The 56,617-nt window shown below is 70.4% G+C and carries 47 protein-coding genes and 1 riboswitch (2 of these 48 only partly in view); of the genes, 20 read left to right on the top strand and 27 right to left on the bottom strand.

Features of this window, described 5'->3' with window-relative positions:
* The 5 genes from RAMLITH_RS07345 to RAMLITH_RS07325 form a co-directional block, all read left to right on the top strand.
* Positions 1-381 carry the end of an alkaline phosphatase family protein gene (locus RAMLITH_RS07345; RefSeq protein ID WP_168106732.1) on the top strand. 1,284 nt of this gene lie to the left of the window's left edge, so only the last 381 of its 1,665 coding nucleotides appear in the window; its start codon lies beyond the left edge, outside the window; it ends in the stop codon at positions 379-381.
* 316 nt (positions 382-697) lie between these two features.
* The gene (locus RAMLITH_RS07340) at positions 698-2,191 is read left to right on the top strand and encodes an efflux RND transporter periplasmic adaptor subunit (RefSeq protein WP_168106731.1); all 1,494 of its coding nucleotides are present in this window, start codon (positions 698-700) and stop codon (positions 2,189-2,191) included.
* A 16-nt stretch (positions 2,192-2,207) separates the two neighbouring features.
* Positions 2,208-5,480 (top strand): efflux RND transporter permease subunit, encoded by a 3,273-nt coding sequence (locus RAMLITH_RS07335; RefSeq protein ID WP_168106730.1) that lies wholly within the window; start codon positions 2,208-2,210, stop codon positions 5,478-5,480.
* Between the two features lie 172 nt (positions 5,481-5,652).
* Positions 5,653-8,874: an efflux RND transporter permease subunit gene (locus tag RAMLITH_RS07330; protein WP_168106729.1), complete on the top strand. Its 3,222-nt coding sequence runs from the start codon at positions 5,653-5,655 to the stop codon at positions 8,872-8,874.
* An 11-nt stretch (positions 8,875-8,885) separates the two neighbouring features.
* Positions 8,886-10,283 carry an efflux transporter outer membrane subunit gene (locus RAMLITH_RS07325; protein WP_168107192.1) on the top strand — a complete coding sequence of 466 codons (1,398 nt, stop codon included), beginning with the start codon at positions 8,886-8,888 and terminating at the stop codon, positions 10,281-10,283.
* Between the two features lie 48 nt (positions 10,284-10,331).
* Here the strand turns inward: RAMLITH_RS07325 and RAMLITH_RS07320 are convergent, their stop codons facing one another.
* The 4 genes from RAMLITH_RS07320 to RAMLITH_RS07305 all read right to left on the bottom strand — a co-directional run bounded on the left by RAMLITH_RS07320 (position 10,332) and on the right by RAMLITH_RS07305 (position 13,839).
* Entirely contained in the window at positions 10,332-10,718 is a 387-nt protein-coding gene (locus tag RAMLITH_RS07320) for a hypothetical protein (RefSeq protein WP_168106728.1), read from the bottom strand.
* Positions 10,719-10,878: 160 nt separating this feature from the next.
* The gene (locus RAMLITH_RS07315) at positions 10,879-12,717 is read right to left on the bottom strand and encodes a sensor histidine kinase (RefSeq protein WP_168106727.1); all 1,839 of its coding nucleotides are present in this window, start codon (positions 12,715-12,717) and stop codon (positions 10,879-10,881) included.
* Entirely contained in the window at positions 12,689-13,345 is a 657-nt protein-coding gene (locus RAMLITH_RS07310) for a response regulator (RefSeq protein ID WP_168106726.1), read from the bottom strand. The genes RAMLITH_RS07315 and RAMLITH_RS07310 overlap by 29 nt, the downstream gene beginning before the upstream one ends.
* 224 nt (positions 13,346-13,569) lie before the next feature.
* On the bottom strand, positions 13,570-13,839 hold the full coding sequence (locus tag RAMLITH_RS07305; RefSeq protein ID WP_168106725.1) for a hypothetical protein: 270 nt from the start codon (positions 13,837-13,839) through the stop codon (positions 13,570-13,572).
* A gap of 109 nt (positions 13,840-13,948) precedes the next feature.
* Here RAMLITH_RS07305 and RAMLITH_RS07300 point away from each other — a divergent pair, with 109 nt between their 5' ends.
* The gene (locus tag RAMLITH_RS07300; protein ID WP_168106724.1) at positions 13,949-14,635 is read left to right on the top strand and encodes a glutathione S-transferase C-terminal domain-containing protein; all 687 of its coding nucleotides are present in this window, start codon (positions 13,949-13,951) and stop codon (positions 14,633-14,635) included.
* A 223-nt stretch (positions 14,636-14,858) separates the two neighbouring features.
* On the opposite strand, the gene nth is transcribed toward RAMLITH_RS07300, so the two are convergent.
* Positions 14,859-15,512 (bottom strand): endonuclease III, encoded by a 654-nt coding sequence (gene nth / locus RAMLITH_RS07295; protein ID WP_168106723.1) that lies wholly within the window; start codon positions 15,510-15,512, stop codon positions 14,859-14,861.
* Between the two features lie 96 nt (positions 15,513-15,608).
* Here nth and RAMLITH_RS07290 point away from each other — a divergent pair, with 96 nt between their 5' ends.
* Complete coding sequence (locus RAMLITH_RS07290; protein WP_168106722.1) at positions 15,609-16,571, top strand: Bug family tripartite tricarboxylate transporter substrate binding protein; 963 nt, start codon at positions 15,609-15,611, stop codon at positions 16,569-16,571.
* A gap of 5 nt (positions 16,572-16,576) precedes the next feature.
* Positions 16,577-18,187 carry a gamma-glutamyltransferase family protein gene (locus RAMLITH_RS07285; protein ID WP_168106721.1) on the top strand — a complete coding sequence of 537 codons (1,611 nt, stop codon included), beginning with the start codon at positions 16,577-16,579 and terminating at the stop codon, positions 18,185-18,187.
* A gap of 163 nt (positions 18,188-18,350) precedes the next feature.
* On the opposite strand, the gene RAMLITH_RS07280 is transcribed toward RAMLITH_RS07285, so the two are convergent.
* The 18 genes from RAMLITH_RS07280 to RAMLITH_RS07195 form a co-directional block, all read right to left on the bottom strand.
* On the bottom strand, positions 18,351-21,767 hold the full coding sequence (locus RAMLITH_RS07280) for an indolepyruvate ferredoxin oxidoreductase family protein (protein WP_168106720.1): 3,417 nt from the start codon (positions 21,765-21,767) through the stop codon (positions 18,351-18,353).
* 8 nt (positions 21,768-21,775) lie between these two features.
* A complete protein-coding gene (locus tag RAMLITH_RS07275) occupies positions 21,776-23,068 on the bottom strand; it encodes a TRAP transporter large permease (RefSeq protein ID WP_168106719.1) in 1,293 nt (430 codons plus the stop codon).
* Positions 23,065-23,604, bottom strand: coding sequence for a TRAP transporter small permease subunit (locus tag RAMLITH_RS07270; RefSeq protein WP_168106718.1), 540 nt, complete (start codon positions 23,602-23,604; stop codon positions 23,065-23,067). The genes RAMLITH_RS07275 and RAMLITH_RS07270 overlap by 4 nt, the downstream gene beginning before the upstream one ends.
* A 3-nt stretch (positions 23,605-23,607) precedes the next feature.
* Positions 23,608-24,633, bottom strand: coding sequence for a TRAP transporter substrate-binding protein (locus tag RAMLITH_RS07265; RefSeq protein ID WP_168106717.1), 1,026 nt, complete (start codon positions 24,631-24,633; stop codon positions 23,608-23,610).
* A gap of 63 nt (positions 24,634-24,696) precedes the next feature.
* Complete coding sequence (locus RAMLITH_RS07260) at positions 24,697-26,703, bottom strand: 3-hydroxyacyl-CoA dehydrogenase/enoyl-CoA hydratase family protein (RefSeq protein ID WP_168106716.1); 2,007 nt, start codon at positions 26,701-26,703, stop codon at positions 24,697-24,699.
* Positions 26,700-27,887: a CaiB/BaiF CoA transferase family protein gene (locus tag RAMLITH_RS07255; protein ID WP_168106715.1), complete on the bottom strand. Its 1,188-nt coding sequence runs from the start codon at positions 27,885-27,887 to the stop codon at positions 26,700-26,702. The genes RAMLITH_RS07260 and RAMLITH_RS07255 overlap by 4 nt, the downstream gene beginning before the upstream one ends.
* Positions 27,888-27,955: 68 nt before the next feature.
* Positions 27,956-28,207, bottom strand: a complete 252-nt coding sequence (locus RAMLITH_RS07250; protein WP_168106714.1) for a MoaD/ThiS family protein — start codon at positions 28,205-28,207, stop codon at positions 27,956-27,958.
* A 27-nt stretch (positions 28,208-28,234) separates the two neighbouring features.
* Positions 28,235-30,547: a xanthine dehydrogenase family protein molybdopterin-binding subunit gene (locus tag RAMLITH_RS07245; protein ID WP_168106713.1), complete on the bottom strand. Its 2,313-nt coding sequence runs from the start codon at positions 30,545-30,547 to the stop codon at positions 28,235-28,237.
* Positions 30,548-30,567: 20 nt separating this feature from the next.
* Entirely contained in the window at positions 30,568-31,059 is a 492-nt protein-coding gene (locus RAMLITH_RS07240; protein WP_168106712.1) for a (2Fe-2S)-binding protein, read from the bottom strand.
* Complete coding sequence (locus RAMLITH_RS07235; protein ID WP_202883245.1) at positions 31,040-31,978, bottom strand: FAD binding domain-containing protein; 939 nt, start codon at positions 31,976-31,978, stop codon at positions 31,040-31,042. Before RAMLITH_RS07235 ends, RAMLITH_RS07240 begins: the two co-directional genes overlap by 20 nt.
* Before the next feature lie 57 nt (positions 31,979-32,035).
* Positions 32,036-33,649: an acyl-CoA mutase large subunit family protein gene (locus RAMLITH_RS07230; protein WP_168106711.1), complete on the bottom strand. Its 1,614-nt coding sequence runs from the start codon at positions 33,647-33,649 to the stop codon at positions 32,036-32,038.
* Positions 33,646-34,044: a cobalamin-dependent protein gene (locus RAMLITH_RS07225; RefSeq protein WP_168106710.1), complete on the bottom strand. Its 399-nt coding sequence runs from the start codon at positions 34,042-34,044 to the stop codon at positions 33,646-33,648. The genes RAMLITH_RS07230 and RAMLITH_RS07225 overlap by 4 nt, the downstream gene beginning before the upstream one ends.
* Positions 34,041-35,171, bottom strand: a complete 1,131-nt coding sequence (iaaF, locus tag RAMLITH_RS07220) for a benzylmalonyl-CoA dehydrogenase (RefSeq protein ID WP_168106709.1) — start codon at positions 35,169-35,171, stop codon at positions 34,041-34,043. The genes RAMLITH_RS07225 and iaaF overlap by 4 nt, the downstream gene beginning before the upstream one ends.
* Complete coding sequence (locus RAMLITH_RS07215; RefSeq protein ID WP_168106708.1) at positions 35,168-36,859, bottom strand: hydantoinase B/oxoprolinase family protein; 1,692 nt, start codon at positions 36,857-36,859, stop codon at positions 35,168-35,170. The genes iaaF and RAMLITH_RS07215 overlap by 4 nt, the downstream gene beginning before the upstream one ends.
* Positions 36,856-38,979: a hydantoinase/oxoprolinase family protein gene (locus tag RAMLITH_RS07210; RefSeq protein ID WP_168106707.1), complete on the bottom strand. Its 2,124-nt coding sequence runs from the start codon at positions 38,977-38,979 to the stop codon at positions 36,856-36,858. Before RAMLITH_RS07210 ends, RAMLITH_RS07215 begins: the two co-directional genes overlap by 4 nt.
* Complete coding sequence (locus tag RAMLITH_RS07205) at positions 38,976-40,544, bottom strand: class I adenylate-forming enzyme family protein (protein ID WP_168106706.1); 1,569 nt, start codon at positions 40,542-40,544, stop codon at positions 38,976-38,978. Before RAMLITH_RS07205 ends, RAMLITH_RS07210 begins: the two co-directional genes overlap by 4 nt.
* The gene (locus RAMLITH_RS07200; RefSeq protein WP_168106705.1) at positions 40,537-41,742 is read right to left on the bottom strand and encodes a thiolase family protein; all 1,206 of its coding nucleotides are present in this window, start codon (positions 41,740-41,742) and stop codon (positions 40,537-40,539) included. Before RAMLITH_RS07200 ends, RAMLITH_RS07205 begins: the two co-directional genes overlap by 8 nt.
* Positions 41,742-42,422 (bottom strand): GntR family transcriptional regulator, encoded by a 681-nt coding sequence (locus RAMLITH_RS07195; RefSeq protein WP_168106704.1) that lies wholly within the window; start codon positions 42,420-42,422, stop codon positions 41,742-41,744. Before RAMLITH_RS07195 ends, RAMLITH_RS07200 begins: the two co-directional genes overlap by 1 nt.
* Positions 42,423-42,622: 200 nt before the next feature.
* Positions 42,623-42,715, top strand: a riboswitch (TPP riboswitch).
* A 62-nt stretch (positions 42,716-42,777) separates the two neighbouring features.
* Here RAMLITH_RS07195 and thiD point away from each other — a divergent pair.
* From thiD to RAMLITH_RS07145, 10 genes are read left to right on the top strand one after another with little or no spacing between them, the layout of a single operon-like run.
* On the top strand, positions 42,778-43,620 hold the full coding sequence (gene thiD, locus RAMLITH_RS07190; protein WP_168106703.1) for a bifunctional hydroxymethylpyrimidine kinase/phosphomethylpyrimidine kinase: 843 nt from the start codon (positions 42,778-42,780) through the stop codon (positions 43,618-43,620).
* A gap of 8 nt (positions 43,621-43,628) precedes the next feature.
* Positions 43,629-44,717, top strand: coding sequence for a LuxE/PaaK family acyltransferase (locus RAMLITH_RS07185; RefSeq protein ID WP_168106702.1), 1,089 nt, complete (start codon positions 43,629-43,631; stop codon positions 44,715-44,717).
* A complete protein-coding gene (locus RAMLITH_RS07180) occupies positions 44,714-46,189 on the top strand; it encodes an acyl-CoA reductase (RefSeq protein WP_168106701.1) in 1,476 nt (491 codons plus the stop codon). Before RAMLITH_RS07185 ends, RAMLITH_RS07180 begins: the two co-directional genes overlap by 4 nt.
* An 11-nt stretch (positions 46,190-46,200) precedes the next feature.
* Positions 46,201-46,938, top strand: a complete 738-nt coding sequence (locus RAMLITH_RS07175; protein ID WP_168107190.1) for an ABC transporter ATP-binding protein — start codon at positions 46,201-46,203, stop codon at positions 46,936-46,938.
* Positions 46,935-47,696, top strand: coding sequence for an ABC transporter permease (locus RAMLITH_RS07170; protein ID WP_168106700.1), 762 nt, complete (start codon positions 46,935-46,937; stop codon positions 47,694-47,696). Before RAMLITH_RS07175 ends, RAMLITH_RS07170 begins: the two co-directional genes overlap by 4 nt.
* 13 nt (positions 47,697-47,709) lie before the next feature.
* The gene (locus RAMLITH_RS07165; RefSeq protein WP_168106699.1) at positions 47,710-48,705 is read left to right on the top strand and encodes an ABC transporter substrate-binding protein; all 996 of its coding nucleotides are present in this window, start codon (positions 47,710-47,712) and stop codon (positions 48,703-48,705) included.
* Positions 48,702-49,469, top strand: coding sequence for an SDR family oxidoreductase (locus tag RAMLITH_RS07160; protein ID WP_168106698.1), 768 nt, complete (start codon positions 48,702-48,704; stop codon positions 49,467-49,469). The genes RAMLITH_RS07165 and RAMLITH_RS07160 overlap by 4 nt, the downstream gene beginning before the upstream one ends.
* Positions 49,466-49,702, top strand: coding sequence for a sulfur carrier protein ThiS (gene thiS / locus RAMLITH_RS07155; RefSeq protein WP_238344072.1), 237 nt, complete (start codon positions 49,466-49,468; stop codon positions 49,700-49,702). The genes RAMLITH_RS07160 and thiS overlap by 4 nt, the downstream gene beginning before the upstream one ends.
* Before the next feature lie 13 nt (positions 49,703-49,715).
* Positions 49,716-50,537 (top strand): thiazole synthase, encoded by an 822-nt coding sequence (locus tag RAMLITH_RS07150; RefSeq protein WP_168106697.1) that lies wholly within the window; start codon positions 49,716-49,718, stop codon positions 50,535-50,537.
* Positions 50,534-51,706: a thiamine phosphate synthase gene (locus RAMLITH_RS07145; RefSeq protein ID WP_168106696.1), complete on the top strand. Its 1,173-nt coding sequence runs from the start codon at positions 50,534-50,536 to the stop codon at positions 51,704-51,706. Before RAMLITH_RS07150 ends, RAMLITH_RS07145 begins: the two co-directional genes overlap by 4 nt.
* Before the next feature lie 175 nt (positions 51,707-51,881).
* On the opposite strand, the gene RAMLITH_RS07140 is transcribed toward RAMLITH_RS07145, so the two are convergent.
* Complete coding sequence (locus RAMLITH_RS07140; RefSeq protein ID WP_337786116.1) at positions 51,882-52,109, bottom strand: DUF3606 domain-containing protein; 228 nt, start codon at positions 52,107-52,109, stop codon at positions 51,882-51,884.
* Positions 52,110-52,268: 159 nt separating this feature from the next.
* Here RAMLITH_RS07140 and RAMLITH_RS07135 point away from each other — a divergent pair, with 159 nt between their 5' ends.
* Positions 52,269-53,270 carry a Bug family tripartite tricarboxylate transporter substrate binding protein gene (locus tag RAMLITH_RS07135; protein WP_168106695.1) on the top strand — a complete coding sequence of 334 codons (1,002 nt, stop codon included), beginning with the start codon at positions 52,269-52,271 and terminating at the stop codon, positions 53,268-53,270.
* Positions 53,267-54,379: a DMT family transporter gene (locus RAMLITH_RS07130; RefSeq protein ID WP_181956313.1), complete on the top strand. Its 1,113-nt coding sequence runs from the start codon at positions 53,267-53,269 to the stop codon at positions 54,377-54,379. Before RAMLITH_RS07135 ends, RAMLITH_RS07130 begins: the two co-directional genes overlap by 4 nt.
* A 75-nt stretch (positions 54,380-54,454) precedes the next feature.
* Here RAMLITH_RS07130 and RAMLITH_RS07125 read toward each other — a convergent pair whose 3' ends face one another.
* The 3 genes from RAMLITH_RS07125 to RAMLITH_RS07115 all read right to left on the bottom strand — a co-directional run.
* Entirely contained in the window at positions 54,455-55,096 is a 642-nt protein-coding gene (locus tag RAMLITH_RS07125; RefSeq protein ID WP_168106694.1) for a DUF6064 family protein, read from the bottom strand.
* 128 nt (positions 55,097-55,224) lie between these two features.
* Entirely contained in the window at positions 55,225-56,184 is a 960-nt protein-coding gene (locus tag RAMLITH_RS07120; protein WP_168106693.1) for a YihY/virulence factor BrkB family protein, read from the bottom strand.
* A 148-nt stretch (positions 56,185-56,332) separates the two neighbouring features.
* On the bottom strand, positions 56,333-56,617 hold the final stretch of the coding sequence (locus RAMLITH_RS07115; RefSeq protein ID WP_168106692.1) for a dienelactone hydrolase family protein. The gene runs 444 nt beyond the window's last position; 285 of the gene's 729 nt are visible here — the last part of the coding sequence; its start codon lies off the right edge, out of view — the gene reads right to left on this strand; its stop codon occupies positions 56,333-56,335.

The raw sequence follows: 56,617 nt of genomic DNA, 5'->3' as shown, positions 1-56,617 counted from the left end.
GCCCGCGCCTCGTTGCTGGCCGACCCCGCGGTCGCCGCCGCTTATACCCGCCGCGAGCTCGAGAGCGGCAGCAAGGCTGGCGCGCCGTACTTCGGACAGATGCGCCGGTCCTGGCACCAGGACGTATCCGGCGACGTGCATTACGCGCTCAAGCCGTACTGGATGAACGCATCGTCGAGCGGCTACTCGACCACCCATGGCTCGCCGCACGAGTACGACACGCACGTGCCCATCCTCGTCTACGGGCCGAAGTGGGTGAAGCCGGGCAAGGTGGAGGCGCGGGTCGAAGTGGCCGACATCGCGCCGACCATCGCGCGCTGGCTGGGCGTGCCGCCACCGGCGGCGGCGGAAGGCCGGCCGCTGCCGCTCGCGGCACCCTGAATCCAACAGCCGAACAGCCGAACAGCCGTACGCAGAAGCCGCAAAGGTTTCTGCGTAGTTTCTGCGGCTCTTGCGTCCGGCTGTTGGGTTACCAGGACGCCCCGACCATTTGCCCGCGGTTCGCACGCCGTTCACATGAACGGCCGATGCTTGCCGCCATGCGCCGCCCTCAGCCGACTTCCCGCCGCACTGCCGGATTCAGCCTACACGGGCACGCGCCGCCCGCCGATGGCTCTGCCGCAGCGGCTGCTGCACCCTCGCGGTTCAGGCCCGCCGCCGCGCTTCGCGCCTTCGCGCCGGCCGAACAAGGACGTTGATGGAATCACAGCCGCCGGTGCCGCCGCCTTTGCCGGACCCTTCTGCCCGCGGGCCGTCACCCCGGCGCATCAGCCGCCGCGCCAGGATCATCGGCGGCCTCGCCGCCCTCGCCGTCGTGGCCGGCGTGGGTTGGCTGGCGTGGGAACTTACTCATCCCGAATCCGCTGCGGTGGCGCAAGGCGCCCGCGCCCCCGTCGCGCGCGGCCAGGGGGCGGGCGGAGGCGGCGGCGGAGGGGGCGGGCGTCGCGCCGGTGCGGGCGCTCCCGCGACCACGGTCGGCGTCGCGGTGGCCGAGCGAACCGACATTCCGGTCTTCCTCGATGCACTCGGCACCGTGGTGCCGCAGGCTACCGTGCGCGTGCGGCCGCAGGTGTCCGGGGTGCTGCAGCAGGTGCTGTACAAGGAAGGCCAGTTGGTGCGCAAGGGCGACGTGCTGGCCCGGATCGATCCGCGGCAGTTCGAGATGGCGCTGCAGCAGGCCTCCGGGCAGCGCATGCGCGACGAGGCGCAGTTGCAGGCGGCGCGGGTGACCCTCGAGCGCTTCCGCACGCTGTTGCAGCAGGACTCGATCGCGCGCCAGGAGGTCGACACCCAGGCGGCCCTGGTCAAGCAATTGGAGGCGGCGCTGGTGATCGCCAAGGCGAACGAGGGCGCCGCCCGGCTCAACCTCGGCTACACCCGCATCGTGGCCCCAATCGGCGGCCGCGTCGGCCTGCGCACGGTGGACGTCGGCAACGTGGTCGGCCCCGGCGACGCGAACGGCGTCGCCGTCATCACGCAGATTTCGCCGATCGACGTCGAGTTCGCGGTGCCGCAGGACCAGGCGCCGCAGCTGCAGCGCAATGCGCGCGCCTTCATGGAAGTCAAGGCGCTCGACCGCAGCCGCACGAACCTGCTCGACACCGGCGTCTTCGCCTCCCTGGACAACCAGGTCGACACCCAGACCGGCACCGTGCGCGCCAAGGCGCGCTTCAACAATGCGCGCGAGGCGCTGTTTCCCAACCAGTTCGTGAACGTGCAGCTGCACGTGCGCACGATCCGCGATGCCGTGGTCGTGCCGGTGTCGGCGGTGCGGCATGGCGCCGAGGGCGACCACGTGTTCGTGCTCAAGGACGACCGCACCGTTGCGCTGCGACCGGTGACGCGCGGGCAGGCCACCGCCGAGCGGGTCCAGATTGCCACCGGCCTGCAGGTCGGCGAGCGCGTGATCACCGAAGGCGCGGACCGCCTGCGGGACGGTTCGCGCGTGACGCTGCCCGGTGACGGGCCGGGCGCCGGCGGACGCGGGGTGCGGCGCCGCGGCGGCGATGGCGCCGCCCCCGGCGCCGTGCCGGCCGCGTCCGCGCCGGCGGCCAACGGCGACGTGCCGCCGCAGGCGGCGGCCGGGCCGCAGCGCATGGGTGCGCCGGGCGACCGCGAGGAGCGGCGCGCGCAAAGGCGCGAGGAACGCCGCCGTGCGGCCGCCGCATCGGCGCCCGTCGCCACGCCATGAGGAAGACGGCCGGCGCATGAGTCCTTCGCGCCCCTTCATCCTGCGGCCCGTCGCCACCTCGCTGCTGATGCTGGCGATCGTGCTGGCCGGCCTGGTCGCGTGGCGCTTCCTGCCGCTGTCGGCGTTGCCGCAGGTCGACTACCCGACCATCCAGGTGCAGACGCTGTACCCCGGCGCCAGTCCGGAGGTGATGGCGCAGACCGTCACCGCGCCGCTGGAGCGCCAGTTCGGCGAGATGCCCGGCCTCGCGCGCATGAGTTCGACCAGCGCCGCCGGCGTGGCTATCGTCACGCTGCAGTTCGCGCTGGGCCTGGGCCTGGACGTCGCGGAGCAGCAGGTGCAGGCCGCGATCAACGCCGGCGGCTCGCTGCTGCCGGCGGACCTGCCCGCGCCGCCTGTCTATGCCAAGGTGAATCCGGCCGACGCGCCGGTGCTGAGCCTCGCGCTCACCTCCGACTCGCTGCCGCTGACCGAGGTGCAGAACATCGCCAACACCCGGCTCGCGCTCAAGATCAGCCAGGTGGGCGGCGTCGGGCTGGTCACGCTGTCGGGCGGCCAGCGGCCCGCGGTGCGGATCCAGGTCGACACGCGCGCGCTGGCGTCGTACGGCCTGACGCTGGACAACGTGCGCACGGCGATCAGCGCGGCCAACGCGAATGGCGCCAAGGGCAGCATCGACGGGCCCACGCGGGCCTACACGATCGACGCCAACGACCAGCTGGTGGCGGCGCAGGACTACCAGGAGCTGATCGTCGCCTGGCGCAACGGCGCCCCCGTGCGGCTGTCCCACATCGCGCGGGCGGTGCAGAGCGCTGAGAACGTCAAGCTCGGTGCCTGGGCGGCGGTGGACGGGCGCCTGAAGCCGGCGGTGATCCTCAACGTGCAGCGCCAGCCGGGCGCCAACGTGATTGCCACCGTGGACGCGATCAAGGCCCGGCTGCCGGAGCTCACCGCCGGCCTGCCGGCGGCCGTGAACGTCGACGTCCTGAGCGACCGCACCACCGGCATCCGGGCGTCGGTGCACCACGTGCAGCTGGAACTGGTGCTGGCGGTGGTCCTGGTGGTGCTGGTGATCTTCGCCTTCCTGCACAGCCCGCGGGCGACGCTGATCGCGAGCCTGGCGGTGCCGATCTCGCTGGTTGGCACGCTGGGGGTGATGTACCTGCTCGGCTACAGCCTGAACAACCTGAGCCTGATGGCACTGACGATCGCGACCGGGTTCGTCGTCGACGACGCCATCGTGATGATCGAAAACATTTCTCGCCATCTCGAGATGGCGAGAAATGTTTCGGCGCAGGCTCATTTCGCCGAAGGCGAAGTGAAGGACGCGCCAGCGTCCGGCCGGAGCCAAAACATCTCCGGCGTCGAGATGGCGAGAAATGTTTCGGCGCAGGCTCATTTCGCCGAAGGCGAAGTGAAGGACGCGCCAGCGTCCGGCCGGAGCCAGAATATCTCCCTCGCGTTGCACGCGGCCATGAAAGGCGCCTCCGAGATCGGCTTCACCATCATCTCGCTGACGGTGTCGCTGGTGGCGGTGCTGATCCCGCTGCTGTTCATGGGCGACGTGGTGGGGCGGCTGTTCCGCGAGTTCGCGGTGACGCTGGCGATCACGATCCTGATTTCCGCGGTGGTGTCGCTGACGCTGGTGCCGATGATGTCGGCCCGCTGGCTCACCGCGCGCCCGGGCGGCGAGAGCGGCTGGGGCGGCCGGATGCAGCGCCGGTTCGATCGCCTGATCGCCGGCTACGACCGCTGGCTCGGCTGGGTGCTGGCGCGCCAGGGCCTCACGCTGCTGGTGGCGCTGGGCACCTTGTGGCTCACCGTGCTGCTGTACATGTGGATCCCGAAAGGACTGTTCCCGACCCAGTCCACCGGCCAGCTGCAGGCGCGGGTCGAGGCGCCGCAGTCGGTGTCCTACCCCCGCATGGCCGCGTTGCAGCGGGAAGTTGCGCAGCGGCTGATGGAAGACCCGGATGTGGCCACCATCGCCAGCTTCGTCGGCGTCGACGCGGCCAACAACACCATGCTGCACACGGGGCGCATGCTGATCAACCTGAAGCCGGGCCACGACGAGCAGCAGGCGCTGATGGACCGCCTGCGCCGGCGGGCGCAGCAGGTGGCCGGCGTCGCGCTGTACCTGCAACCGACGCAGGACCTCACCATCGACGCCGAGGGCGGCCCTACGCAATACCGTGTCTCGCTGGAAGGCGCCGACACCGCCGTCGTCGCCGAGTGGGCGGGCAAGCTCGCGCAGCGGCTGCAGGGGGTGCGGCAACTGCGAAACGTCCAGACCGACGCGCAGGCCGCCGGAGCCGCGGTGTCGGTGCAGATCGACCGCGACACGGCGGCGCGCCTGGGCATCTCGGCCGCCGCGATCGACGAGGCCCTGTACAGCGCGTTCGGCCAGCGCATCGTCTCGACGATCTTCACCGAGACCAACCAGTACCGCGTGATCCTGGAGGCGCGGCCCGACGCCGCGGCCAGCCCCGCCAGCCTGGGCCTGGTGCAACTGCGCACCGCCTCCGGCGAGCCGACGCCGCTGTCGGCGGTGGCCACCATCACCGAACGGCGCGCGCCGCTGCAGATCACGCACGTGGCGCAGTACCCGGCGACCACCATCGGGTTCGACACCGCGCCGGGCTCCTCGCTGGGGGCGGCGGTGGATGCAATCCGCGACGCTGCGCAGGACGTGGCCTTGCCGGCGGCGGTTTCGATGACGTTCCTGGGCGCAGCGGGCGCGTACGAGGCATCGCTCACCAACCAGCTGTGGCTGATCCTGGCCGCCGTGGTCTGCGTCTACATCGTGCTGGGCGTGCTGTACGAGAGCTATGTCCACCCGCTCACGATCCTGTCGACGCTGCCGTCGGCGGGCGTGGGCGCGCTGCTGGCGCTCTGGCTGACCGGCAACGACCTGGGCGTGATCGGGATCATCGGCATCATCCTGCTGATCGGCATCGTGAAGAAGAACGCGATCATGATGATCGACTTCGCGATCGACGCCGAGCGGCATGAAGGCAAGTCGCCGCTGGAGGCGATCCGCCAGGCGGCGCTGCTGCGGTTCCGGCCGATCCTGATGACGACGCTGGCGGCCCTGTTTGCGGCCGTGCCGCTGATGCTGGGCTGGGGCGAGGGCGCCGAACTGCGGCGGCCGCTGGGCATCGCGATCTTCGGCGGGCTGGTGCTGAGCCAGTTGCTGACGCTGTTCACGACGCCGGTGATCTACCTGGCCTTCGATCGCCTGGGCCGGCGCTGGGGGCGGCGGCCGGCGCTTCGGGAGTCGGCGCAATGAAGGCGGACATCCATACGCAGAAGCCGCAGAAACTGCGCAGAAGCCGCAGAGAAATCGCATTTGAACTGGATGTTCTGAATCCAATCTCCATTGGGTGTTCTTCTGCGGTTTTTGCGAAACCTCTGCGGCTTCTGCGTTCGGAGGTTGGGGTACCCGCCCGCGAGGTCCCCCCATGAACCTCTCCGCACCTTTCGTCCGCCGTCCCGTCGCCACCGTGCTGCTCACGGTCTGGATCGCGCTGGCCGGCATTGCCGCCTTCTTCGTCCTGCCGGTCGCGCCGCTGCCGCAGGTGGACTTTCCCGTCATCAGCGTGCGCGCCAGCCTGCCCGGCGCCAGCCCCGACACCATGGCCAGCAGCGTCGCCACGCCCCTGGAGCGCCGGCTGGGCGTGATCGCCGGCGTCAACGAGATCACCTCCAACAGCAGCAACGGCCAGACCCGCATCACGCTGCAGTTCGATCTCAGCCGCAACATCGACGCCGCCGCCCGCGAGGTGCAGGCGGCCATCAACGCCGCCCGCGCCGACCTGCCGTCCACGCTGCGCAGCAATCCCACCTACCGCAAGGTCAACCCCGCGGCCGCCCCGGTGGTGATCCTGGCACTGACCTCGCCCACGCGCTCGGCCGGCCAGATCTACGAAGCGGTCTCCAACATCGTGCAGCAGAAGATCGCGCAGGTGCGCGGCGTCGGCGACGTGGAGCTGGGCGGCGGGTCGCTGCCGGCGGTGCGCGTCGAGCTGCTGCCGTTCGCGCTCGCCAAGTGGGGCGTGAGCACCGAGGACGTGCGCGCCGCCCTGCAGGCCAGCAACCCGAACCGGCCCAAGGGCAGCATCGAAGGCGCGGGGCGCCAGTTGCAGATCTACACCGGCACCCGCGCCGACGACGGCGGCCGGCCGATGGCCAGCGACTACCGCGACCTGGTGGTGGTGTGGCGCGACGGTGCCGCGATCCGCCTGGCCGACGTGGCGCAGGTGATCGACAGCGTCGAGAACGTCAACACGCTGGGCCTGTTCAACGGCAACCCGGCCGTCATCGTGCTGGTGACGCTGCAGCCGGGCGCCAACGCCATCGAGACGGTGGACGCAGTGCGCGCCTTGCTGCCGGAGCTGCAGGAGCAGTTGCCGTCCGACATCCGGCTGGAGGTGGCGACCGACCGCACCCACTCGATCCGGGCGTCGCTGCACGAAGTGGAGGTGACGCTCGCGATCGCCGTGGTGCTGGTGGTGCTGGTGGTCAGCGCCTTCCTGCGCAGCGCGCGCGCCACGCTGATCCCCGCCGTGGCGACCATCGTGTCGCTGCTTGGCACCTTCGGCGTGATGTATCTGCTGGGCTTCTCCCTCAACAACGTGAGCCTGATGGCGCTCACGGTGGCGACGGGCTTCGTGGTCGACGACGCCATCGTGGTGCTGGAGAACACCGCCCGCCACGTCGAGGCGGGAATGGACCGCTTCCGCGCGGCGCTGCTCGGCGCGCGCGAAGTGGGGTTCACGGTGCTGTCGATCAGCCTGTCCCTGGTGGCCGTCTTCATTCCGCTGCTGTTCATGGGCGGCCAGGTAGGACGCATGTTCCACGAGTTCGCCGTCACGCTGTCGGCGGCGGTGCTGATCTCGCTGGTGATCTCGCTGACCACCACGCCGATGATGTGCGCGTGGCTGTTGCGGCGCGACGCGCACGAGCGGCCCCCGGGGCGGGTGTCTCGCTGGTTCGAGCGCGGCTTCGCCCGCATGCAGCGCGGCTACGAACATTCGCTGGACTGGGCGCTGCACGCGCAGTGGCTGGTGCTGGCGATCTTCCTGGCGGTGGTCGGGCTGAACGTGTACCTGTTCGTCATGGCGCCCAAGGGCTTCTTCCCGCAGCAGGACAGCGGCCAGATCCAGGGCGGGCTGCGCGCCGACCAGAGCATCTCCTTCCAGGCCATGCAGGAAAAGCTGCGGCAGTTGCAGGACATCATCCGGGCCGATCCCGCCGTGGAGACGGTGGTGGGCTTCACCGGCGGCGGGCGCGCCGGCGGCGGCTTCATGTTCGTCAACCTCAAGCGCGATCGCGGCGAGCGCGCACAGGCGGTGCTGACGCGATTGCGCCCGCAACTCGAGCAGGTGACGGGCCTCCGGCTGTTCCTCAACCCGGTGCAGGACGTGCGCATGGGAGGGCGGCAGAGCAATTCGACCTACCAGTACACGCTCAAGAGCGACAACACCGCCGACTTGCGGCAGTGGGCGACGCGGCTGGCCGAAGCCATGAAGCGCCAGCCGGCGCTGGTCGACGTGGACACCGACCAGCAGGAGAACGGCGTCGAAGCGTACGTGAAGATCGACAAGGACACGGCGGCGCGCCTGGGCATCACCGCGCGCGACGTCGACAACGCCCTCTACAACGCGTTCGGCCAGCGCCAGGTGGCCACCGTCTACGAGGAGTTGAACCAGTACCGCGTGATCCTGGGCGCGGCGCCGGCGTACATCCGCAGCCCCGAAGCGCTGCGCGATGTCTACGTGCCGGCGCGCCGCGGCACCAACGGCAGCACGGCGTCGACCTCGGCCAGCGGCACCGCGACGGCCGCGGCCACGCCCGCCAACCCGGGGCTGCGCGACCAGGCCAGCGGGCAGGCGGTGAGCGCGCAGGCCGCCACGATGGTGCCGCTGTCGGCGATCGCCACGTTTTCGCTGCGACCGACCGACAGCTCGGTGTCGCACCAGGACGCGGAGCTGGCCACCACCATCTCCTACAACCTGGCCGAGGGCTTCAAGCTGGACGACGGCCAGGCCGCCGTGCGGCAGGCCGAGGCCGCGATCGGCATGCCGATCAACGTGCGGGGCAGCTTCGAGGGGACGGCGCGCGCGGCGCAGCAGTCGCAGGCGCAGCAGCCGATGCTGATCCTGGCGGCGCTGGTGGTGATCTACATCGTGCTGGGCGTGCTGTACGAGAGCCTGGTGCCCCCGGTCACCGTGCTGTCCACGCTGCCCTCGGCCGGCGTCGGCGCCGTGCTGGCGCTGCTGCTGTTCGACCTGGAACTGTCGATCATGGCGCTGATCGGGCTGTTCCTGCTGATCGGGATCGTCAAGAAGAACGCGATCCTGATCATCGACTTCGCCCTCGACGCCGAGCGCTCGCGCGGCCTGTCGCCCTATGCCGCCGTGCGCGAGGCGAGCCTGCTGCGCTTCCGGCCGATCCTGATGACGACGCTGGCGGCGGGCCTGGGGGCGCTGCCGCTGGCGATCGGCTTCGGCGAAGGCGCCGAGCTGCGCCGGCCGCTGGGGATCGCGGTCATCGGCGGCCTCGTCGCCAGCCAGGTCATCACCTTGCTCACCACGCCGGTGATCTACCTGTTGCTCGACCGGCTGCGGCGGCGCAGCCCGCTGGAGCGCCATCTGGGCCGCCACGTGGAGACGGCCGCTTGAGAACGGACATCATGCACATGAAGATTCCATGCCGCCCGGCGGTCCTCGTGCTGGCGCTGGCACTGGCCGGCTGCGCCGTCGGTCCCGCCTACCAGCCGCCCCCGGTCGAGACGCCCGTCGCTTTCAAGGAGGGGCACGGCGCGTGGGTCAGGGCGGTCCCCGCCGACCTGCTGGAGCGCGGTCCCTGGTGGGAACTGTTCCAGGACCCGGAGCTGAACGCACTGGCCGCGCGGGTGGAGGTGTCGAACCAGAACGTCGCCGCGGCCGTGGCGCGCTATGCCCAGGCCCGTGCGCTCGTCGCCGAGCAGCGCGCCACGCTGTTTCCGGTGGTGTCGCTCGACGGCGGGGGCAGCCGCAGTGGCGGCGGCGGCGACACGCCTACGCGCGGCAGTTACCAGGTGGACATCGGCGGCGCGTGGGAGCCGGACGTGTGGGGGCGCCTGCGCCGCGGCGTGGAAAGCGCGCGCAGCGGCGAGCAGGCCAGCCTGGCCGACCTGCAGGCGGCCAGGCTCTCGGCGCAGGGCGAACTGGCCGTGGACTACTTCAACCTGCGCGAGCTCGACGCCTCCATCGCCTTGCAGGGGCAGACCATCGCGGGCTACGAGCGCACCTTGCGCATCACGAGCAACCGCTACGAGGCCGGCATCGTCGCGCGCACCGACGTGCTGCAGGCGCAGACGCAACTGGCCAACGCGCGGGCCGAGCTGCTCGGGCTGCAGCGGCAGCGCGCGGTGCTGGAACACGCGATCGCGGTGCTGGCCGGCCAGGCGCCCGGCAGCTTCAGCCTGGCGCCGCGCACCGCGTGGCAAGGCGTGGTGCCGGACGTCCCGTTCGACGTGCCATCCACGCTGTTGCAGCGCCGGCCGGACATCGCGGCGGCCGAGCGGCGCGTCGCCCAGGCCAACGAGCAGATCGGCATCGCCCAGTCGGCGCTCTATCCGAGCTTGCGTCTGTCGGGATCGCTCGGTGCCGGGGCGGCCAGCATCGGCGACCTGTTCAGCGCCTCGGCGCTGGCCTGGTCCCTCGGCGCGTCGCTCGCGCAGTCGATCTTCGATGCGGGCGGGCGGCAGGCGCGCGTGGCCGGCGTGCGCGCGAGCCACGAGGAGGCGGCGGCGCGCTACCGCCAGACCGTGCTGGCGGCGTTCCAGGACGTCGAGGACCAGCTGGTCGCGTCGCGGGTGCTGCAGCAGCAGCTCGCGCTGCGCCAGCAGGCCGCCGACGCCGCCAGCCTGGTGGAGCAGCAGGTACTCAACCGCTACCAGGCGGGGCAGGTGAGCTTCACCGAGGTCGTGACGGCGCAGGTCACAGCGCAAAATGCCAGACGCGCCCTGACTCAGGCTCTCTCCGACCGGCAAGTGGCGGCGGTGGCGCTGGTCCAGGCGCTGGGGGGCGGCTGGCGGGGCTTGTGACCGTGCGGGGCGCCGGCCGGCGCAGCGGCACGACGGTCGCCGTGCCGTTCATTGGCCCGGCCCTCCCATGACGGCGGTGCTGCCCGGCAGCGGCTTCATCTTGAGCCACGCCGAGCCGCTGTCCTCCGCCGTCAGCGCGCTGACCTCGCGCCGGTTGGCGACGAAGTCGGCCCGCACCTCCGGCACCGTGACCTGCCCCTTCAGGACAGTGCCTTGCTGTTGCGACCACTCGGTGGCACCGGCGCGCACCTGGCGCGCCTGGCCCAGCAGTTCCTGCCGCACATCGGTCCGGGTGCGGCTGCTCGCGAACGGCGTGGTCTCGATGGTGATGTCGTCCGCGTAGGCCGTGCGGGGCAAGGCCATGGCGGCGGCCGCTGCGGCGGCGATCGCCCCGACGGCGGCGATGGCGAGGAGGGATTCGATGTCGCGGTTCATGAAGATCTCCTTGAACGTTGCATGCGGAAATTCAGCACCCGTTCCCACCCGGGGACGGTCCGGCCGGCGAGGCGCCGGCGCGCGTGGCGTGCCGCGCGGCGTACCGCCGGTGTCGGGGGAAGAATGCTGCGCGTGGGCCCGGGCCGCGCCTATCCCGCGTTCAGGCGACAGGACGGCCCGGTTCGAAGTCCAGGCGCACGTGCACGCCGGGGCGGCTCTCCGCGATCTGGAGCCGCGCGCCGAGGCCCAGCGCGCGCGCCTGCATGTTCGCCAGGCCGCGGGCCGCCGCCGGGGCGCCGCCGGCCATGCCCCGGCCGTTGTCCCGGACGTCGATCCGGATGCCTGCGTGGCCGGCGTGCAGCGCGATGGCGACGCGGTCGGCTTCGGCGTGCTTCAGGACGTTGGTCAGGGCCTCCTGCACGATGCGCAGCAGCTGCAGGGTGACGTGCGGCGCGAGCACGACCGCCTCGTCGCTGGTCTCGACGTCCCACTGCGACGCGAGCCCGCAGCCATCGAGGACCTGCTGCCATCGGAACCGGAAATCGCCCCAGGCCTCCAGGAAGTCGTTGCTCTCGGGACTCATCGCTTCCAGCGTGAGCCGCATGTCGGCGATGCACTCGCGCAGCGCCTGCACCAGCTCGCCGGGGGGCGCCTGCCCCGATTCGGCGCGCGAGAGCGTGACGAACAGGCGCGAGCCCAGGCCGTCGTGCAGGTCGCGCATGATCTGCTGGCGTTCCTGGCTGGCGGCGTGGTGCCGCTCCAGCCGCCGCAGCCGCTCGTAATTGACGCGGATCGTCTGCTCGCTTTCCGCGACGCGGCCCTCCAGCGTGCGATTGAGCTGCTGGATGGCATCGAGCGTGCCGACCAGGCGCGCGCTGAGGATGGCGCCCATCGCGACCAGCAGGATGTCCGCCGCGTAATGCAGCAGGAACAGCCGCTGTTCGGTGGTGGCGGGCGCGACGGTGCGCAGGATGCCCGGGGCGCTGGCGAGCAGGTAATCGTGGAAGCCGGCCAGCACGGCCAGTCCCAGGGCCGCGCTGAGCACCACGAGCGGCGCGGTGCGCTGGCGCCAGGCGGCGCCGGCGGCGATCGCGAGCAGCGCGACGCCGATCGGCAGCAAACCGGCGGTCCAGATCCTGCCGATCACGAACTCGTCGCCGCCGGTCGCCAGGTAGCCGAGCGGACCGAGCAGCCAGTAGCCCAGCAGCAACCATTTGAGCCGGCCGGCGTCCAGGTGGGCCAGGCGCATGGCGAACAGCAGCATCACGATGGTGAAGCCGCCGGTCGCCCCGTGGTACAGCGTGCGCCAGGCGTGCCAGTGCGCCGACGGCAGCACCTCGACGACGAAGGTCAGCGTGCGCAGGCCCCACAGCAGCGCCGCCGCGCCGAACAGGCCGTACAGCGTTTCCTCGCGGCGCCGCCACGAGATGGACAGCGCCAGCACGCCCACCACGGTGCAGGCGGCCACGGTGAACTGCGACATCGTGCGGGTCCAGAAGAGGCGGGCGTCGTACTCGCCCAGCAGCGCGACGGCCGGCCCGATCGCCGGCAGCGGCAGGCGGACCGTGGAGAAGCGTGTCGCGGCCAGGCGCAGCGCGAGCACGTTGCGGCCCGGCTGCAGCATTCCCGGCGGGATCGGCACCAGGTGCGGCCGCTCCCAGCGCACGACGGTGTCCGCCGTCGATTCGCGGATGTGGACCAGCGGCTGCCCGTTCAGGTACAGGCGGCCGCCGGTATTGAGGTACGGCAGGAAGACGGACCAGGCCTCCGCGGGCACCCGTGCCACCTCGAAGTCGATCCGGTACCACGCCACCGGTGCGTCGGTGGAGGCCGGCAGTTCGACCCGCTGCCATGGATCGCCGGCGGCGGGAGGGACGGCGCTGCCGCTGGCGATCACCTGCGCTTCGCGCGGCCGCAACGCGTCGGTATCGGCGGCCGCCACGCTGATGGCCAGCAGCAGCGCCAGGCAGCTACAGCAGGCCCATCTGGCTGGCTTCATACACCGCCTCCCCCCGCGAATGCACGGCCAGCTTCTGGTACACGCGCTTGACGTGCGTGATGACGGTGTGCGACGAGATGTCCAGCGCGGCGCCCACTTCCTTGAAGCTGAGGCCCTTGGCCACCAGGCGCAGCACTTCCGTCTCGCGCCGCGACAGCAGCGCGCCGCCGGCGTCCGCCTCGTCGGCCGTCGTCGCGGCCGGGCCCTGGTGCTGCAGGCTCTGCAGTACCCGGCGCGCGATGGCAGGGCTGATCGGCGAGCCGCCGCCGCGCACCTGCAGGATGGCGCCCGCGATGTCGCGCGGCAGTGCGTCCTTCAGGAGGTAGCCGGTGGCCCCGGCGCGGATCGAGTCGATCACGTGGCCGTCGTCGCCGAACATCGTGATCACGATGACGTCACGGTCCGGGTGGCCGCGCATCGCGTGGCGGATCACGTCGATGCCGTTGCCGTCGGGCAGGCCGAGGTCGGCGAGGACGACGTCCGGCGCCGTGCGGTCGAGGAGCGCAAGCGCCTCGGCGATGGTGGTGGCCGAGCCGCACAGCGTCAGCGCGGGACCCGTGGCCACCGCGTCGCAGAAGCGCCGCAGGAACACCGGTTCGTCCTCGACGACCAGCACCTTGGTGTTCATGGCGACCCTCGCACGGCCGGCAGCCCCGCCGGCCCGGCGCGGGCCGGCGCCGCCGGCGCCGGGCGGCGCCGGCGCCGGACGACGGGAAGGCGTCTCGAGTTCACGGCAGGTCGCAGCCGCAGAGGCTGCTGGCCGGGAGTGTGCCGTTGCGGAACTGTGCAGGGTGACCGCGTTTGTGCAAGTCCCGAAACGCTTTGAATCAGGTCATGGCCGGCCGGCGGGGATCAGGCCTGGTGCTGGCCCAGCAGCGCCAGCATGCCGCCTTCCAGGGCCTCCATGCGGCCGGCCAGCTGCGGCGCGGAGTCCTTGCAGATCTTCATGTACTGCTGGAATGCGGCGAGCAGGGCGGGCCGGTCCGGGTGCCTGAGCAGGACCGTGGCCAGGGCGGCCTGCAGCACCTGCACCTGCGCGGTGAGCGCCAATTGGTTCTCCATGAGCCCGTTGATGTTCTGGCCGTGCAGTTCCACGGCCTGCTGCAGTTCTTTCGAATCCATGTTGCCTCGCAGTTCGTTCAGCGACTGTAGACGCAATGCGGTGGATGGGTTGGGCGGCGGCAGCGCGGCCATCGGCGATACTGGCCGCTCACGAAACAAGGAGGAGCGCATGGGCCTGGTGCTGTTCGAATTGCGCGCGGCCGGCGGCCGCGCCTTCAGCCCCTACTGCTGGCGCGCGCGCATGGCGCTGGCGCACAAGGAGCTCACCCCCGAACTGCGGCCGGCGCGCTTCACCGACATTCCCCGGATCGGCCACGGCGCCAAGTCGCTGCCGGTGCTGCTGGACGGGCCGATCGCCATCCTGGACAGCTGGGACATCGCGCTCTACCTGGAGGAGCGCTATCCGCAGGCGCCTTCGCTGTTCGGCGGCGCGGCCGGGCGCCAGTTCGCGCGCTTCGTGCACCACTGGGCCACGACCCAGCTGCACCCGCCGATCGTGCGCATAGGCGTCGCCGACATCTGGGAGCGGCTGGATGCGGCCGACCAGCCGTACTTCCGCGAGACCCGCGAGCAGCGCCTGGGCGCGCCGCTGGAGAGCTTTCGCGCGCAGCAGCCGGCCTTGCTCGCGCAGCTGGGCGCGGCGCTGGCGCCCATGCGCGCGATGCTGGTCGAGCGGCCGTTCCTCGGCGGCGACCAGCCGTCGTATGCCGACTACGTCGTGTTCGGCGCGTTCCAGTGGTCGCGGGTGATCTGTCCGGTCCCGCTGCTGGCGGCCGACGATGCCGTGCAACAGTGGTTCGAGCGCTGCCTGGACCTGCACGGCGGCCTGGGCCGCCGGGCGCCGGCAGGGGGCTGAACGCTCAGAAGCTGTGAATGAATTGATCGCGGCCGCGACGGGGTGCCTCAGGGTGCAGGCGTAGGCGCGGCCCGCAGTCCAGGCTGGGCGCCTGGACCAGGGCCGTAACACCCGCCTGCGCCCTGAGGCGCCCCGGCCCGCAGGGCGAGCCGCCGCATGGACGCAACGAAAGCTGTGCCTCCGACAAGGCTCGCGCGGGTGCGAGGAATTCGTTCACAGCTTCTCAGGCCCGGCTCGCGCCGGGCGGCGGGGTCTTGGGCTGCCAGTCGCAGTAGCGGATCACGGCGCATTCCCAGCACCTGGGCGTGCGGGCGACGCAGACATAGCGGCCGTGCAGGATCAGCCAGTGGTGGGCATCGACCAGGTACTCCTTCGGTACGCGCCGCAGCAGCCCGTTCTCGACTTCCAGCGGATTCCTGCCCGGTGCCAGCCCGGTGCGGTTGGCGACGCGGAAGATGTGCGTGTCCACCGCCATCGTCTCCTCGCCGAAGCACACGTTCAGGACCACGTTGGCCGTCTTGCGGCCGACGCCGGGCAGGGACTCCAGTTCCTCGCGCGTGCGCGGCACGCGGCCGCCGTGCCGCTCGACGAGCATGCGGCAGGTCTCCAGCAGGTGCTTCGCCTTGCTGCGGTACAGGCCGATGGTCTTGATGTACTCCTCCAGCCCCTCCTGGCCCAGCGCCAGGATCGCCCGCGGCGTATTGGCGCGCGGAAAGAGCTTGCGGGTGGCCTTGTTGACGCCGGCGTCGGTGGCCTGCGCCGACAGCAGCACGGCGACCAGCAGCTCGAAGGGCGTGGTGAATTCGAGTTCGGTGGTCGGCAGCGGGTTGGCCGCCCGCAAGGTGGCGAAGAACGGCTCGACCTGGTCGTCTGTCATGGCGGGAGTGTATGGCTGTTCTTCTGCGGCTTCCGCGTCTGGGTGTCCTGTTTCCCACCCCGGCGATAATCGAAAGCTCTCCCAGGGAACCACTTCATGAACCTCCTGCACACCCTCCTGCTCGGCGTCGCGCTGGTCACCGGCACGCTCGCCCACGCGCAGCAGTACCCCGCCAAGCCGATCCGCCTCGTCGTGCCGTTCCCGGCCGGCGGCGCCACCGACATCTTCGCGCGCGCCGTCTCGCAGAAACTGGGCGAGAAGCTGGGCACCACCGTCATCGTCGACAACAAGCCGGGCGCCGGCGGCACCATCGGTTCCGACCTCGCCGCCAAGGCGCCGGCCGACGGCTACACGCTGCTGCTGTCGACGACCAGCACGCACAGCATCGCGCCGAGCTTCGGCGCCAGGCTGCCGTACGACGCCGTGGCCGATTTCACGCCGATCGCCCACGTCGGCAACGCGCCCAGCATCATGCTGGTGCCCAACACGTCGCCGGCCAGGACGGTGAAGGAGTGGGTCGAGTACGCGCGCAAGAACCCCGGCAAGCTCAATTACGCGAGCAGCGGCAACGGCACCGTCGTGCACCTGGGCTCCGAGTACTTCAAGGCGCAGGCCGGCCTGTTCCTGGTGCACATTCCCTACCGCGGCACCGCGCTGGCGATCCCCGACCTGGTGAGCGGCAAGGTCGACATGCTGCTGGATTCGCTGCCCAGCGGGCTGCCGCACGTGAAGCAAGGGCGCCTGCGGGCGCTGGGCATCACGTCGCTCAAGCGCTCGCCGCTGCTGCCGGAGCTGCCGGCCATTTCCGAGAGCGTGCCGGGTTACGAGTCCGTGACCTGGTTCGGCGTGTACGGGCCGAAAGGCCTGCCCGCCGACATCGTGGCCAAGGTCAATGCCGGCCTGAACCAGGCGCTGGCCGAAGCCGACGTCAAGGACCGCCTGGCGCAACTGGGGATCGAGCCGGCCGGCGGCACCCCGCAGCAGTTCGCCACGATGGTGGCGCGCGACCGCGCCAAGTGGAAGAAGATCATCGACGACCGCAAGCTGACGCTCGAATGAACCCCATGAACTTCGACTTCCAGAACCCCTATTCGAGCGTGCGGCTGCCGGTCTTCGCGCGCAACGCCGTCTCGACCTCGCATCCGCTCGCCGCGCAGGCGGGCCTGCGCATGTTGTGGAAGGGCGGCAATGCGGTGGACGCCGCGATCGCCTGCGCCGCGGCGATGACCATTGTCGAGCCGGTCAGCAACGGCCTGGGCAGCGACGCCTTCTGCATCCTGTGGGACGGCAAGGAACTGCACGGCCTCAATTCCTCGGGGCCGGCGCCGGCGTCGTGGACCGCCGACTACTTCCGCCGCAAGTACGGCGCGGATGCGAAGACCCCGCCCAAGCGCGGCTTCGATTCGGCGACGGTGCCGGGCGCGGTCGCTTCGTGGGTGGCGCTCTCCGAGCGCTTCGGCAAGCTGCCGTTCGCCGACCTGCTGGAGCCGGCCATCGAGATCGCCGAGCGCGGCTACCTGCTGCCGATCGTCGTGCAGCAGAAGTGGGCCGACGCGACGCCGGAACTGGGCAGCCTGCCGGGGTTCGCGCAGTCCTTCCTGCCATGGGGCCGGGCGCCGAAGGTCGGCGAGCTGTTCCAGTTCAAGGCCGCCGCGCGCGCGCTGCGCGCGATCGGGGAGAGCAATGGCGCCGCCTTCTACGGCGGCGAGATCGCGCAGGCGGTGGAGCGGTTCGCCGCGGCCAACGGCGGCAGCATCACGGCGCGGGACTTCGCCGGGTTCAAGCCGGAGTGGGTCAAGCCGATCGGCAAGGAATACCGCGGCTACACGCTGCACGAGATCCCGCCCAACGGGCAGGGCATCGCGGCGCTGATGGCGCTTGGCATCCTGAAGAACTTCGACGTCGCCGGCCTGCCGGTGGACGGCGCCGATTCGCAGCACCTGCAGATCGAGGCGATGAAGCTCGCATTCGCCGACGTCTATCGCTACGTGTCGGAGCCGCGCACGATGGAAGTGACGCCGCAGCAGATGCTCGACGACGGCTATCTGGCCAGCCGCGCGCGGCTGATCGACATGAAGCGGGCGCAGGACTTTGGCGCCGGCAACCCGGTCAAGGGCGGCACGATCTACCTGACGGCGGCCGACGAGAACGGGATGATGGTGTCGTTCATCCAGAGCAACTACATGGGATTCGGTTCCGGCTGCGTCGAGCCGACCTTCGGCATCAGCCTGCAGAACCGCGGCCACGGCTTCAGCCTGCAGGACGGACCGAACCAGGTCGCGCCCGGCAAGCGGCCGTTCCACACCATCATTCCGGCCTTCCTGAGCAAGGACGGCCAGCCCGTCATGAGCTTCGGCGTCATGGGCGGCAACATGCAGCCGCAGGGCCACATGCAGACCGTGGTGCGCATGCTCGATTACGGGCAGAGCCCGCAGGCCGCGTGTGACGCGCCGCGCTGGCGCTTCAACCAGGGTGTTGGGATCAACGCCGAGCAGCAGTTGAATGCGGAAACGGTGCGCACGCTGAAGGAGCGCGGCCACCGCGTCGAGGTGCTCAAGGACAGCTACCAGGACTTCGGCGCCGGCCAGTTCATCTGGCGCGCGGGCGACCCGAAGGTCGAAGGCTACCTGTGCGCCAGCGACCCGCGGCGCGACGGGCTGGTCGCGGGGTTCTGATCCCGCGCGGGGCCCTGTGCCAGCACAGCGTTTGTGGCTCCCTCCCCCTCTGGGGGAGGGCAGGGGTGGGGGCTGACTCGCCAGCGCCGCATGCCCTCACCCCAGCCCTCTCCCAGGGGGAGAGGGAGAAAATCAACTTCTGCCGCCCAGGCTCTTGAAACTGCTACGCGGGCCAGTTCCGCATCAATTCGAGCTGCCGCTCGCGCGCGGCATCGGCATGGCGCCGGCGCACCGGGCCGAAGCCGCAAATCGTGTCTGGCAGGGCGGCGACCTCGCACGCGACGGCGTGGTTGCCGGCATCCAGGTGCGCGAGCAGCCGCCGCACCGTGTCCAGGTAGTCCCGTGCCAGCGCCTGCCCCAGGCGCCGTTCGGCCGTGCGGCCGAACGGGTCGCAAGGCGTGCCGCGCAGCGCCTTCAGCGGCGCCAGCAGCCGTAGCGCCGTCAAGGCCCAAGGCCCGAACGCGCGCTTGCGCGCCTCACCGGTGACCGGGTCGGGTCGGCCCAGCCACGACGGTGCCAGGTGCAGGCGAACCCTGAAGTCGCCCTCGAAGCTGGCGTCCAGCGCGCGCCGGAAGTCCGGGTGGGCGTGCAGCCGCGCCACCTCGTATTCGTCCTTGGCCGCGGCGAGCCGGAACGCGCCGCGTGCCACGGCCTCCGCCAGGCGCGTGCTGCCGGGAACGGCGTCCGCTTCCGCCCGGCGCACCTGCTCGACCAGTTGTTCGTAGCGCCGCGCGGTGCGCTCGTTCTGGTAATCGGCGAGGAACTCGCGTCGGCTGGCGACGAGGGCGGCGAGCCCGTCGGCCGGCGGCCGCCGGGGCACCGGCGGTGCGGCCCGCGCCGCCAGCCGTTCCACGCCTTCCGGGTCCCAGGCGATGCGACGGCCCCACTCGAATGCGGCCTGGTTGTCGGCGACGGCCACGGCATTCAGTTCGATCGCGCGCCGCAGCGCGGCCCGTGACAGCGGCACGAGTCCGCGCTGCCACGCCAGGCCCAGCATCAGGATGTTGGCCGCGACCTGGTTGCCGAGCAACTGCGTCGCCAGGCGCGTGGCGTCGACGAACTCCAGCGCGCCCGCGCCGACCGCATCGCACAACGCCTGCCGCAGCGCCGGCAGCGGAAAGACCTGCTGCGGATGCCGCAGGAATTCGCCGGTGATCACCTGGGCGCTGTTCGCCAGGGCACGGGTGCGCCCGCGGCGCAAGGTGGCGCGCACGTCGGCGCCGGCGGCGACCACCATGTCGCAGGCGAGCAGCACGTCGGCCTGGCCGGCGGCGATGCGCGCGGCGTGCAGGTCGCCGGCGCCGCGGGCGATCCGCACATGCGAGGTGACGGCGCCGGCCTTCTGCGACATTCCGGTCATGTCCAGCACCGTGACGCCACGTCCGTCCAGGTGCGCCGCCATCCCCAGCAGCGCTCCGATGGTCACGACGCCGGTGCCGCCCACGCCGGCGACCAGCAGTTCCCACGGCCGCTCGAGCGCGGGCAGGACCGGCTCCGGCAGGGTGTCCGCCGGCAGGGCCACGCGCGGGCGCCGCAAGGTCGCGCCTTCGACGCTCACGATGGCGGGGCAGCAGCCGGCCAGGCAGTTGAAATCGAGATTGCAGGAGAACTGGTCGATGGCCCGCTTGGTACCGAACTCGGTGGCCACCGGCACCACCGACAGGCAATTGGATTTCGCCGCGCAGTCGCCGCAGCCGTCGCACACCAGTTCGTTGATGAACAGCCGCCGGGCCGGTTCCTCCTGCGCGCCGCGCCGGCGGCGGCGCTGCTCGGTGGCGCACACCTGGTCGTAGACCAGCACGGTGACGCCTGGCGTCTCGCGCAAGTCGCGCTGCACGGCGTCCAGGTCCTCGCGCGGACGAACGACCACGCCCGGCGCGAAACCGGCGCCCGACGGGTACTTGCCCGTGTCGTCGGCCAGCACCACGATGCGCGCCACGCCTTCGGCCGCCAGCTGCCGCGTCAGCTGCGGCACCGTGAGCTCGCCGTCGACCGGCTGCCCGCCCGTCATCGCCACGGCATCGTTGAACAGCAGTTTGTAGGTGATGTTGGCACCGGCGGCCACGGCGGCGCGGATCGCCAGCAGGCCCGAGTGGAACCAGGTGCCGTCGCCCATGTTCGCGAACACGTGGGCCGCGCCCGAATGCTGCGCCATCCCCAGCCAGGTGACGCCTTCGCCGCCCATCTGGCTGATCGTCAGCGTGTTGCGTTCCATGCCGACCGCCATCAGGTGGCAGCCCACGCCCGCCAGCGCGCAGGAGCCCTCGGGAACGCGCGTGGACTGGTTGTGCGGGCAGCCCGAACAGAAATAGGGGCTGCGTTGCAGCACGTCGCCGCCGCGCGCGGCGGCAGCTTCCTGCTCGCGCAACATGGCCAGGTGCTCGCGCATCGGCTGGCTGTCGTGGAAGGGAGCGATGCGTGCGGCGATCGCGCGTGCCACCAGCGCCGGCGACAGTTCGCCCGTGGGCGGCAGGAGCCACTGGTGCGGCGGCGCCGGCCACTCGCCGCTCTCGTCGAACTTGCCGACCACGCGCGGGCGCTCGCCGTCGGGCCAGTCGTACAGCATCTCCTTCAACTGGTACTCGATGACCTGGCGCTTCTCCTCCACCACCAGGATCTCCCGCAGGCCGCGCGCGAAGCGGCGCACGCCGCCGGCTTCCAGCGGCCAGGGCATGCCGACCCGGTACAGGCGCAGGCCGATGTCGGCCGCGACGCGTTCGTCGATGCCGAGGCCGGCCAGTGCCTGCCGCACGTCAAGCCAGGCCTTGCCGCAGGCGATGATCCCCAGTCGCGGACGCGGCGTGTCGAACACCAGCTGGTTCAGCCCGTTGGCGCGGGCATAAGCCGCCGCCGCGTAGATCTTGAACTCCTGCATCCGGCGCTCCTGCGCCAGCGGCGGATCGGGCCAGCGCAGGTGCACGCCGTCGGGCGGCAACGCAAAGTCGCCTGGCAGTGCAATGGCGACGCGATCGGCATCGAGCACCACTGTCGCCGACGTTTCCGCCGTCTCCGAACTCAGCTTCATCGCGACCCAGCAGCCGCACCAGCGCGACAGGGCCCAGCCGTGCAGCCCCAGGTCGAGGACGTCCTGCACGCCGGTGGGCGCCAGCACCGGCATCGCGCAGGCCGAGAAGATGTGCTCGCTCTGGTGCGCCACGGCCGACGAGCGCGCGCTGTGGTCGTCGCCCGCCACCGCCAGCACGCCGCCATGGCGCGACGTGCCGGCGTAGTTCGCATGCTTGAACACGTCGCCGCAGCGGTCGACGCCGGGACCTTTTCCGTACCATAGGCCGAAGATGCCGTCGCGCTGCGGTCGCGGCAGCAGGTGCAGCTGCTGCGTGCCCCACAGCGCGGTGGCGGCCAGCTCCTCGTTGACGGCGGGGCGGAAGCTGATGTCGTGCGCCTGCAGGATCGGCTGCGCCTCCTGCAGCGCGAAGTCCAGCCCGCCCAGCGGCGAGCCACGGTAGCCGGACACGTACCCCGCGGTGTTCAGGCCGGCCGCGCGATCGCGTTCGCGCTGCAGCACGGGCAGCAGTGCCAGCGCCTGCATGGCCGTGAGGAACACCGGGCCGCGTTCCATGGCCGGCGCTACCGCACGAACTGCGTGAGGTACAGCGAAATCACGGGAAACACCACCAGCAACCCCAGCCGCACCACGTCGGCGGCGACGAACGGCATGACGCCGCGGAACACCGTCGCCGTGGGAATGTCGGGCAGCACGCTGCGCAGCACGAACACGTTGAGGCCGACGGGCGGCGTGATCAGGCTGATCTCGGTCACGACCACCACGATGATCCCGAACCAGATCAGGTCGAAGCCCAGGTGCTGCACCACCGGGAAGAACATCGGCACCGTCAGCAGGATCATCGACATGCTCTCCAGCACGCAGCCGAGCAGCACGTAGATGAAGCAGATCGCGAAGATCACCAGCAGCGGGGTGGCCGTGAAGCGGTCGGTGAGCGCGATCAGCTCGCCCGGCATGGTCGTCAGGTTGACGAAGTTGGCGAAGATCAGGGCGCCGATCAGGATGGTGAACATCATCCCGGTGGTCGCCGCGCTCTCCACCAGCACCTCGCGCAGCATCGCGCGGTCCCAGCCGCGGCGCCAGATCGCGAACACGAAGCCGCCGGCGGCGCCTATGCCCGCCGCTTCCGTCGGTGTGAAGACGCCGCCGTAGATGCCGCCCAGCACCACGCCGAACAGCAGCAGCACGCCCCACACGCCCTTGAGCGTGCGCAGCCGCTCCAGCATCGGCAGCCGCCGCCCGGGTGGGCCCGATGCCGGGTCGAAATGCACCGTCACCATGATGGCGCCGAGGTAGCAGCCGATCGCGAGCAGCCCGGGCAGGATGCCGGCGATGAACAGCTTGCCGATGTTCTGCTGCGTGAGGATGCCGTAGATGACCATCACCACCGACGGCGGGATCAGGATCCCCAGCGTCCCGCCGGCGGCCACCGAACCGGACGCGAGCGCGTCGGAGTAGCCGAAGCGCTGCATCGGCGGCACGGCCACCTTCGCCATCGTGGCGGCGGTCGCGACCGAGGAGCCGGAAATCGCGGAAAAGCCGCCGCACGCGACGATGGTGGCCATGGCCAGGCCGCCGCGCCGGTGCCCGAGGAACGCATGCGACGCCTTGTACAGTTCCTCGGAGAGGCCGGCGCGCGTGACCAGGTTGCCCATCAGCACGAACAGCGGCACGATCGACAGCGCGTACGACAGGCCCGTCTCGTAGGTCACGGCCCCCGTCATCGCCAGCGCCGCCGGCACGCTGGTCTTGAAGGCAAACCCGGCGAAGCCGACCAGCCCCATCGCGAACGCGATCGGCACCCGCGCGAAGGCGAGCACCAGCATCGCGGCGAAGGCAATCAGCGCTTCGTTCATGGCCGGCCGATCCGTGAGCGGGTGTCCGTCCAGGCCATGGCGAGGATCACGACGGCCGTGAGGAAACTCAGCAAGGCCATCGCATGCACCAGCGGGTACATGGGAATCTTCAGCACCGCCGTGGTCTCGCCGTTGGCCAGCATCTCCGCGGCCTTGACCCAGAGCCGCCAGGCGACCACGCCGACGCACAGGGCGGCAACGAGGCTCGCCGCCGCGTCCTGCGCGGTGCGCCAGCTCGCCGGTACCAGCCAGTCCAGCAGGTCCACCGTGACCTGCTGGCGGCGCAGCGTCACCAGCGGCAGGCTGGCGAACACCAGCGCGCCCATCGCCATCTCCGACAGCTCGAAGGCGCCGGTGAGGGGCCGGTTCAGCAGGTAGCGGCCGACCACGTCGACGCAGGTGAGCAGTACTATGCCCACCAGCGCCAGCGCGGCCAGCACGCCCAGCGCGCGCTCGGTGCGCCGCAGCACCAGCGGCGGGGGCGCGAGCGCCGGCGGGTGGTCCCCCGCCGCCAGCGGGTGCAGGCCCTGGTCCACGGGCTAGCGCCCGGCCGCCACTTTGGCGATCTCGGCCCGGAACTCGCGCATCAGCGCCGCGCCGTCGAGCCCCTTGGCCTTCACTTCGTTGTACCAGGCCTGCTCGATCGGATCGACCTTGGCCTTGGCTTCGGCGACGAAGGCGGGGCTGGCGGTGCGCACGTCGATGCCGGCCGCCTTGATCTCCTTGAGGCCCGCCGCGTCGGCCGCATCCCACATCCGGCCGGCGAGCCGCGCGAAGTGTTCGCCGGAGACCTTGTCGATCGCGTCGCGGTCGGCCTTGGGCAAGGCGTTGTACTTCGCCTCGTTCATCATCATGACGAAACTGGTGTTGTACAGGCCGCCAGGCACCAGGGTGCCGTGCCTGATCAGGCTGGTGAGCTTGAAGCCGGTGATCGACTCGTTGGGGAAGAAGATGCCGTCGGCGACGCCGCTCTGCAGCATCTGGAACGATTCGCTCGATGGCTTGAGCAGCGGGCTGCCGCCCAGCGCGCGGGTGTAGTCGTTGACGATGCCGCCGCCCACGCGCACCTTCATGTTCTGCAGGTCGGCCACCGTGGTGACCGGCGTCTTGACGGTGTAGATCTGGCCCGGCCCATGCGAGAACACGCCGATCACCTTGACGCCCTTGTGCTCGCCGACCTTGGCCAGGTGGCGGTCGTGCATGCGCTGGTAGGCGACCGAGATCGCCTCGGCCGAATCGCCGAGGAAGCCGAATTCGGTCATCTTGGTGAGCACGAAGCGGCCCGGGGTGTAGCCGTGCACCGTGAACGAGACGTCGACGACGCCGTCCTTCACGGCGTCGAAGGTCTGCGGCGGCGCCACCGGCGCCTTGGGCAGCACGTTGAACTTGACGCGGCCCTGCGTCGCCTGTTCCACCTCCCTGGTCCAGGCGACCAGTCCATTCGCGGTGAGCGGGTGATTGGGCGGAACCCAGGACGATGCGGTGAGCACCGTCTGGGCGCCGGCCGGCGCGCTGCCCAACATGGCCGCCAGTGCGGCCGCTGCAAGAATCGAAAGCTTGTTCATGACATGTCTCCTGTTTTCTCTGTACGACCTACGGGAACTGCAAATGTGGTGCCGCCCCGGCCATCAGCCGGTGGCCACGAAGTCCGGACTTCTTTTCGCGAGGAAGGCGGCGATGCCTTCGCGCGCGGCCGGGGTGCAGGCCGCCGCGCCGAACGCGCGATAACCGATCTCCAGCGCGTCTCCGAGCGTCGTTGCGGCGGCGGCTTCGCGCACCGCCTGTTCGATCAGCGCCACGATCGCCGCGCTGCGCACGCCGGCCTCGGCCGCTGGCGCCGGCTCGAACGGCGGCACCGCCACCGGACCGTCGGGAATCGGGCGCACCGCGCCCGCCAGCGCGTGCACCCGCGCGACGGCGCGCGTGACCAGGTCCTGCCAGCCGTCGGCCAGTTCGTCGACGATCCCCAGCTCCTGCGCCTGCCCGGCGCGCAGCCGCTCGCCGCGCGTCAACATGCCGTGCAGCACGGCCGCGGCGCGCGGCCAGCGCCGGTACGGCACCACCATCGCGCCTATGCCCGGGACGATGCCCAGCCCGACCTCGGGCAACTGCATGACGGCGCGGCGGTCGGCCACGATGGCGTGGCAGCGCATCGCCAGCTCCAGCCCGCCGCCCAGCCCCATGCCGTTCAGCGCGGCGACCACCGGTTTGGGCGAGCGGTCCAGGTGCACCAGCAGGCGCGAGCAGTCGCGCGCGTACTGCGCGGCCGCGTCGGCATCGCCGAGCAGCGAAGGGAAGCGTCCGATGTCGGCGCCGGCGCAGAACGCCTTGGTGCCGTAGCCGACGATCACGAAACCGGCCACCCGCGGATCGGCCTCGTGGCGGCGGATCACGGCCAGGATCTCGTCGGTCATCTCGTCGTGCAAGGCGTTCAGCGCCTCGGGCCGGCGCAACGTGATCACCTTCACCCGGTCGACGTCGTCCACCAGCACATGCCGTTGGGCGGGCTGGTACTGCGGCAGCGGCCGGCCGGCCGAGGGCATGCCCGGGCGCTCGGCGGCAAAGCGCTGCAGCACCCGCGCGCACTCGGCCTCGCCCAGTTCCCGCATCAGCTCCAGCGGCCCTCGCTTGAAGCCCAGCGCGATGCGGCAACCCAGGTCCAGGTCGGCGGCGCCGCCTATGCCCCGGTCGAGGATGTCGACGGCCTGCGACAACAGCACGCCCAGCAGCCGGTCCCGCATTCGCCCGCGCAGCGCCGGCGGCACCTCGACCTGCCGTCCCGGCGCCACGGTGTGCCAGCGGTCCACCGAGCGGAAGATCGCGGCGGGGCGGTAGTGCTCGCCTTCCTCGTCGGCCTGCAGGTTGTTGGTCTCGACGATGATCGGGTTGCCGTGCGCGAGGTTCAGCACGAAGAACGGGCCGGCGTGCACGAATTCGCCTGCCACCGTGTCGACCTGTGCCGCCGTCGCGTCGGCCAGCAACAGCGCCGCCTCGTTGCACCAGTTGTCGAAGACGCGGTCCAACATGAAGCACGGTGCGTCGCTGGTCGCCAGCGGCAATTTGCCGGTGGCCGCGAACAGGTGGCGCAGCCAGGCGACAAGCGCAGCATCGGCGCCCGGCCAGTCGACGACCTCCACCGCCGGATTGCGCCAGGCCGGAGCGAAGAAATGGGTGACGGTGGCCCGTCCCGGGTGTTTCAGCTCGGCGAAGATGCGGGCCGCCGGCAGCGAACTGGTGTTGGAGGTGATGACGGCGTCGCTCGCGACGCGCGCTTCCACGTCGGCGAAGATGCGGCGCTTGAGCGCCAGGTCCTCGGTGGCCGCTTCCAGCACCCAGTCGCAGCCCACCAGCGCGCCATAGTCGGTGCTGCCCTCCAGGCCTGCCAGCGCCTGCCGCGCCTGTTCCGCGGTCATCTTGCCGCGCTGCACCGCCTTGTCGACATACCCCGCCAGGCGCGCCAGCGCGGCATCGATCGCCTCCTGCCGCACGTCCAGCAGCGTGACCTTCAGGCCCGGCAGCGCGGTCTTCAGGTAGTACGCGATGTCCGGCCCGATCGCGCCGGCGCCGATCACCGCCACATGGCGCGGCAGGGGCCGCGCCGGCGTTTCGAGCAGCGGGTTGGCGCGCGCGTTCATGCGATCACCCCCGCGGCGGCCAGTTCCTCGATCGCGGGGGGCGAGAGCCCCGCTTCCGCCAGCACCTCGCGCGTGTGCTGTCCGTATTTCGGCGCGAAGCCCAGCGTGCCCGGGGCGCCCGCCACGTCCACTGCCATCGGCTGCATGCGCAGCGTGCGGCCGTCCGGCATGGTCGTGCGCGTGAGCTTGTCGTGCAGCGCCGGCAGTTCGCTCGCCTGCCGGATGTCGTGGATGCGGGTGGCCGGGATGGTGGCGACCGCCAGGTCGGCCAGGAGATCGTCCACGGTGTGCTGCATGGTGACCGCGACCATGTCGCGCCTCAGTTGCTCGCGTCCGGCCTGGCGCCCTTCGTTGGTCTGGCGCGCCTCGCTCGCCACCGCTGCGAACTTCGGCATCGCCGTCAGGCGCCGCCACTGCACGTCGCTGCCGATCGCCAGGTAGACGTAGCCGTCGCGCGCCGGGTAGACGTTGGTGGGGATGAACTTGCGGTGTTCGTTGCCGGAGCGCGTGATCTCTTCGGGCTTGCAGCCGAAGTCGATCAGCGGCAGCAGCGTGATCAGCCAGGATGCGGCGGCCTGCAGCATCGAGACGTGGATCTCCTTGCCGGCGCCGGTTTCCTGGCGCTCCAGCAGCGCCAGCAGGACGCTCGAATACAGCTCGTCGCCGGCCTTCAGGTCGACGACCGGAATGCCGGTGAGCATCGGCGGACCGTCCTTGTCGCCGGTGACTTCCATGTAGCCGGCCATCGCCTGCAGCACCGGGTCGTAGCCCGGCGCGTCGGGGTACTCGGGCCCCATCGCCGAGATGGCCGCCCAGATCAGGCCGGGGCGGGCCCGGCGCAATGTCGCCGGGTCGATGCCCAGAGGCTCGTAACGCGACGGCAAGGTGTTGCAGCAGAAGACATCGACGTCCAGTTCGCGGATGAGGCGGGCGAGCAGGTCGCGGCCGCGCTGGTCCTTCAGGTTCAGCGCGATCGCTTCCTTGCCGACGTTGGGCGCGATGAAGTAGCTGCGCCTGTCGTCGTCGGCCACCCGCGATCCGATGTAGCGGTTGGGGTCCCCCGGCAGGCCGGCGCCGCCGACCGATTCGACGCGGATCACCCGCCACCCGAGCTGGGCAAAGCGCAGCGTCGCACTCGGCAGCGACAGCGCCTGCTCCATGGACAGCACGGTGCGCCGTTTCATGGTGCGTCCGTCAGCAAGAAGAAGATCGACAGCATGGTGGATGTCCGGTGTGGCATGTGGGCGCGCGCTCAGCCGCCCGCGATCGGCGGGGCCAGGATCACTTCGTCCTCGTCTCGCACCGGATCGTCCCGGCTGGCGTAGCGCAGGTTGACCGAGACCAGCACCACGTCGATGTATTCGAATGCGCTCCTGGAGCGTTCGTCGCGCGTCGGCAGCCAGTCGAGCAACATGCCCACGGTCCTGACGTCATCGGGCAGGACGACCTGTTCCGAGGAACAGCCCATGCTGTCCCGAAGCCAGGCGCAGTACCGCAGGTTCATCGCGCTCGAGCTCCGGCCTGGTGCATTTCAGTGCCTCGCTTCGTGGATGGCGCGGGCCACCGTTTCCGGCGACATCGGCGGATTGAAGATGCGGACCCCGCAGGCGTTGTACAGCGCGTTGGCAATGGCCGGCGCGATGACGATCGTGGGCAGCTCGGAGATGCCCTTGGCGCCGTAAGGCCCCTCGGCGCAATGGGTTTCGATGAAGTGCAGCTCGAGCGGCGGCATCTCCGGCGCCGTGACCAGCTTGTAATCGCGAAAACTCGGGTTCGTCAGCATGCCGTCGACGAGCCGCATGTTTTCGCTCAGGGCGTAACCGAGGCCGATCGCAATGCCGCCTTCGATCTGGCCCTCCAGGCCCATGCGGTTGATGATGCGCCCGACGTCCTGCGCCACCGTGATCCTGTCGACCTTGATCTCGCCGGTCAGCGTGTCGACGGTGATCTCCGCGACGTGCACCGCATGGGAATAGGCGGCAGAATGGTCGGACACGTGGGCCGCTCCTTCCGGCTCGCTCTTCGGCTCGTAGTAATCGGTGACCATCACCAGTTCCGGCTCGTCCTGGAAGTGCATGCGCCGCAGCAGGCGTTCGAGCTCGATCAGCGGCGTGCCGCACGCATCGCGCACGACGAAACCGCCGCGCAGTTCGAGCGTCTCCGCCGCTTCGCCGAGCATCTTTCCGGCGGCGGCCAGGATCTGCGCCTTGGCCTTGCGCGCGGCGCGGCGCGTCCCGTTGCCGGCGATGAAGGTGGTGCGCGAGGCATGGACGCCCACGTCCCATGGGGCGATGTCGGAATCGTTGTTGACGATGGTCACGTGTTCCAGCGGCACGCCCAGTTCCTCGGCGACGATCAGGGTGACCACCGCGTCTATGCCCTGGCCGATCTCGGAGGCGCCGGTGATGACGGTGACCCGGGCGTAGTCGTCCACCTTCAGGATGGTGCCTATGCCGTCGGACTTGTGGATCTTGGCGCCGCCGGCGTTGTGGATGGAGGAGGCCAGGCCGATGCCTTTCTTGTAGCGGCCGGGCTCGGCCCTGCGCGCCGCGTACTCCCTGCGCTTGCGGCTGTAGTCGCTGGCCTTCGCGGCGGTTTCCAGGCACTCCGCCAGCGCGCACTCGCGCAGGAAGGACTTCTGCGGGGTGTATTCGCCGGACTTCTGCGCGTTCTTCAGGTGGAAATCGAGCGGATCCATGTCCACCATGTCCGCCAGCATGTCCATCTGCTGCGCGGTGGCGTAGGTCGTCTGCACGTTGCCGTAGCCGCGGAACGAGCCGGCGTACGGGTTGTTGGTGTAGATCGCCTGGGCCTTGAAGTCGACCACGGGCACCCGATAGTGGCCCGAGGTGGTGCGCATCATGATGACCGGGATGGTCGGCCCCCACGAGGTGTAGGCACCGTTGTCCAGCACGACGTCGGCGGTGCGGAAGGTGAGCACGCCGTCGCAGGTGCAACCGGTGCGCATGTGGATGATCGCCGCCTGGCGCGTCGGCGAGGCCTTGAACTCCTCCTCGCGCGTGAAGGTGACCTTGACCGGGCGTCCGGTCTTCTTCGCCAGCAGGGCGGCGATCGGCTCGTAGGGATAGACGTCGAGCTTGGAGCCGAAAGCGCCGCCCACGGGTGGCTGGATGACCCGGATGTCGCCGGGATCCATGCCCAGGGCCGGCGCCAGGTCCATCTTGTAGTTGTAGGGATACTGGGTCTGGGTCCAGATCGTCAGCTTGCCCTTGTGGTCGAAGTCGGCGATGGCGCAGGAGGTGCCCATGCAGCAGTGCGTCACGTGGTGCGGCCGGAACACGCTATCGGCCACGAAGTCGGAGGCTGCTTCGGCCGCCGCCAGGTCGCCATGCTTGAACTCGAAATGCAGGCTCCGGTTGCCGGGAAAGTTGTCGTGGATCAGTGGCGCGCCTTCCCGCGCGCCGGCCTCCGGCGAGAAGACGCCCGGCAGGTCTTCGTACTCGACCTCGATCAGTTCCAGGGCGCGGCGGGCGATCTCTTCCGTCTCCGCCGCGACCGCCGCGACCTCGTCGTGCTCGCAGCGCACCTTGTCCTTGAGCGCGACGTTGTCGCGCGAGAAGCCGAACTTGAGGCCGGCGGCGTCCTTGCCGGTCAGCACCGCGTGCACGCCGGGCAGCTTCTCCGCCGCATCGGTGGCGATCCGGACGATCCTGGCGTGGGGCCGGCCGGCGAACAGCACCTTCGCCGTAAGCATCTGCGGCAACACCATGTCGTTGATGTAGCGCGTCTTGCCGGTGGCCTTCTCGGGCGCGTCGGGTTTCCGGACGCGCTGGCCGATCAGGGTCTGCCTGGCGATGGGTGTGCCGATGGCGTCTCGTTTCATGGGGTTGAACTCCTTGGGGCTCAGCCGCGGCCGCAGCACCGGTTCTTCTCGACCACGGTTTCCACCGCGTCCAGCACCTTGGTGTATCCGGTGCAGCGGCAGAGATTGCCCTCCAGGCCGCGTTGCGCCTCTGCTCGCGTCAGGTCCGGATTGCCATCGATCAGGGACTCGGCCTGCATGATCATCCCGGGCATGCAGAAGCCGCATTGCACGGCGCCGTGGTCGACGAAAGCCTGCTGGACCGGATGCAAGCCCTGGGGCGTGCGCAGTCCCTCGATCGTCACGACGTCGCGTTCGTCGCAATCGACGGCGTACATCAGGCAGCTGTTGACGGTCTTGCCGTCGACCTTGATGGTGCAGGCCCCGCACTCGCCCTCGCCGCAGGCATATTTGGTCCCGGTCAGGCCGAGGAGGTCGCGCAACATGGCGAGCACCTTCATGGTGACCGGCACCTTCAGGCTGGTCTCGCGGCCATTGAGCCGGAAGCGGATCTCAGTTTCCACGGACTTCATGCAGCACCTCTTCGACGAAGACACGAGCGAGATGGCCGCGGTACCACGCACTGGCACGCACGTCATCGATGGGTTTGACGTCGTCGGTCGTCGCGGCGACGGCGGCGGCGATGGTCGCGGCGTCCAGCGGCTTGCCTTCGAGCGCGGCCTCGACATGGCGCGCGCGCAAAGGCGTTGGCGCCACCGATCCCATGGCGACACGTGCCTCGCTGAGCCTGCCTCCGGCGACACGGGCGCCGATGGCGACGGAGACGGTGGAGATTTCGAGCGCAGGCCGCGGACCTGACTTGCGGAACCTGGCGACGAAATCGGCCGCGGGCCGGGCGAACACGACGGCCTTGAGCAACTCCTCGGGCCGTTTGACGGTCTTGCCGGGGCCGACGAAGAACCGTTCCAGCGCGACGCGCCGCGTCTGCACCGCACCGTCCTGCCAGCACGCCAGTTCGACCCAGGCACCCAGCACCAGCAGCGGCGGGATCATGTCGCCGGCCGGCGAGGCGTTGCAGATGTTGCCGCCCACCGATGCGGCGTTGCGGATCTGCTCGCTGGCGAAATGCTCGGCCGCCTCGACCAGCACGGGAGCGATCCGCGCCAGCCCGGGGTCGCGGCGGATCTCGGTGATGGTCGTTGCGGCGCCGATCCGGACCTCGTCGCCCTCCGCGGCTATGCCGCCCAGGCCGGCGACGCGACGGATGTTCAGCAGCTTGGCCCGGTAGCGCCGCGTCCCCGATTCGGTCTGCGGCGCGAGATCCGTGCCGCCGCAGAGCACCGTGGCATCTCCATCGGCCATTGCCTGCAAGGCCTCGTCCAGGCGGCGAGGCGCCAGATACGCGGTGACCTCGTGCAGGGGTCGCGCCCGGTCCTGGCCGGCGGCACGGGCGGGGCCCGACGGTGCCAGAGCGGTTTCCATGGAACTCATCAGGTCGTCCTTCCATTCAGTTGGGGACAGAGCGCTGAAGACCTGTCCCGCAAGCAATCAAAATCGCACCGGTTCGCGGTAGCGGCCGAAGACGGCCACCAGTTCCTTGGTCATCTCGCCCACGCTGGCGTAGGCCTGGACGGCCTCCACCAGCGCCGGCATCACGTTGCGGCCTGCCTGCGCTTCGGCGCGCAGCGTCGCCAGCGCGGCGCGCACGCGCTGCGCGTCGCGCTCCGAGCGCACCTGCCGCAAGCCTTCCACCTGGGTGCGGGCGCCTTCCTCGTCGTACGGATGGAACTCGACCGGGTGCTCGTCCTCCTGCTCGTTGCGCCAGCAGTTCACGCCGACCTTGCGGAACGCGCCGGAATCGATGTCGCGCTGCCGCGCATAGGCCTGGGCCGACACCTGCGACTGGATCGAACCTTCGGAGACCAGCTTGACGATGCCGCCGCGGGCGTCGGTCTCGGCCATGATCCGCTCCATGCTGGCGCGCATCTCGTTGGTGAGCGTCTCGACGTAGAACGAGCCGCCCAGCGGGTCGACGGTCTCGGTGAGCCCCATCTCCTCGATCAGCAATTGCATGGTGCGCAGCGACAGCCGCGCCGAGTACTCGGTGGGGATCGTGTACGCCTCGTCGTAGGAGCACAGCGCCATCGTCTGCGTGCCCGACAGGGCGGCGATCAGCGCGTAATAGGCGCCGCGCACGATGTTGACCTCGGGCTGCTCGAAGGTGAGGCCGCCGCCTCCGCCGCCGGCGATCATGCGCAGCCACATCGACCCCGGCTCCTGCGCCTGGTACTGCTCCTTCATGATCTTCGCCCACAGGCTGCGGCCGGCACGGAACTTGGCGACCTGCTCGAAGATGTTGCCGAAGATGTTGAAGTTGTACGACAGGCGGCCCGCGAATTCGTCCACCGACAGGCCGCGGGCGATCGCCTCGTCGGCATAGGCCTTGGCGATGCAGAAGGCCCAGGCCATCTCCTGGGCCGGGGTCGCGCCCGATTCCCGGATGTGGTAGCCGCACACCGACACCGGGCTGTACTTGGGCGCGTGCTTCGCGCAGTACTCGATGGTGTCGCCAACCAGCCTGATCGACGGCTCCACCGGGAAGATCCAGGTGCCGCGGCCGATGAACTCCTTGAGGATGTCGTTCTGCGCCGTGCCGCGCAGCCTGGCGACGTCGTAGCCGCGCTTTTGGGCCATCGCGAAGTACATCGCGATCAGGATCGCCGCGGCGCCGTTGATCGTGAGCGACACCGTGATCTTGTCCAGGTCGATGCCGTCGAAGGCCACTTCGAAGTCGCGCAGCGTGTCGATCGACATGCCGACCCGCCCGACCTCGCCCTCGGCCAACGGGTCATCGGAATCGAGTCCGACCTGGGTCGGCAGGTCGAACGCCACGTTCAGGCCGGTCTGTCCGTTGGCGATCAGGTACTTGAAGCGCTGGTTGGTCTCGCGCGGATTGCCGAAGCCGGCGTACTGGCGCATGGTCCACGGCTGCTTGCGGTACATCAGCGGGTGGATGCCGCGCGTGAACGGGTACTGCCCCGGGTCGCCCAGCATCGACAGGCCGCCGCTGGCCGCGACGTCGGCCGCCGTGTAGAGCGGCCTGACCTCGATGCCCGATTCGTTGTACACGGCCTTGACCGTGGGTGAGGCACGGTCGTTCATCGCACGTTCTCCCTGACGTAGGCGGTGATGGCATCCAGCCTCGAGCCGGTGGGGAAGATGCCCTTGAAGCCGAGTTCGCGCAGTTGCTCGTGGTCCTGCTTCGGCAGGTTGCCGCCGATCATCCAGAGCTTGTCGCCGAGCTCGTTGGCCTCCAGCAGGCCTTTCAGCTTGCGGCAGAACGGCAGGTGCGACCCGGCCAGGCTGGACAGCGCGATCACGTCGACGTCCTCTTCCAGCGCGATGCGCGCCACCTGCTCGGGCGTCTGGCGCAAGCCGGTGTAGATCACCTCGAAACCGGCGTCCATCATGGCGCGCACCACCACCTTGGCGCCCTGGTCGTGGCCGTCGAGCCCCGGCTTGGCGAGCAGCACGCGGATGCGTTTGTCCTGGGTCACGACAACTCCTTCGCGATGATCAGCTTCAGGATTTCGCTGGTGCCGCCGCCGATCAGGGTGAAGCGCACGTCGCGCAGGTAGCGCTGCACCGGGTACTCCATGGCGTAGCCGTAGCTGGCGAACACGCGCGCCGCCTGGTCGCAGATGCGGGCGGCGGCCTCGGTGGCGTGCAGCTTGGCCATCGCCGCTTCCTTGTGGTGCGGCCGGCCGGCGCTGTGCAGCCAGGCGGCGTAGTACACGAGGTGGCGGGCCGACTCCAGCTCGGTCGCCATCTCGGCCAGCTTGAACTGGATCGCCTGGAAGCGGTTGATCGCCTTGCCGAACTGCTGGCGCTCGGCCGCGTAGCGCACGCTTTCGGCCAGCGCCGCGCGCGCCACTCCCAGCGCCATGGCGCCGGTGATGATCCGGATCTCGGCCAGCGTCTTGCGCAGGTGCGCCTCGCCGTCGCCTTCTTCGCGCGACAGCCGGTGCGAATCGGGCACGAAGCAGTCTGTGAACGCCACTTCCGACGTGGGAAGCGCCCACACGCCCATCTTGTGGATGGCGCGGCCGACGGCCAATCCCTCGAACTGCCGTTCCACCAGGAAGATGGTGAGCTTGCGCTCGTCGCCGGCCCGCGCGAAGACGGTGAAGAAATCCGCCACCGGCGCGGCGGTGATCCAGGTCTTGCGCCCATCGAGCACATAACCACCGTCAACCTTGCCGGCCCGGGTGGCGATGCCGCCGAGGTCCGAGCCGGCGCCGGGCTCGGTCATGCAGATCGCGCCGATCTTCTCGCCCTTGAGCGCCGGCTTGAACAGCCGCTCGACGATGGCCGCGTCGCCCAGCATGTGCAGGAACTTGGTGCCCATCAGCGATTGCATCGCGGCCGCGCCGGCCAGCGACATCGAGCCGCGGGCGATCTCCTCCAGCGCCAGCGCGAACTCGATCAGCCCCAGGCCCGAGCCGCCGGCGTCCTCGGGATAGCGCAGGCCGAAGAAGCCGAGGTTGGCCAGCTGGTCCATCAGCGCTCGCGGGTAGGCGTGCGCTTCGTCGAGGGCGGCGGCTTGCGGCGCAACCGCCTCGTCCACGAAACGCGCGAACGCGTCGCGGATCGCGCGCTGCTCGTCGGTGAGGTCGAAGTTCATGACCCCGCCAGCTCCGCTTCGCTCATGCCGTAGTCGCGCATCGCGGCTTCCCGGCTGATCACGCCGTTGCGGACTTCGTCGGCGAGGACCTGCCGGTCCCGCAGCTTCGGGTCGCCCCAGCCGCCGCCGCCGCTGGCGACCTGGTGGTAGATCGTCCCGCGCGGCACGCCGGTGATCAGGTCCTTGTTGCGCGGCACCACCTCGCGGCCGTCCGGATACGTCAGGCGGATGAAATTGAGCCCCGCGCCCTCGCCGCCGGCCAGGCCGAACGCGCCCTCGAAATCGCCGTCGCCGAACGTGACGAGCTGCGTGTCGTCCGAGCCGATCTCGAAGATGGTCTCCACCCCCAGCCCGCCGCGCCACTGGCCGGCGCCGGCCGAGTCGGTCAGCAGCTCGTGGCGGACCAGCCGGTGCGGCGTCTGCTGCTCGAACATCTCGTAGTCCTGGTCGAGGACGCCACCGGACGCGTCGATCATCCCGATGTGGTCGTAGCCGTCGCAGCCGCGCATCGCGCCCGAGCCGCCCTTGAGGCCCATGAAGCCGATGTCGACGTACTTCTCGCCTGTGCGCGGATCGATCCCGGTGGTCAGCGACGCCAGCAGGTTGTTCCACCCCGCCGTCACCCGGTCCGGCAGCACGGGACTCAGCGCTCGCTGGATCGCGTCGGCGTTGGGCGGGCACAGGTGGTTGCCGAAGGTAGTGGCCTTGGGATAGGCGGCGTTGAGGATCGTGCCTTCCGGGATCACGATCTCGATCGGCTCGACCATCCCTTCGTTGTGCGGGATGTCGGGATTGACCATCTGTAGCAGCGTCAGGATGGTCGCCGACGCGCTCGAGGTGAACGTGCCGTTGACGAAGCCGTTGGTCTGCGCGTCGGTGCGCGAGTAGTCGAACTTGATGCGCTTGTCCTGGACGTCGATGTCGACCCGGATCGTGAAGGTGCTGCCTTCGTGCCGGCCATCGTAGAAGACCCGGCCTTCGCCGCTGTAGCGGCCGTTGGGAATCTTGGCGATCTCGGCTTCCATCATTCGGCGCGTGGCGTCGAACAGCGCCTCCTTGTGGGCGCGGTAGCTCGCCAGGCCGTATTTCTTCAGCAGTTCCAGCAGCCGCCGCTCGCCGACGGTGCAGGCGCCCATCTCGGCCTTCATGTCGTGCTGCACGATGTCCAGCCGCACGTTGGCGAAGATCAGGTTCCACACGTCCTGGCGCAGCTTGCCGCGGTCGACGATCTTCACCGCGGGAATGCGAAGCGCCTCCTGCCAGACTTCCACCGCGTTGGGGTTGTAGCCGCCGGCCACGGCGCCCCCGATGTCGGCCTGGTGGCCTTTCACCGCGGTCCAGCCGGCCAGTTCGCCGTCGAAGAACACCGGCTTGAACACCGCGACGTCGTTGTTCTGGTTGCCAAGCGAGAAAACGTCGTTGTGGAAGAAGACATCGCCTTCGTGGATGTCGCCGTCGAACAGCTTCCGGATGTGCTTGCACACGGGCGCCAGCGAGAACGCCAGGATCGGCAGGTTCTCCGTCTGCTCCAGCATCCGGCCGTCCTCGTCGTACAGGCCGGTGACGTAGTCCTTGGCCTCGCACAGGATCGGCGAGCGCGTGGTCTGCTCCATCGAGATGCTCATCTCGTCGGTGATGGCCTTGAAGGTGCGGGCGTACACCGACAGCAGGATCGGGTCGATCTTCATGCGACCACCTCTTCGGCCCGGATGCACGACGCGACCAGCTCCTCCCGGCCTTTGGCGAACAGCACGAACGAGCCCAGCGCGTCGACCACGCAGTCGAAGCCGGCGCTGACGAAGATCGCCGTCGTTTCGAGTTCGATCACGGCCGGGCCGTCGACGCGGTTGCCGTGGCGCAGCCGGTCGCCGGCATAGACGGGGACTGGCGCGAAGGCGCGAGTCTCGGGCAGATACACGGCGCGCCTGCCCTTGACGGCGCCGGAGCCGTCGGACCCGGCCCAGGGTTCGGCGCGCGACACCGGCTTGTCGGTCTCGCCGATCACCTGCACCCGCACGTTGATGATCTCCACCGGCGAGCCCTCGCGCTCCAGGCTGTAGCCGTACAGGCGATGGTGCTCGGCATGGAAAGCCTGCGCGATGGCGAGCGCATCGCCCGCCGCGACGGCGGCGCGCGGCACCTTGACGCTGACCTCGTGGTACTGCTTGACGTAGCGGCAGTCCAGCGTCACCTCGCAGCGGCGGCGCGGCCGCGGGACGCCCTCGGCCTCGAGCTGGCGCTCGCCTTCGCCCGCCATGTCCTCGATCACGCCCGACAGCCGCTGCCAGTCGGCGGCGTCCAGGCGGCTGACGAAGGTGCGCACGAAGTCGTGCCTCAGCTCGCACATCAGCATGCCGAAGGCGCACAGCACCGACGCCTCGCGCGGGACCAGTTGCAGCGGGATCTCCAGCTCCTGCGAGATCAGGCAGGCGTGGATCGGCCCGGCGCCGCCGGCCGGGATCACCGGGAACTCGCGCGGATCGAAGCCGCGCTTGATGGTCACCTCGCGGATGCCTTGCGCCATGTTGTTGCAGGCCACGCGGTACATCCCGGCAGCGGCTTCCTCGATGGAGAGCCCCATCGGTTGCGCGATGTGCCGTTCGATGGCGCGGCGCGCTGCTTCCAGGTCGAGCCGGATCCGGCCGCCGGCGAAGTAGGCCGGGTCCAGGTAGCCCAGCACCAGGTTGGCGTCGGTCGTGGTGGGAAGCTGGCCGCCGCGGCCGTAGCAGGCCGGCCCCGGATCGGCGCCGGCGCTCTGCGGGCCCATGCGCAGCATGCCGCCTTCGTCGATCCAGCCGATCGAGCCGCCGCCGGCGCCTATGGTGTGGATGTCCAGCATCGGCAACGCGATCTTGTGGCGCGCGATTTCGCCGTCGTTCTTCACCAGGGGCGTCGTCACCGCGACGGAAGCCTCGAAGCTGGTGCCGCCCATGTCGGTGGTGATGCAGCGGTCGTGGCCGTGCGCGGCGACGTAGTGCAGGCCCGCGCCCGGTCCGCCTGCCGGGCCGGACAGCAAGGTCAGCGCCGCCTTGGCGCGCGCCAGCGCCGGCGAGATCACGCCGCCGTTCGACTGCATGATCAGCAGCACGCCCCGGAAACCGATCTCCTGCAGCCGCCCGGCGAGCTGGTCGAGGTAGTGCCCCAGCAGCGGCCCGACATAGGCGTTCAGCGCCGTGGTCGAGACCCGCTCGTAGAAGCGGATCGAAGGCAGCACCTCGGTCGACACCGAGAGGTAGGCGCCCGGCATTTCGCGGCGCACCAATTCGGCGGCGGCCTGCTCCTGTGCGGGGTTGGCGAACGAGTTCATGAAGCAGATCGCCACCGCCTGCACCCGCTCGCGCTGGAACAGGCCGATCGCCTCGCGCACGGCGTCCAGGTCCAGCGGGCGGGCCTCCTTGCCGTCGCGGTCGAGGCGGCCCGGGATGCCGCGGCGCCGGGCCCGCGGCACCAGCGGACGCACGTTCGTGGCCCGGTTGTTGTACTGCTCCTCGCGGATCCCACGCCGCATCTCCAGTGCGTCGCGCACGCCTTCGGTGGTCAGCAGGCCGCACTTCGCGCCGCGCGAGGTCAGCGTCGCGTTGGTGGTCACCGTGGTGCCATGCACGATGGTGTCGATCGCCGCGGCCAGTTCGCCCAGTGCCAGCGGCGGGTCCATCGCTGCTGCGATGTCGGCCAGGCCATTGACGACGGCGATCGACGGATCGCCCGGAGTCGACAGTGTCTTGAAGATGCGCGGCGGCGCGCCGTCGCGGGCGACCACGAAATCGGTGAAGGTGCCACCCACGTCGATGCCGATCTTGAGCGTCATGACGTGGCCCCGGCGGTGGTCCGTGGCGTGACGAGCTCCGCTGCGCGGGCGGCGACGAGCTGGCGCACGGCTTCCTTGCGCACCTTGCCCAGCGCGGTCTTGGGCAGTTCGGGCACCAGCAGCACCTGCTTGGGATGCTTGTAGCGCGCCAGCCGGCCGTCGAGCAGCGCCAGAACGCCTTCGGCGTTCAGCGCCCCGGGCTCCCGGGCCGCGACGACGGCCACGACCCGCTCGCCCCAGCGCGGGTCGGGCACGCCGACCACGGAGGCTTCGGCCACGCGGGCGGATTCGAGCAGCAGGTTCTCGATCTCGGCCGGCGCGATGTTCTCGCCGCCCGAGATGATCATGTCGGTCTTGCGGCCGTCGACCCACAAGCAGCCGTCGGCGTCGAGGTGGCCGATGTCGCCGCTGTGGAACCAGCCGCCGGCCAGCGCCTTGGCGCTGGCTTCGGGCCGCCGCCAGTAACCGAGCATGACGTTGGGGCCGCGCACCAGGATCTCGCCCGGCTCGCCTTGCGCGACTTCGCGATCGGCCTCGTCGACGATGCGCAGGTCGCAGTGGGCCGCCGCGCGTCCGGTGGAACCGGCCTTGCGCCGCGCGTCCTCGGGCCGCAGGCAGGCCGCGATCGGGCTGGTCTCGGTCGAGCCGTAGATCTGCACCAGCGGAATGCCGCGCTCGTGCACCGCCCGGATCACGTGCTGCGGCACGATGGTCGATCCGGTGGTGATCATGCGCAGGCTCGACAGGTCGGCCTGCGCCCAGCGCGGATGCGCCATCATCACCGTGAGCTGCGCCGGCACCAGCACCGTGAGCGTTACGTGCTCGCGTTCGATCGCGTCGAAGGTCGCGTCGGCATCGAACTTCGGGTGCAGGACGACGGTGGCGCCGCTGCGCAGCGCCGGCGTCGTCTGGTTGTTCAAGCCGCCGACGTGGAACAGCGGCAGCGTCGTCAGCACCACGTCCTGCGCCGTCATCCCATGCAGCTGCACGCTGTGGTCGGCGTTGGCGGCCAGGGCCTGCTGCGACAGCAGCACGCCTTTGGGCGTGGCGGTGGAGCCCGACGTGTAGCAGATCAGCAATGGCGTTTCGGGTCCCACGTCCGCGTCGATCGGCGGCGCGCCGACGGCTCGCGCGAGGAAGTCGCCGTAGCGCAGCCAGCCGGCCGGCGGCGTGCCGTTCAGAGCCACCGGCGTCGCGCCCGGTTGCGCGGCCGCCAGGCTCGCACCCTGCGCCAGGAAGCCCTCGCCGACGAACAGCAGGTCGGGCGGACAGTCAGCGAGCATCTGCTGCTGCTCCGGCACGGCGAGCCGCCAGTTCAGCGGCATGAAGAGCGCACCGACCCGCGCGCAGGCGAAGAGCAGGGCGATCGTGGCCGGTCCGTTCAGGTCGAGGAGCGTGACGCAACTGCTGCGCCCGACGCCGCTGGCGGCGAGCGCCGATGCGAGCCGGTTCGCCTCGGCGGCCAACTCCGCATAGGTCCAGTCGCGCGTGCCGGCGCGGATCGCCACGCGGTGCGGCGCGCGCCCCGCCACCTGCCCCAGCCAGTCCGCCAGCGCTTCAGGCATCGCAGACCTCGAGGACCAGCGCCATCGCCGTGTCGCCCGCGGCGCAGCCGGTGAACAGGCCCCAGCCGCCGCCGCGCAGCGCCAGTTCCTCGATCAGCTCGATGATCGCGCGGGTTCCCATCGGCGCCTGCGGATGGCCCCACACCAGCGAGCAGCCGAAGTTGTTCATGGTCCGCCAGTCCACGCCGTTTTCCTTCGCGAAGAGCAGGTCGTTGATCGCGAACGGGTTGTGGGTCTTGATCGCCGTCATCTGCTCGACGCGCTTGCCGGCTTGCGCCAGCGCGCGCTGCGCCGCCGGCACCGTGGCTTCGGGCATGTACGCAAGTGCCGCCCGGGCCTGGCCGAAGCCGCGCAGCCGCACGGCGATCTTCGGGTTGGCGGCGAGCTCGCGCGCCCGATGCCGGGTGGTGAGCACGATCGCCGCGTTGCCGTCGGCCGGATGCGTCTGACCGCCGAAGGTGACGGTGCCGCCGGGCAGCACCGGCTTGAGTTTCGCGAGGCCTTCGGCCGTCGACTGCGACACGCCTTCGTCGCCTTCCAGGATGCCGGCCGTCTTCTTGTAGCCCGGCGCCGGCACTTCGAACGGCAGGGTCATGAAGCGGCGCAGGAAGGCCGCGCCGTCGGCCAGCGCCTCGCGGTACTGCTCTTCGCGGCGCAGCACGACCTCGTGCTGCTCGGCGGTGGTGAAACCGTGCTTCTTCGCCACGTTCTCCGCGGTCGCCAGCATCGAGTGGCCGCCCAGCGGGTCGCAGCCGAAGTTGTCCATCACCCAGTCCTCGGCGGCGCCGGTGCCGCCGGGGCCGCGCGGGTTGGGGTAGTACAGGTGCGGGCCGTTCGACGTGCGGTCACAGTTGAGGACCAGTGCCGTGGTGGCAAGGCCGACCTCGATCTCCTGGGCCCCCGCGAGCAGACTGCGCACGCCGGTGGCACAGGCTTGCATCAGCGTCGGACCGCCGACGCCGGTTGCGCCGACCAGCCCGGTGAGCCAGGGCAGGCCGAAGAACGAGTGCTTCTGCGGCACCGAGAAGCCCAGCACGCCGTAATCGAAGACCTGGGGGTCGATCTTGCGCCGCGCGAGTTCCAGCCGCGCCACGTGGGCCGCGAACTCGACGCTGTGCAGGTTGGCGAAGGAGCCTTGCCACCGCGTGAACGGCGTGCTCCAGTAGGCGCCGTAGGGGATTTCTGCCTGGTAGTCCATTACGCTGCGTCCTTGTCGAGCCCCGAGGCCCGGATGAATGCCTTCTTTGCCTGCCGCAGGTTCTCGTGCATGGCGGCTGCGGCTGCGTCGCCATCGCCCTTGGCCAGTGCCATGGCGATCTGCTTGAGGCCCTTGAGCACGATCCAGCGCACCTTGGGATCGCCCAGGGTCATGGCGCGGATGTGCTGCATGTGGTCGGAGTACTGCTCGACCACCCGCACCAGCCGCGGATTCGGCACCAGCGCCAGCCACGCCACGCGGAACGCAGCCGCCGCTTCACGGAAGGTTTCGGCGTCGTCGGCCTTGTGGGCGGCCACCGCCGCCGCCAGCGCTTCGTCGATGGGCGCGCGCACGGCGCGGTCGGCCGCCGCCGCGGCGACGGCGCGCAGCGCTTCCGGCTCGATCAGGAAGCGCACCTCGTAGATGTGGTCGACGTCGGCCAGCGTGAGCTCCGGCACGGAAAAGCTGCGGCCGTCCGCGTTCAGTAGGCCCTGGCTGGCCAGCCGCATCATGGCCTCGCGCACCGGCGTGCGCGACACCCCCAGCATCTCGGCGACGTGCACTTCCTGCAGCGGCTGGCCGGGCGCGACGGCGCCGCTGCGCAGGTATTGCTGCAGGGAGGCATAGACCAGGTCGCCCAGGGCGACCGGACGCTTGACGGGATTCAGGAGCGGGGGCAAGGCGGGACCTCGGTGGCCGGCGGGCGGCGCTGTTGTTGGCGTACTGCACTCTGTATACAGAGCACCGTCGCGGTCAACGGAGGTAGTCCGCGGTCGCGAAGGATGTTTGATCTGGCGCAAACCCGCGCTGCCGCCCTTGCGGGCCGAAAGACCACGGCGGCCCCGCTGGCGTTCCCGGCCGGCCAAGGCCGTGCGAGAATGGCGACGCTCCGGGGTGTACGCGCAGCGTGCTGAGAGAAACCCGTGAACTTGAACCGGTTCATACCGGCGGAAGAAGAGCCTCTTGCCTGGCCGGGCATCCACCGCGCCGGGGCTGCCTTCGGAGCACCTGACCCGTGGTCGCGAAGGAAGCCCGATGAAACCAGCCCCCCACTTCCAGTACCCGCGCGTGCTGTCGATCGCCGGCTCCGACAGCGGCGGCGGCGCCGGTATCCAGGCCGACCTGAAGACCATCGCGGCGCTCGGCTGCTACGGCATGACGGCGATCACGGCGCTCACCGCGCAGAACACCACCGGCGTGCGCGCCATCCACGGCGTGCCGCCTCAGATGCTCGCCGACCAGATCGACGCGGTGGTGGAGGACATCGGCGTCGACGCCGTGAAGATCGGCATGTTGCACGCTCCCGAGATCGTGCGCACCGTGGCTGCCGCCATCGAGCGCCATCGCCTGCAGCGCGTCGTGCTGGACCCGGTGATGATCGCCACCAGCGGCGCGGTGCTGATCGGCGAGGACGCCGTTTCGGTCCTGGTGCGCGAGCTCTTTCCGAAGGCGCTGGTGATCACGCCCAACCTGGACGAAGCGGCGCTGCTGGTGGGCCGGCCGCTGGGCAACGAAGCCGACATGGAAGCTGCGGCGCGCCAGTTGCTGGAGATGGGCGCCCCGGCGGTGCTGGTCAAGGGCGGGCACCTGACCGGCGACATCGTGAGCGACCTGCTGCTGGAACGCGATGGCGAGCCATGCTGGATGCGTGGCGCGCGCATCCACAGCCCCAACACCCACGGCACGGGCTGCACCTTGTCGAGCGCGATCGCGTCGCATCTGGCGCTCGGTACGGCGTTGCCCGAAGCCGTGCAACGCGCGCGCGAGTACGTGCGCGGCGCGCTGCAGGCGGGTGCCGACGTGCGCACCGGCGCCGGCAGCGGCCCGCTGAATCACTCGTGGGCGCCGCAGGCCATGCACCTGCGGCCGCTGGCCTGAGGCGCGCCATGGCCGCATCGCCCGCCACGTCGCAGATGATCGCGGACCTGCTCGCCTTCATCGCGCAGGATGGTTGCAGCGACGCGGACTTCGACACGATGGCGTTGCGGGTGTTCGCGCACCAGCATGCTTGCAACGAGCCGTTCCGCCGCTTCTGCCAGGCGCGCGGCGTCACGCCGCGCAAGGTGAAAGGCTGGCGCGAGATTCCGGCGGTGCCGATCGACGGCTTCAAGGACCTGACGCTCAGCTGCGAGCCGACAGCCGGCTGCGAGCGCGTGTTCATGACCAGCGGCACGACCCGCGGAGAGCTGAAGGGCCGCAACTGGCACCCGGATCTCTCGGTGTGGAACGCGTCGTTTCGCGGCAACTTCGAACGGCGCTTCATGCAAGGCGCCGGGCGCATCCGCATGGGGATCCTGTTCCCGGACGAGGCGGCGATGCCCAATTCGTCGCTGGCGCATTACCTGCAGTACGCGCTGCAGGAGTTCGGCGCGGCGGGCAGCGCGCACTTCGTCGGCGCGCAGGGGCTTGACACCTCCGGCGTCACCGAAGCGCTGGCGCAGGCGCAGCGCAGCGGCGAGCCGTATGCGCTGCTGGGCGCGAGCTACAGCTTCGTGCACCTGATGGACGAACTGAAGGCGGCCGGCCGCGAATTCCGGTTGCCCGCCGGCAGCCGCATCCTGGACACCGGCGGCTACAAGAAGCAGTCGCGCCAGCTCGACTTCGAGGAGTTCTACGACTCGCTGGCGCAGGCGTTCGGCGTGCCGCGCGAGCGCTGCATCAACATGTACGGCATGACGGAGCTGAGCAGCCAGTTCTACGACGACGGCAACGCCGTGGTGCCGTCGGTGAAATCGGGGCCGCACTGGATCCGCTCGCGGGTGGTCGATCCGCTCACCGGCCGCGAAGTGGCGTCCGGCGAGCGCGGCATCCTGGTGCACTGCGACCTGGCCAACTACAACTCGGTCACCACCATCCTGACCGAGGACGTCGGCGTGGCGACGGCGAACGGCTTCCTGCTGCTGGGGCGTGCGCAAGGCGCCCAGGCCAAGGGTTGCTCGCTCGCCGTCGAGGAATTCCTGAAGGCGGCCGCATGAACGGGCGCCGCGTCACCGCGGGCTGGCTCCCTGGCCTGGCCGCCCACGAGGTGCAGTGGCATGCGCTTGGCTTCGGCAGCGGCGTGGAGCGCGTCGAAGTTGACGTGCCGGTGCTCACCGGCGAGCAGATGCGCGCGCTGGCGCGGCGGGTGAGGGCGGCAGCGCGCGAGCACCTGCAGCCCTTGCCGGTGTCGGAAATCATCGCGATCGTCGACCGTGCCGTCGCGCGCCTGCTCGACCCAGCGGATCCGTATCGGCAGCAAGCCGAGCGGCTGCTGCCCGCGGTCACGGGCTACGACGCGGAGATGGTGCGGCTGGGCCTCGCGTCCTACCTCAGGACCTTCCGCGCGCCGCAACTGCATCGCTTCGTCGCCGAGGACTTCGCCAATCCCAAGGTGCTCGACGAATTCCAGCCGGCCGCGAAAGGCGGCGCCGTCCGCGCCTTCGGCCCGGCGCTGCTGGTGCACAACTGGGCCGGCAACGTACCGGCGCTGCCGCTGTGGAGCCTGGTGTGCGGGCTGCTGGTCAAGGCCGGCAACGTCGGCAAATTGCCCAGCGCCGAGCCGCTGTTCGCGAGCCTGTTCGCGCGACTCCTGGCCGAGGTGCATCCGCCGCTCGCCGAATGCTTCGCCATCGTCTGGTGGAAAGGCGGAGCGGACGCCGGTGCGGCCTCGGCGCTGTTCGGCGAGGCCGACACCGTGCTGGCTTATGGCAGCAACCACGCGGTGGACGAAGTGCGCAGGCAGTTGCCGGTCACGACCCGCTTCCTGCCGTATGGCCACAAGCTGGGGTTCGGACTGGTCTCCCGCGCGGCGCTCGACACGCAACGGGCGCCGGCGACGGCGCGCCTGGCGGCCCACGACATCGTGCGCTGGGAGCAGCAAGGCTGTTATTCGCCGCACCTGTTCTACGTGGAGCGGGGCGGGCGCGTGGCGCCGCGCGAGTTCGCGCAGTACCTGGCCGGCGAACTGGCCAACCTGCAGCGGCGCCATCCGCGCCGCGCCCTGGCGCTGGAGGACGCGCAGGCGATCGCCGGCTGGCGCCAGTCGGCGGAATTGCGGGCGCTGTCCGCCGCCGGCTTCGAGCTGCTGGGCGGAGAACAAGCGCAGTGGGCCGTCGCCTGTGCCGACGCGCCTCAGCCGCTGTCGCCCACCGCCGCGCACCGCTGCATCCAGGTGGTGGCGGTCGATCGACTCGACGAGGTGGTCGCGCTGGTCGAGCCGCATGCGGCCTTCCTGCAGACGGCCGGTGTGGCGGCCGAGCCGGGGGAGTTGTTCCGGATCGCGGCGCTGCTGGGACGCGCCGGGGTCACCCGCGTCGCGGCGATCGGTTCGATGACGGCGCCAGAGGCCGGCTGGCACCACGACGGCCGCTTCAACCTGCTGGACCTGGTGCGCCTGGTGGAGATCGAGCAGTCCGCCGAACGCGCGGCCGATCGCTTTGCGCCGTACGCGCAGGAGGACCAGGGGTGACGTTCCTCGCGATGCGGCAGGTGGGCTACACCTTTCCCGGCTGGCCGCCGGTGGTGCAAGGCGTCGACTGGGACGTCGGCGAAGGCGAGTTCCACTGCCTGGTGGGTCGCAGCGGCTGCGGCAAGACCACGCTGCTGAAGCTCGCGGCGGGGCTGTTGCATCCCGACCAGGGACACATCACCTTCCAGGACGCCGAGCTGCGTGCGCCCGGGCCCCGCCTCGGCTTCGTCTTCCAGTCTCCGACGCTCCTGGAATGGCACCGTGTCCTGGACAACGTGCTGCTGCCGGTGTCGCTGCAGCACCGGCCGACGCCGGCCGAAACGGAGCGCGCGCAGCAGTTGCTCGCCCAGCTGGGGCTGGCTGCGCATGCCGGTCACTATCCGCGCCAGTTGTCGGGCGGGCAGCAAAGCCGCGTCGCGCTGGCGCGGGCGCTGATCCTGGAGCCGGCGCTGCTGCTGCTGGACGAGCCGTTCGCGGCACTGGACGCGATCACGCGCGAGGAACTGCAGGACGACCTGCTGCACATGTGCCGCGAGCGCCGCACCACGGTGCTGTTCGTCACCCACGACATCGCCGAGGCGGTGTACCTCGCCGATCGCGTGGCGGTGATGGATGCGGGGCGCATCGTGGAGCACATCGGCGTCGACCTGCCGCGCCCGCGCGGCGCCGCCACCCGCACCAGCGAGGGCTTCGTGCACCGCTGCGCACAGGTGCGACTGGCGATGCACATGGACATGGTGGCGGCATGAACGGCACCGCACTGCGCCTGGGTTCGCTGCTGCTGCTGGCTACGCTGCTGGCGGCTTGGGAAGTCGCGTCGCGGTTCCTTGGCCTCTCGGCGCTGGTACTGCCCGCCCCCTCCCTGGTGGCGAAGTCCCTGTGGAACGGCCTCGCCAGCGGCTATTTCTGGCCGCACATCCGCGCCACCGCCACGGAACTGGTGCTGGGCCTGGCGACCGGCTGCGTCATCGGCTTCGCGGCCGGCGTCGCGATGGCGGAATCGCGGCTGTTGCGCGGGCTGCTGATGCCATACGTGGTGGTGAGCCAGGTCGTCCCGAAGCTGGCGCTGATGCCGCTCTTCATCGTGTGGTTCGGCTTCGGCATGACGTCCACCGTCGTCATCACGGCCCTGATCTGCTTCTTCCCTTTGATGGAGAACACGCTCACGGCGCTGCAGCAGGTGCCGGCCGAGCGGCTGGAACTGTTCCGGATGCTGGGTGCGACCCGCACCCAGACCCTGTGGCGGCTCAAGCTCCCGTCCGGCCTGCCGGGCATCCTCGCCGGCCTTCGCGTCGCCGTGGTCCTGGCGCTGGTCGGCGCCGTGGTCGGCGAGTTCATCGCCGCCGGCAAGGGTCTCGGTGCGCTGGTCATCGCCTCGCAAGGGACGATGGACACGCCGCTGATGTTCGCCGTGCTGGTCCTCATCGCCGTGCTGGGCATGCTCGTGTACCAGGCCACGGTCGTCCTGGAGCGCTGGCTCCTGCTTCCCTATACCCGCGTTTCCTGAAAGAGCCCTTGCCATGAAACTCTCCCGCCGCCACCTCATCGCCGCTATGGCCGCACTGCCCGCCGCCGGCTGGGCCCAGCAGCCCGCCCGCCTCGACAAGGTCACCGTCGCCGGCTGGAGCAAGCCGATCGTGGAGGCCACGCCCTTGCTGGTCGAGGAGGATAAGGGCTTCTACAAGGCGCAGGGCATAGACCTCGCCTACGTGCCCGGCGCCGGCGGCGGCGACGCCATCCGCAACATCCTGAGCGGCCAGGCCGACGTCGCGTTCACCGATCCCGGTTCGCTGTTCGCCGCGCTCGACAAGGGCGAGAAGCTGCGGGCCATCTACGACATCTATCCGCAGAACGTCTTCAACGTGGTGTCGCTCAAGAAGAGCAACATCACGAAGCCGGTCGACCTCAAGGGCAAGAGGATCGGCGTCTACAGCCTCTCGAGCGGCACCCGGCAGAACCTGCTGGTGCTGCTGCACCAGGCGGGGCTGAAGGAGTCGGACGTGACCATCGTGGTCACCGGGCTGCTGAACTTCGCGCCGCTGCTGCAAGGGCAGGTGGATGCCACGGCCGCCACCGACACCGGGCTGCTGGTGGGTCGGCGCCGCGGCGTGGGCGACGTCAACGTCATGGAAGTGGGCAGGTCGCTCAACGTGTCGAGCGACCTCTTCGTCGTGCGCGAGGAGGTGTTCCAGCAGAAGAAGGCGGTGCTCAGGCGCTTCCTGCACGCTTACCGCGATGCCGCCGCCTGGATGATCGCCAGGCCGGACGAGGCGGCCCAGCTGGCTGCGAAGCGCGCCATCGACGGCAGCGATCCGGCCGTCAACCTGGAGATCATCCGGGCCCGCAACGCATCGAGCGTCAGCGAGCTCACGCGCCGGCAAGGCCTGGGGGCGATGGACGTCGCGTCGCTGCAGCAGGCGGCCGACGCCTACCGCCAGCTGGGCCTGATCCAGAACCCGATCAAGGTGGCCGACGTCGTGAGCCAGGACCTGCTGCCGGGACGCGCCCAGCCATGAACTTCAGCGGCAAGGTGGTGCTGGTGACCGGCGCGAGCCGCGGCATAGGCGCGGCGATCGCCCGCGCGTTCGCGGGCGAGGGCGCCACCGTGGTCGTCAACTACCTGGCGAACGAACAGGCGGCCGGCGAGGTGGTCGCTGCATGCCAGGCGGCCGGCGGCGATGCCTGGGCGGTGCAGGCCGACGTCACGTCGCGCGAAGCGGTGGAACGCATGGTGGCGCAGGCGCAGGAGGAGGTCGGCGCGATCGACATCCTGGTGAACAACGCCTTCCGGCCGTATTCGTTCGACCCCGAGCGCCGCAAGCTGTTCGGCGAAGTTTCGTGGGCCGACTACCAGGCGCAGTTCGACGGCTCGGTCGGCGCCGCGTACAACGTATGCCAGGCGGTGCTGCCGCAGTTGCGCCGCCGCGCGCAAGGCAGCATCGTCAACATCGTCAGCGACCTGGTCGAACGGCCGCTGGTGCCATACCACGACTACACCACGGCCAAGTCGGCGCTGGTCGGCTTCAGCCGCAACCTGGCGAGCGAGCTGGGGCCGCTGGGCGTGCGCGTGAACTGCGTGGCGCCGGGGCTGGTGTATCCCACGCAGGCGAGCGGCGCCACCCGGGCGCAGTTCCGCGAATCGATCATCGCCACGACCCCATTGCGCCGCCTGGCGCGGCCCGAGGACGTCGCCGGCCCGGTGCTGTTCCTCGCCTCCGAGTGGAGCGGCTTCATGACCGGGCAGGTGCTGTTCGTCGACGGCGGCCTGGTGATGCGATGAAGGAGAAGCAAGGAATGAGCGAGGAGCAGGAGATGGACGTCGCGCTGGACGGGCGGCCGTACCGGGTGCGGCATGGGACGACGCTGGCGGCGCTGGTGAGCGAGCTGGGGCACGAGCCGCAGCAGGTGACCACGGCCGTCAACGGCACGTTCGTGCGGCGCGAGGAGCGCGGCGGCTGCGTGCTGCAGGCCGGCGACGCGGTGTTGTTGTTCCAGCCCATCGTGGGCGGATGAAAGAGGAGTAGTCATGGAGACAGGACATTCACAAGCCGGCGGCGACGCCTGGACCGTCGGCGGCGTCACGCTGCAAAGCCGCTTCCTGCTGGGAACGGCGCGCTATCCCGACCCGGGGGTGCTTCGCGACGCGATCGCCGCTTCGGGCGCGCAGGTGCTCACCGTGGGCCTGAAGCGGTCGCTGGAGGCGGACAACCAGGGCTTCATGGGCGTCGTGCGGCAGACGCTGGCCGAGACCGGCGCGCGGCTGCTGCCGAACACGGCGGGCTGCTACACCGCCCGCGAGGCAGTGCAGGTATCGCACATGGCGCGCGAGCTGTATGGCACGAGCTGGGTCAAGCTGGAGGTGCTCGGCGACCGCAAGACGCTGCAGCCGGACATGTTCGAGACCGTGGCGGCCGCGATCGAACTGGTGCGCGAAGGCTTCACGGTCTTTCCGTATTGCACCGACGACCTGATCGGCTGCCGCCGGCTGCTGGACGCCGGCTGTCCGGTGCTGATGCCCTGGGGCGCGCCGATCGGCTCGGGGCAGGGCCTGGTCAATCCCTTCGCCTTGCGCACGCTGCGCGAGAGCCTGCCCGACGCGACGCTGATCGTCGACGCCGGGCTCGGCGCGCCGTCGCACGCGGCGCGGGCGATGGAACTCGGGGTCGACGCGGTGCTGCTCAACACGGCGGTGGCCCAGTCGGGCGATCCGGTCGCCATGGCGCGCGCCTTCCGGCTCGCCATCGAGGCCGGCCGCCTGGCGCGGCATTCGGGCGTGATCGCGGCGCGCGACTTCGCCGTGCCCAGCACGCCGGTGGGCGACAAGCCGGTGCTGGGAACGACGGCGTGAGCTCGATTCCGACCGTGCTGGTGCTGGGCGAAGGCAGGGCGGGCCGCGGCGGCGCGATCGCCGGCCCGGTCGCCGCAGCGCGGCGAGAGGCGCAACAGTGGCTGGGCGAGCCGGAGACTGGCGCTGCGGACGCCGCGCCGGACGTCGCGCGGCGCCTGCGCGATCGCGGCGCGTCGGCCGTCTGCATCGTCGGTGGGACCGACGACGACGGCCGGGCGTTGCACTGGCTGGACACGCGCCATGCCCGTGGCTGGATCGCGCCAGCCGCTCCCGGCGCCGCCGCGGATGCGCTCCGCTTCGCCGGCGAGTGGCAGGCCGCGCTCGCGCGGGGCTTCGTCGCCGCCGATGCGGCGCTGATCGCCACCATGGCGCTTGCCGGCGACGGCCGGCCCGGCTTCATCAACGAGCCGCACCTGCTGCCGCGCCTGTCGTGGGCCGACGCGCCGCGCTTCGCCGCGCCGGTGCCGGCGCCCGTGCCGCACCGGCTCGGGCTCTATGCCATCGTCGACAGCGCCGACCGCGTGCAGCAGGTGCTGGCGGCGGGCGTGAAGACCGTGCAGCTGCGCATCAAGGCGCCGCCGGCGCCCGACGATTCGTGGCGCGCCGCGTTGCGTCGCGAGGTCGAACGCAGCATCGCCGCGTGCCGCGCCAACGGCGCACAGCTGTACGTCAACGACCACTGGCAGCTGGCGGCGGAACTCGGCGCCTTCGGCGTGCACCTCGGGCAGGAAGACCTCGCCGCGATGAGCGAGGAGCGCCGTGCGGCGCTGCTCGCCAGCGGGCTGGCGCTGGGCGTCAGCTCGCACAGTCTGTGGGAGCTTGCGCGAGCCGCGGCGCTGGCCCCGCGCTACATCGCGTGCGGCCCGGTCTGGCCCACGCTCACCAAGGACATGCCGTGGCGGCCGCAGGGGCTGGACAACCTGGCCTGGTGGTGTCGCATGGCGTCGGTGCCGGTAGTGGCGATCGGCGGCATTCTCGCGCCGCGGCAGGTACAGGACGCGGCGCGCTGTGGCGCCGACGGGGTGTGCATCGTGCGCGGGCTGGGCGAACGGCCGCAGGACACGGTGCCGCCGTTGCAGGCGGCGCTGGAGGCCGGCCGGCGCGAGCACGCGGCCGATCCGCCGGCCGCCGCTTGGCCGCATCCGAGCCTGGCGGCAACGGCGTATTGACCATGGCGGTGCGTTCGATCATCCGCCCGGTTGCGCCGGGGAATCCGGCGGGAAGTGCGAGTCGGAGGGATCCGGCGCGTCGGCGCTCGTGTTCACCTTGGCGCGCAGCGATTCCAGCAGGTAAGGCAGGATGCTGGCCGAGCCCTGGCCCGAGCGCGCGCCCGGTTGCTGACCTTCAAGAGCCGCTTTTGTCGCGTTCTCCTAGATACTCCCGGACTTTGTCGGCGCGGTCGCCCACCGCCTGCACGGCTTCCTTCAGCCGCTCCGGCGTCGTCTTGAGGCTCTTGGCCCAGTCGCGCAGCTCGTACTCCTGGTTCACGTTGATCCGCTCGCGATCCTGGCCTTGCGATTTGCTCTTGTCGTCGGACATCGGTTGCTCCCGTTCGTTGTCGATGAGGTTCATCCTAGGCAAGCGCACCGGGGCGCTGCTGTAGGACACTGCCTTGGAACCATCGATGAACATCGCGCCGCGCCTGTACGGCAAAACGCCCCGCCGAAGCTGCGCGCCCCGCCGACTGCCCACTTCGCCACGATTCGGCACCATCCCTCCTGGAGCCCTTCCATGCGCAGTCCTTCCTTCCTGAACCGCCGGGCCATGCTCGCCGCGCTGGCGGCCGGCGCCGCCGGTGGCATGGCCTTCCCCGTCGCCGCGCAGCAGCCCGGGCCGGCCTTCCGGCCGCTGCGGGCCGTGAAGATCATTTCGCCGCAGCAGGCGGGCGGCTCGACCGACGCCGTCATCCGGCCGCTGGCGCAGAAGCTCGCGCAGCTGTGGGGCCAGCCGGTCGTGGTGGACAACAAGCCGGGCGGCGGCAGCATCCTCGCCACCAACGCCGTGGTGCAGGCGCCGGCCGACGGCCACACGATCGGCCTCGTCATCAACTCGCTCACGATCAATCCGAGCCTGCGCCGCGACCTGCCGTACGACACGCTGCGGGATCTCACGCCGATCACCCAGGTGGGCAGCACCACGGTCGCACTGGTCGCGCATTCGTCGCTGGGCGTCGACAGCCTGGAGCAGTTCGTGCAGCTCGCCAGGGCGAAGCCCGGCACCATCTCCTGGGCCTCGCTGGGCATAGGGACCGGCGGGCACATCACGGGCGAGCTGCTGCGCAAGCGCGCCGGCATCGACGTCGTGCACGTTCCGTTCGCCGGAAGCAGCAGCGCGTACCGTGAGCTGCTGCCGGGCCGGGTGCAGGCCGCTTTCGTGGTGCTCGACTCGGCCGTGCCGCACATCCAGGCCGGCACGCTGAAGCTGCTGGCCGTCACCGACCCGCGCCGCAACAGGCAGTTCCCGCAGGTGCCGACGCTGGAGGAGCATTATCGCGGACTCGCCTACGAAGGCATCTTCGGCTTCGTCGCGCCGGCGGGCCTGCCGCAGCGGACGCTCGAGGCGCTGCACGCCGACTTCATGACGGTGCTGTCCGATCCGGCGGTGCGCCAGCAACTGGAGAAGCAGTCCATGGACGTGCTGGCTTCGTCGCCGGCCGAGTTCGCCGAAGCGATCCGGCGCGAGATCGAGCACTGGCGGTCGGCGGTGAAGGAGTCGGGGGCGCAGGTTTCATGACCGCCGGCGCGCTGCGCGGCATCGGCGTGAGGGCCGCGACGCCGGCGCTTGCCGCCGCGCTGCTGTTCGGCGCGAGCACGCCGCTGGCCAAGCTCCTGGTGGGCAGCACGCCCCCGCTGCTGCTGGCGGGCCTGCTGTACCTCGGAAGCGGCCTGGGGCTCGGCCTTCTGCTCGCGGTACGCGCCGCGCGCGGCCGCACCGCAGCCGGCGCCATGCGCATCCCGCTCGCGGAGGTGCCGTGGCTGGCCGGCGCGATCCTCTTCGGCGGCGTGCTCGGACCGGCCCTGCTGATGCTGGGCCTGACCCAGGTCGGCGGGGCTGCGGCGTCCCTCCTGCTCAACGTGGAAGGCGTGCTCACGGCGCTCATCGCGTGGGTGGTGTTCAAGGAGAACGCGGACCGGCGGATCGTGGCCGGCATGGTCGCCATCGTCGCCGGCGGCGCGCTGCTCTCGTGGGAGCCGGGCGGGACCACGTTGTCGCCGGGCGCGTTGATCATCGCCGGCGCCTGCCTGTGCTGGGCGATCGACAACAACCTGACGCGGAAGGTATCGACCAACGACGCCATGCTGGTGGCCTGCCTGAAAGGGGCGTTCGCCGGGGCCTGCAACACCGGCCTGGCGCTGTCGACCGGCTCGGAGCTGCCCGGGACCGGCGCCGTGGCGAGCAGCCTGCTGGTGGGATTCCTCGGTTACGGGTTGAGCCTCACGCTCTTCGTCGTGGGCTTGCGCACGCTCGGCACGGCGCGCACCGGCGCCTACTTCTCGGTGGCGCCGCTGTTCGGCGTGCTCATTTCGTTCGCGCTCTGGCCGGAGGCCCCGGGCCCGCTGTTCTGGGCCGCGGCGGCGCTGATGGGCCTGGGCGTGTGGCTGCACGTCAGCGAGCGGCACGAGCACGAACACACGCACGAGCCACTGGTCCATGCGCATCGCCACCGCCACGACGAGCACCACCAGCACCAGCACGATTTCCCCTGGGACGGGACGGAGCCGCACGTGTATCCGCACCGCCACCAGGCGTTGACGCACGGACATCCGCACTTTCCGGACATCCACCATCGGCACGGACACACACCGCCGGCGGAACCCGCCGCGCAGGAAAGGGGAAAGTGAAAACGGAGTTCGTCCGTTGAGCGTCGCCAGGCGCCCTGCCGGCCGGGTCGTGCGGTCCCCTGTGGTGGGCGGCGTTCAGCCAGTGGCTGGCGAGCGGCGCGTGCGCCGCCCCAATGCGATCGGTATCACGGCCACGCCGGAGGCGAGCAGGAGCCAGTCCTGCGGCACTTGCAGCAGAAAGGCCGCGCTGCCGCCGATCAGCGACCAGACCAGCGGGATCGGCAGCAGCCACAGCGGTGGGCGGGGAGCCGCCAGCAGCAGCAATCCGAAGGTGAAGATCGTCACCGGGCATGGCGTCACGCCGAACATCGGCATCCCGGGATAGGCACCTCCCGTCCACATGCCGAGCAACGGATAGACGACCGCCGCATAGGCGATGTACGCCCATCCCATGAGGCCGGCCGCACCGGCGCCCGTGCCGAACCGCAGCCTGCGGGAGACGACGCTCGCATGCACGAACAGCAGCCCCTGCACGACGAAAATCGCGCCGAACGCCCAGGCCGCCTTGTTGACGGCGGTGAAATGCAGCCAGTGGTAGCCGATCCCGGTCCACAGCCACATCAGCCCAAGGCCGGTCCCGACGACCCGGTTCGCGCCGGTGAACAGCGCGACGACCATGAGGGCCGCCAGCAGGTAGGCGCCGAACTGGGCGGGGAAGATGCGCTCGTTATAGAGCGCGAAGACCTGCACGAACTGCTCGTGCGAAAAGGGCAGCATGGCGCCTCCGGTGTGGCCGACGCTTCAAAGCTAGTCGCGCTCGGGTCGGGGGCGTTGACCCCGCTCAAACCTTCGGCGATGTGGGCCTTGCCAGCCGTCCGGGGACGGTGCCGGGGGAGCCCGCGTCTTCAGCGTGGGCCCGCGCGGCCCGGCGTGCCGGTCCCCGGCCGGGTCGCGCCGGGAATGCCGTGCTCGTCCTCGTCCGCCCGCCGCTCGGTCGCGGCGATGGCCTGCCGCCCCGACAGCGAGCCGTGGGCGTCGGCGTAGGCCTTGGTGAACTCGGCGCCGAACAGGAAGATCTGCGCCGCGTAGTAGACCCAGGCCAGCAGCACTACCAGCGAACCGGCCGCGGCGAACGATTCGGTGACGCCGCTCTTGCCCAGGTACAGCCCGATCAGCAGCTTGCCGACCTCGAACAGCACGGCGGTGACGATCGCGCCGACCCACACGTCGCGCCAGTCGATCGGCGTCGACGGCATGAGCTTGAAGATCATCGCGAACAGCACGGTGGCGATCGACAGCGACACCAGCAGGTTGATCGCCTGCAGCATCGTTTCCCAACCGAGCATCATCCCGCCCATCCAGGTGCCCAGCGCGGCGACGCCGGCGCTCACCACCAGCGAGATCATCAGGAGGAAGGCCAGCCCGAGGATGAGGCCGAACGACAGCAGCCGCGCGCGTAGCACGGCCATCACGCCCGATGGCTTCTTCGCGGCCGGCACGTGCCAGATCCGGTCCAGGGCGCTCTGCAGCTCGGCGAACACGGTGGTGGCGCCGACCAGCAGCACGAAGAAGCTGATGATCCCCGCGACCAGTCCCTTGTCGGTGTCGCTGGCGGCCAGCACCAGGTTTTCCACGAGGCCCGCGCCTTCGCGGCCGATCAGGCCGGAGAGCTGCTCGACGATGAGGCCCTGCACGGCTTCGCGGTCGAAGAAGGCGCCGGCCAGCGCGGTCACGATCACCAGGAGCGGCGCCAGCGAGAACACCGTGTAGTAGGAGATCGCCGCGCCCATGCTGGGCGCGTAGTCGGCGATCCAGGCCTGCACGGCCTTGACGAAGAGGTGGAAGAACCTTCGCGGATTGATCATGCGTGCTCTGCCGCGGACAAGCCCGGGCGTGGGGCTTTGTAGCAGAGACACGCCGCGCGGTGGGGCCGCGGCAAGCAGGTGTGACAGGGGCGCAGGCCCTCACCCCGGCCCTCTCCCGCAAGCGGGAGAGGGAGCAAGACCGGGCAGGCTACCGCAGCGTCCGTCCGAACAGGTCGAACAGGCGCTCCCAGTGGCGCTCGGCGGCGGCCTGGTCGTAGCAGGCGCGCAGCGGGAACACGAAACCGTGCTCCACCTTCGGATACCACTCGATGCGGTGCGGCGTGCCGCCGGCGACCAGCGCGGCCTCGAGCCGGTCCACCAGTTCGTGCGACGCCCACTTGTCGATCTCCGCGCATGCGAAATAGCTTTCGCACCGGATGCGCGGCGCCACCAGGTGGGCCGAGTCGTCGCGGTCGGTCACCAGGTTGGCGCC

This window comes from Ramlibacter lithotrophicus, assembly GCF_012184415.1.
Classification (GTDB): Bacteria; Pseudomonadota; Gammaproteobacteria; order Burkholderiales; family Burkholderiaceae_C; genus Ramlibacter; species Ramlibacter lithotrophicus.
This window is presented reverse-complemented; position numbering and strand designations above follow the sequence as displayed.

What these genes read in the sequence shown, in the direction of transcription:
- RAMLITH_RS07340 (WP_168106731.1), top strand. Translation starts at nt 698, where the DNA reads ATGGAATCACAGCCGCCGGTGCCGCCGCCTTTGCCGGACCCTTCTGCC.
- RAMLITH_RS07335 (WP_168106730.1), top strand. Translation starts at nt 2,208, where the DNA reads ATGAGTCCTTCGCGCCCCTTCATCCTGCGGCCCGTCGCCACCTCGCTG.
- RAMLITH_RS07330 (WP_168106729.1), top strand. Translation starts at nt 5,653, where the DNA reads ATGAACCTCTCCGCACCTTTCGTCCGCCGTCCCGTCGCCACCGTGCTG.
- RAMLITH_RS07325 (WP_168107192.1), top strand. Translation starts at nt 8,886, where the DNA reads ATGCACATGAAGATTCCATGCCGCCCGGCGGTCCTCGTGCTGGCGCTG.
- RAMLITH_RS07320 (WP_168106728.1), bottom strand. Translation starts at nt 10,718, where the DNA reads ATGAACCGCGACATCGAATCCCTCCTCGCCATCGCCGCCGTCGGGGCG.
- RAMLITH_RS07315 (WP_168106727.1), bottom strand. Translation starts at nt 12,717, where the DNA reads ATGAAGCCAGCCAGATGGGCCTGCTGTAGCTGCCTGGCGCTGCTGCTG.
- RAMLITH_RS07310 (WP_168106726.1), bottom strand. Translation starts at nt 13,345, where the DNA reads ATGAACACCAAGGTGCTGGTCGTCGAGGACGAACCGGTGTTCCTGCGG.
- RAMLITH_RS07305 (WP_168106725.1), bottom strand. Translation starts at nt 13,839, where the DNA reads ATGGATTCGAAAGAACTGCAGCAGGCCGTGGAACTGCACGGCCAGAAC.
- RAMLITH_RS07300 (WP_168106724.1), top strand. Translation starts at nt 13,949, where the DNA reads ATGGGCCTGGTGCTGTTCGAATTGCGCGCGGCCGGCGGCCGCGCCTTC.
- nth (WP_168106723.1), bottom strand. Translation starts at nt 15,512, where the DNA reads ATGACAGACGACCAGGTCGAGCCGTTCTTCGCCACCTTGCGGGCGGCC.
- RAMLITH_RS07290 (WP_168106722.1), top strand. Translation starts at nt 15,609, where the DNA reads ATGAACCTCCTGCACACCCTCCTGCTCGGCGTCGCGCTGGTCACCGGC.
- RAMLITH_RS07285 (WP_168106721.1), top strand. Translation starts at nt 16,577, where the DNA reads ATGAACTTCGACTTCCAGAACCCCTATTCGAGCGTGCGGCTGCCGGTC.
- RAMLITH_RS07280 (WP_168106720.1), bottom strand. Translation starts at nt 21,767, where the DNA reads ATGGAACGCGGCCCGGTGTTCCTCACGGCCATGCAGGCGCTGGCACTG.
- RAMLITH_RS07275 (WP_168106719.1), bottom strand. Translation starts at nt 23,068, where the DNA reads ATGAACGAAGCGCTGATTGCCTTCGCCGCGATGCTGGTGCTCGCCTTC.
- RAMLITH_RS07265 (WP_168106717.1), bottom strand. Translation starts at nt 24,633, where the DNA reads ATGAACAAGCTTTCGATTCTTGCAGCGGCCGCACTGGCGGCCATGTTG.
- RAMLITH_RS07260 (WP_168106716.1), bottom strand. Translation starts at nt 26,703, where the DNA reads ATGAACGCGCGCGCCAACCCGCTGCTCGAAACGCCGGCGCGGCCCCTG.
- RAMLITH_RS07255 (WP_168106715.1), bottom strand. Translation starts at nt 27,887, where the DNA reads ATGAAACGGCGCACCGTGCTGTCCATGGAGCAGGCGCTGTCGCTGCCG.
- RAMLITH_RS07250 (WP_168106714.1), bottom strand. Translation starts at nt 28,207, where the DNA reads ATGAACCTGCGGTACTGCGCCTGGCTTCGGGACAGCATGGGCTGTTCC.
- RAMLITH_RS07245 (WP_168106713.1), bottom strand. Translation starts at nt 30,547, where the DNA reads ATGAAACGAGACGCCATCGGCACACCCATCGCCAGGCAGACCCTGATC.
- RAMLITH_RS07240 (WP_168106712.1), bottom strand. Translation starts at nt 31,059, where the DNA reads ATGAAGTCCGTGGAAACTGAGATCCGCTTCCGGCTCAATGGCCGCGAG.
- RAMLITH_RS07235 (WP_202883245.1), bottom strand. Translation starts at nt 31,978, where the DNA reads ATGAGTTCCATGGAAACCGCTCTGGCACCGTCGGGCCCCGCCCGTGCC.
- RAMLITH_RS07230 (WP_168106711.1), bottom strand. Translation starts at nt 33,649, where the DNA reads ATGAACGACCGTGCCTCACCCACGGTCAAGGCCGTGTACAACGAATCG.
- iaaF (WP_168106709.1), bottom strand. Translation starts at nt 35,171, where the DNA reads ATGAACTTCGACCTCACCGACGAGCAGCGCGCGATCCGCGACGCGTTC.
- RAMLITH_RS07215 (WP_168106708.1), bottom strand. Translation starts at nt 36,859, where the DNA reads ATGAAGATCGACCCGATCCTGCTGTCGGTGTACGCCCGCACCTTCAAG.
- RAMLITH_RS07210 (WP_168106707.1), bottom strand. Translation starts at nt 38,979, where the DNA reads ATGACGCTCAAGATCGGCATCGACGTGGGTGGCACCTTCACCGATTTC.
- RAMLITH_RS07205 (WP_168106706.1), bottom strand. Translation starts at nt 40,544, where the DNA reads ATGCCTGAAGCGCTGGCGGACTGGCTGGGGCAGGTGGCGGGGCGCGCG.
- RAMLITH_RS07200 (WP_168106705.1), bottom strand. Translation starts at nt 41,742, where the DNA reads ATGGACTACCAGGCAGAAATCCCCTACGGCGCCTACTGGAGCACGCCG.
- thiD (WP_168106703.1), top strand. Translation starts at nt 42,778, where the DNA reads ATGAAACCAGCCCCCCACTTCCAGTACCCGCGCGTGCTGTCGATCGCC.
- RAMLITH_RS07185 (WP_168106702.1), top strand. Translation starts at nt 43,629, where the DNA reads ATGGCCGCATCGCCCGCCACGTCGCAGATGATCGCGGACCTGCTCGCC.
- RAMLITH_RS07180 (WP_168106701.1), top strand. Translation starts at nt 44,714, where the DNA reads ATGAACGGGCGCCGCGTCACCGCGGGCTGGCTCCCTGGCCTGGCCGCC.
- RAMLITH_RS07175 (WP_168107190.1), top strand. Translation starts at nt 46,201, where the DNA reads ATGCGGCAGGTGGGCTACACCTTTCCCGGCTGGCCGCCGGTGGTGCAA.
- RAMLITH_RS07170 (WP_168106700.1), top strand. Translation starts at nt 46,935, where the DNA reads ATGAACGGCACCGCACTGCGCCTGGGTTCGCTGCTGCTGCTGGCTACG.
- RAMLITH_RS07165 (WP_168106699.1), top strand. Translation starts at nt 47,710, where the DNA reads ATGAAACTCTCCCGCCGCCACCTCATCGCCGCTATGGCCGCACTGCCC.
- RAMLITH_RS07160 (WP_168106698.1), top strand. Translation starts at nt 48,702, where the DNA reads ATGAACTTCAGCGGCAAGGTGGTGCTGGTGACCGGCGCGAGCCGCGGC.
- thiS (WP_238344072.1), top strand. Translation starts at nt 49,466, where the DNA reads ATGAAGGAGAAGCAAGGAATGAGCGAGGAGCAGGAGATGGACGTCGCG.
- RAMLITH_RS07150 (WP_168106697.1), top strand. Translation starts at nt 49,716, where the DNA reads ATGGAGACAGGACATTCACAAGCCGGCGGCGACGCCTGGACCGTCGGC.
- RAMLITH_RS07140 (WP_337786116.1), bottom strand. Translation starts at nt 52,109, where the DNA reads ATGAACCTCATCGACAACGAACGGGAGCAACCGATGTCCGACGACAAG.
- RAMLITH_RS07135 (WP_168106695.1), top strand. Translation starts at nt 52,269, where the DNA reads ATGCGCAGTCCTTCCTTCCTGAACCGCCGGGCCATGCTCGCCGCGCTG.
- RAMLITH_RS07130 (WP_181956313.1), top strand. Translation starts at nt 53,267, where the DNA reads ATGACCGCCGGCGCGCTGCGCGGCATCGGCGTGAGGGCCGCGACGCCG.
- RAMLITH_RS07125 (WP_168106694.1), bottom strand. Translation starts at nt 55,096, where the DNA reads ATGCTGCCCTTTTCGCACGAGCAGTTCGTGCAGGTCTTCGCGCTCTAT.
- RAMLITH_RS07120 (WP_168106693.1), bottom strand. Translation starts at nt 56,184, where the DNA reads ATGATCAATCCGCGAAGGTTCTTCCACCTCTTCGTCAAGGCCGTGCAG.